The 54,020-nt window shown below is 34.3% G+C and carries 55 protein-coding genes, 4 pseudogenes and 1 other annotated feature; of the genes and pseudogenes, 41 read left to right on the top strand and 18 right to left on the bottom strand.

Annotated elements, in window-relative coordinates:
• Window positions 1–139 precede the first annotated feature (139 nt).
• Window positions 140–1,012, bottom strand: a complete 873-nt coding sequence (locus ACVRZD_RS08980; protein WP_037626583.1) for a YitT family protein — start codon at window positions 1,010–1,012, stop codon at window positions 140–142.
• A 103-nt stretch (window positions 1,013–1,115) separates the two neighbouring features.
• Window positions 1,116–1,353: a binding site (T-box leader), on the top strand.
• 45 nt (window positions 1,354–1,398) lie between these two features.
• Between ACVRZD_RS08980 and trpS the strand changes: the two genes are divergently transcribed.
• Together trpS and guaB are read left to right on the top strand one after the other, a co-directional pair.
• The gene (gene trpS, locus ACVRZD_RS08985) at window positions 1,399–2,421 is read left to right on the top strand and encodes a tryptophan--tRNA ligase (RefSeq protein WP_037626584.1); all 1,023 of its coding nucleotides are present in this window, start codon (window positions 1,399–1,401) and stop codon (window positions 2,419–2,421) included.
• A 233-nt stretch (window positions 2,422–2,654) separates the two neighbouring features.
• The gene (guaB, locus tag ACVRZD_RS08990) at window positions 2,655–4,136 is read left to right on the top strand and encodes an IMP dehydrogenase (RefSeq protein ID WP_037626585.1); all 1,482 of its coding nucleotides are present in this window, start codon (window positions 2,655–2,657) and stop codon (window positions 4,134–4,136) included.
• Between the two features lie 177 nt (window positions 4,137–4,313).
• Here the strand turns inward: guaB and recF are convergent, their stop codons facing one another.
• On the bottom strand, window positions 4,314–5,408 hold the full coding sequence (recF, locus tag ACVRZD_RS08995; RefSeq protein ID WP_037626586.1) for a DNA replication/repair protein RecF: 1,095 nt from the start codon (window positions 5,406–5,408) through the stop codon (window positions 4,314–4,316).
• A gap of 2 nt (window positions 5,409–5,410) precedes the next feature.
• Complete coding sequence (gene yaaA, locus ACVRZD_RS09000) at window positions 5,411–5,815, bottom strand: S4 domain-containing protein YaaA (RefSeq protein WP_037626587.1); 405 nt, start codon at window positions 5,813–5,815, stop codon at window positions 5,411–5,413.
• Between the two features lie 377 nt (window positions 5,816–6,192).
• Here yaaA and yfmF point away from each other — a divergent pair, with 377 nt between their 5' ends.
• The 9 genes and pseudogenes from yfmF to tnpA all read left to right on the top strand — a co-directional run.
• Window positions 6,193–7,437: an EF-P 5-aminopentanol modification-associated protein YfmF gene (gene yfmF, locus ACVRZD_RS09005; RefSeq protein WP_037626589.1), complete on the top strand. Its 1,245-nt coding sequence runs from the start codon at window positions 6,193–6,195 to the stop codon at window positions 7,435–7,437.
• Complete coding sequence (gene yfmH / locus ACVRZD_RS09010; RefSeq protein ID WP_447450446.1) at window positions 7,438–8,718, top strand: EF-P 5-aminopentanol modification-associated protein YfmH; 1,281 nt, start codon at window positions 7,438–7,440, stop codon at window positions 8,716–8,718.
• 50 nt (window positions 8,719–8,768) lie between these two features.
• Window positions 8,769–9,749, top strand: coding sequence for a helix-turn-helix domain-containing protein (locus ACVRZD_RS09015; RefSeq protein WP_037626590.1), 981 nt, complete (start codon window positions 8,769–8,771; stop codon window positions 9,747–9,749).
• Window positions 9,750–9,758: 9 nt separating this feature from the next.
• Window positions 9,759–10,301, top strand: a complete 543-nt coding sequence (gene pgsA / locus ACVRZD_RS09020) for a CDP-diacylglycerol--glycerol-3-phosphate 3-phosphatidyltransferase (protein WP_037626591.1) — start codon at window positions 9,759–9,761, stop codon at window positions 10,299–10,301.
• A gap of 2 nt (window positions 10,302–10,303) precedes the next feature.
• Window positions 10,304–11,143, top strand: coding sequence for an energy-coupling factor ABC transporter ATP-binding protein (locus tag ACVRZD_RS09025; protein ID WP_037626592.1), 840 nt, complete (start codon window positions 10,304–10,306; stop codon window positions 11,141–11,143).
• Window positions 11,119–11,961, top strand: coding sequence for an energy-coupling factor transporter ATPase (locus ACVRZD_RS09030; protein ID WP_037626594.1), 843 nt, complete (start codon window positions 11,119–11,121; stop codon window positions 11,959–11,961). The genes ACVRZD_RS09025 and ACVRZD_RS09030 overlap by 25 nt, the downstream gene beginning before the upstream one ends.
• Window positions 11,954–12,760, top strand: a complete 807-nt coding sequence (locus ACVRZD_RS09035) for an energy-coupling factor transporter transmembrane component T family protein (RefSeq protein WP_037626596.1) — start codon at window positions 11,954–11,956, stop codon at window positions 12,758–12,760. The genes ACVRZD_RS09030 and ACVRZD_RS09035 overlap by 8 nt, the downstream gene beginning before the upstream one ends.
• 124 nt (window positions 12,761–12,884) lie before the next feature.
• Complete coding sequence (locus ACVRZD_RS09040) at window positions 12,885–13,514, top strand: transglycosylase SLT domain-containing protein (protein ID WP_037626597.1); 630 nt, start codon at window positions 12,885–12,887, stop codon at window positions 13,512–13,514.
• A 173-nt stretch (window positions 13,515–13,687) separates the two neighbouring features.
• Window positions 13,688–14,088 (top strand): annotated as a pseudogene (gene tnpA, locus ACVRZD_RS09045) (IS200/IS605 family transposase); the annotation flags it as partial.
• Window positions 14,089–14,176: 88 nt separating this feature from the next.
• Here tnpA and ACVRZD_RS09050 read toward each other — a convergent pair.
• From ACVRZD_RS09050 to sdaAB, 3 genes are read right to left on the bottom strand one after another with little or no spacing between them, the layout of a single operon-like run.
• A complete protein-coding gene (locus ACVRZD_RS09050) occupies window positions 14,177–14,815 on the bottom strand; it encodes an HAD hydrolase-like protein (RefSeq protein WP_037626598.1) in 639 nt (212 codons plus the stop codon).
• A 24-nt stretch (window positions 14,816–14,839) separates the two neighbouring features.
• Window positions 14,840–15,712 carry an L-serine ammonia-lyase, iron-sulfur-dependent, subunit alpha gene (sdaAA, locus tag ACVRZD_RS09055; RefSeq protein WP_037626600.1) on the bottom strand — a complete coding sequence of 291 codons (873 nt, stop codon included), beginning with the start codon at window positions 15,710–15,712 and terminating at the stop codon, window positions 14,840–14,842.
• Window positions 15,713–15,723: 11 nt separating this feature from the next.
• Window positions 15,724–16,395, bottom strand: a complete 672-nt coding sequence (gene sdaAB / locus ACVRZD_RS09060; protein WP_037626601.1) for an L-serine ammonia-lyase, iron-sulfur-dependent subunit beta — start codon at window positions 16,393–16,395, stop codon at window positions 15,724–15,726.
• A gap of 245 nt (window positions 16,396–16,640) precedes the next feature.
• On the opposite strand from sdaAB, the gene mnmA reads away from it, so the two are divergent.
• The 10 genes from mnmA (at window position 16,641) to ACVRZD_RS09110 (ending at window position 26,298) form a co-directional block, all read left to right on the top strand.
• Complete coding sequence (mnmA, locus tag ACVRZD_RS09065) at window positions 16,641–17,759, top strand: tRNA 2-thiouridine(34) synthase MnmA (RefSeq protein WP_037626602.1); 1,119 nt, start codon at window positions 16,641–16,643, stop codon at window positions 17,757–17,759.
• A 25-nt stretch (window positions 17,760–17,784) separates the two neighbouring features.
• The gene (locus ACVRZD_RS09070) at window positions 17,785–18,396 is read left to right on the top strand and encodes a MarC family protein (protein ID WP_037626604.1); all 612 of its coding nucleotides are present in this window, start codon (window positions 17,785–17,787) and stop codon (window positions 18,394–18,396) included.
• A gap of 192 nt (window positions 18,397–18,588) precedes the next feature.
• Window positions 18,589–19,047, top strand: coding sequence for an NUDIX hydrolase (locus tag ACVRZD_RS09075; protein ID WP_037626606.1), 459 nt, complete (start codon window positions 18,589–18,591; stop codon window positions 19,045–19,047).
• Between the two features lie 16 nt (window positions 19,048–19,063).
• Window positions 19,064–20,962: a tRNA uridine-5-carboxymethylaminomethyl(34) synthesis enzyme MnmG gene (gene mnmG / locus ACVRZD_RS09080; RefSeq protein ID WP_037626607.1), complete on the top strand. Its 1,899-nt coding sequence runs from the start codon at window positions 19,064–19,066 to the stop codon at window positions 20,960–20,962.
• 88 nt (window positions 20,963–21,050) lie between these two features.
• Window positions 21,051–23,024 carry a DHH family phosphoesterase gene (locus ACVRZD_RS09085; protein ID WP_037626608.1) on the top strand — a complete coding sequence of 658 codons (1,974 nt, stop codon included), beginning with the start codon at window positions 21,051–21,053 and terminating at the stop codon, window positions 23,022–23,024.
• The gene (rplI, locus tag ACVRZD_RS09090) at window positions 23,025–23,477 is read left to right on the top strand and encodes a 50S ribosomal protein L9 (protein WP_037626610.1); all 453 of its coding nucleotides are present in this window, start codon (window positions 23,025–23,027) and stop codon (window positions 23,475–23,477) included.
• Between the two features lie 32 nt (window positions 23,478–23,509).
• The gene (gene dnaB, locus ACVRZD_RS09095) at window positions 23,510–24,868 is read left to right on the top strand and encodes a replicative DNA helicase (protein ID WP_037626611.1); all 1,359 of its coding nucleotides are present in this window, start codon (window positions 23,510–23,512) and stop codon (window positions 24,866–24,868) included.
• Between the two features lie 16 nt (window positions 24,869–24,884).
• Entirely contained in the window at window positions 24,885–25,157 is a 273-nt protein-coding gene (locus ACVRZD_RS09100; RefSeq protein ID WP_037626612.1) for a Veg family protein, read from the top strand.
• Between the two features lie 236 nt (window positions 25,158–25,393).
• Window positions 25,394–26,005 (top strand): 30S ribosomal protein S4, encoded by a 612-nt coding sequence (gene rpsD / locus ACVRZD_RS09105; RefSeq protein WP_037626614.1) that lies wholly within the window; start codon window positions 25,394–25,396, stop codon window positions 26,003–26,005.
• Between the two features lie 125 nt (window positions 26,006–26,130).
• Window positions 26,131–26,298, top strand: a complete 168-nt coding sequence (locus ACVRZD_RS09110; protein WP_037626615.1) for a CsbD family protein — start codon at window positions 26,131–26,133, stop codon at window positions 26,296–26,298.
• A gap of 357 nt (window positions 26,299–26,655) precedes the next feature.
• Here the strand turns inward: ACVRZD_RS09110 and ACVRZD_RS09115 are convergent, their stop codons facing one another.
• Window positions 26,656–27,189 (bottom strand): TetR/AcrR family transcriptional regulator, encoded by a 534-nt coding sequence (locus tag ACVRZD_RS09115; protein WP_037626617.1) that lies wholly within the window; start codon window positions 27,187–27,189, stop codon window positions 26,656–26,658.
• A 186-nt stretch (window positions 27,190–27,375) separates the two neighbouring features.
• On the opposite strand from ACVRZD_RS09115, the gene ACVRZD_RS09120 reads away from it, so the two are divergent.
• The gene (locus ACVRZD_RS09120; RefSeq protein WP_037626618.1) at window positions 27,376–27,726 is read left to right on the top strand and encodes a DUF1304 domain-containing protein; all 351 of its coding nucleotides are present in this window, start codon (window positions 27,376–27,378) and stop codon (window positions 27,724–27,726) included.
• Window positions 27,727–27,761: 35 nt separating this feature from the next.
• On the opposite strand, the gene ACVRZD_RS09125 is transcribed toward ACVRZD_RS09120, so the two are convergent.
• The 3 genes from ACVRZD_RS09125 to ACVRZD_RS09135 are packed head-to-tail and all read right to left on the bottom strand — an operon-like array spanning window position 27,762 to window position 29,564.
• On the bottom strand, window positions 27,762–28,670 hold the full coding sequence (locus ACVRZD_RS09125; protein ID WP_230588957.1) for a DUF4097 family beta strand repeat-containing protein: 909 nt from the start codon (window positions 28,668–28,670) through the stop codon (window positions 27,762–27,764).
• A complete protein-coding gene (locus tag ACVRZD_RS09130) occupies window positions 28,670–29,251 on the bottom strand; it encodes a DUF1700 domain-containing protein (RefSeq protein WP_037626621.1) in 582 nt (193 codons plus the stop codon). The genes ACVRZD_RS09125 and ACVRZD_RS09130 overlap by 1 nt, the downstream gene beginning before the upstream one ends.
• Complete coding sequence (locus ACVRZD_RS09135; RefSeq protein ID WP_037626622.1) at window positions 29,238–29,564, bottom strand: PadR family transcriptional regulator; 327 nt, start codon at window positions 29,562–29,564, stop codon at window positions 29,238–29,240. Before ACVRZD_RS09135 ends, ACVRZD_RS09130 begins: the two co-directional genes overlap by 14 nt.
• Before the next feature lie 197 nt (window positions 29,565–29,761).
• On the opposite strand from ACVRZD_RS09135, the gene ACVRZD_RS09140 reads away from it, so the two are divergent.
• From ACVRZD_RS09140 to ACVRZD_RS09150, 3 genes are all read left to right on the top strand, one after another.
• On the top strand, window positions 29,762–30,082 hold the full coding sequence (locus ACVRZD_RS09140; RefSeq protein ID WP_037626623.1) for an ArsR/SmtB family transcription factor: 321 nt from the start codon (window positions 29,762–29,764) through the stop codon (window positions 30,080–30,082).
• A 51-nt stretch (window positions 30,083–30,133) separates the two neighbouring features.
• Window positions 30,134–30,469, top strand: coding sequence for a thioredoxin family protein (locus ACVRZD_RS09145; RefSeq protein WP_037626625.1), 336 nt, complete (start codon window positions 30,134–30,136; stop codon window positions 30,467–30,469).
• Window positions 30,470–30,593: 124 nt separating this feature from the next.
• Window positions 30,594–31,178, top strand: coding sequence for a helix-turn-helix transcriptional regulator (locus ACVRZD_RS09150; RefSeq protein ID WP_037626626.1), 585 nt, complete (start codon window positions 30,594–30,596; stop codon window positions 31,176–31,178).
• A gap of 47 nt (window positions 31,179–31,225) precedes the next feature.
• Here ACVRZD_RS09150 and ACVRZD_RS09155 read toward each other — a convergent pair whose 3' ends face one another.
• Window positions 31,226–32,068: a DUF368 domain-containing protein gene (locus tag ACVRZD_RS09155; protein WP_447450447.1), complete on the bottom strand. Its 843-nt coding sequence runs from the start codon at window positions 32,066–32,068 to the stop codon at window positions 31,226–31,228.
• Between the two features lie 242 nt (window positions 32,069–32,310).
• Entirely contained in the window at window positions 32,311–32,511 is a 201-nt protein-coding gene (locus ACVRZD_RS09160) for a CPBP family intramembrane glutamic endopeptidase (RefSeq protein WP_080730862.1), read from the bottom strand.
• Between the two features lie 827 nt (window positions 32,512–33,338).
• On the opposite strand from ACVRZD_RS09160, the gene ACVRZD_RS09165 reads away from it, so the two are divergent.
• Window positions 33,339–33,812, top strand: a complete 474-nt coding sequence (locus ACVRZD_RS09165; protein ID WP_037626630.1) for a helix-turn-helix transcriptional regulator — start codon at window positions 33,339–33,341, stop codon at window positions 33,810–33,812.
• Window positions 33,813–33,862: 50 nt separating this feature from the next.
• Here ACVRZD_RS09165 and ACVRZD_RS09170 read toward each other — a convergent pair whose 3' ends face one another.
• From ACVRZD_RS09170 to rpmF, 4 genes are all read right to left on the bottom strand, one after another.
• The gene (locus tag ACVRZD_RS09170; RefSeq protein WP_037626632.1) at window positions 33,863–34,351 is read right to left on the bottom strand and encodes an NAD(+) diphosphatase; all 489 of its coding nucleotides are present in this window, start codon (window positions 34,349–34,351) and stop codon (window positions 33,863–33,865) included.
• 66 nt (window positions 34,352–34,417) lie between these two features.
• Window positions 34,418–35,029: a phosphatase PAP2 family protein gene (locus ACVRZD_RS09175; RefSeq protein ID WP_037626633.1), complete on the bottom strand. Its 612-nt coding sequence runs from the start codon at window positions 35,027–35,029 to the stop codon at window positions 34,418–34,420.
• A gap of 127 nt (window positions 35,030–35,156) precedes the next feature.
• Window positions 35,157–35,306 (bottom strand): 50S ribosomal protein L33, encoded by a 150-nt coding sequence (gene rpmG / locus ACVRZD_RS09180; protein ID WP_002982147.1) that lies wholly within the window; start codon window positions 35,304–35,306, stop codon window positions 35,157–35,159.
• A gap of 15 nt (window positions 35,307–35,321) precedes the next feature.
• Entirely contained in the window at window positions 35,322–35,504 is a 183-nt protein-coding gene (gene rpmF, locus ACVRZD_RS09185) for a 50S ribosomal protein L32 (protein ID WP_000290414.1), read from the bottom strand.
• A 268-nt stretch (window positions 35,505–35,772) separates the two neighbouring features.
• On the opposite strand from rpmF, the gene ACVRZD_RS09190 reads away from it, so the two are divergent.
• From ACVRZD_RS09190 to ACVRZD_RS09215, 6 genes are all read left to right on the top strand, one after another.
• Complete coding sequence (locus ACVRZD_RS09190) at window positions 35,773–36,465, top strand: TMEM175 family protein (protein WP_080730863.1); 693 nt, start codon at window positions 35,773–35,775, stop codon at window positions 36,463–36,465.
• A 138-nt stretch (window positions 36,466–36,603) separates the two neighbouring features.
• Entirely contained in the window at window positions 36,604–37,881 is a 1,278-nt protein-coding gene (hisS, locus tag ACVRZD_RS09195) for a histidine--tRNA ligase (RefSeq protein WP_037626650.1), read from the top strand.
• Between the two features lie 157 nt (window positions 37,882–38,038).
• Complete coding sequence (gene aspS, locus ACVRZD_RS09200) at window positions 38,039–39,787, top strand: aspartate--tRNA ligase (protein ID WP_037626635.1); 1,749 nt, start codon at window positions 38,039–38,041, stop codon at window positions 39,785–39,787.
• Between the two features lie 22 nt (window positions 39,788–39,809).
• Window positions 39,810–40,748, top strand: coding sequence for a YitT family protein (locus ACVRZD_RS09205; protein ID WP_037626651.1), 939 nt, complete (start codon window positions 39,810–39,812; stop codon window positions 40,746–40,748).
• Window positions 40,749–40,765: 17 nt separating this feature from the next.
• Window positions 40,766–41,644 (top strand): YitT family protein, encoded by an 879-nt coding sequence (locus ACVRZD_RS09210; protein ID WP_037626636.1) that lies wholly within the window; start codon window positions 40,766–40,768, stop codon window positions 41,642–41,644.
• A 55-nt stretch (window positions 41,645–41,699) separates the two neighbouring features.
• Complete coding sequence (locus tag ACVRZD_RS09215) at window positions 41,700–42,578, top strand: YitT family protein (protein ID WP_037626637.1); 879 nt, start codon at window positions 41,700–41,702, stop codon at window positions 42,576–42,578.
• A 31-nt stretch (window positions 42,579–42,609) separates the two neighbouring features.
• Here the strand turns inward: ACVRZD_RS09215 and argS are convergent, their stop codons facing one another.
• Window positions 42,610–44,298 carry an arginine--tRNA ligase gene (gene argS / locus ACVRZD_RS09220; RefSeq protein WP_037626639.1) on the bottom strand — a complete coding sequence of 563 codons (1,689 nt, stop codon included), beginning with the start codon at window positions 44,296–44,298 and terminating at the stop codon, window positions 42,610–42,612.
• A gap of 285 nt (window positions 44,299–44,583) precedes the next feature.
• On the opposite strand from argS, the gene argR reads away from it, so the two are divergent.
• From argR to ACVRZD_RS09265, 9 genes and pseudogenes are all read left to right on the top strand, one after another.
• Complete coding sequence (gene argR / locus ACVRZD_RS09225) at window positions 44,584–45,021, top strand: arginine repressor (RefSeq protein WP_037626640.1); 438 nt, start codon at window positions 44,584–44,586, stop codon at window positions 45,019–45,021.
• On the top strand, window positions 45,018–45,371 hold the full coding sequence (locus ACVRZD_RS09230) for a YlbF family regulator (protein ID WP_037626641.1): 354 nt from the start codon (window positions 45,018–45,020) through the stop codon (window positions 45,369–45,371). Before argR ends, ACVRZD_RS09230 begins: the two co-directional genes overlap by 4 nt.
• On the top strand, window positions 45,358–47,913 hold the full coding sequence (gene mutS / locus ACVRZD_RS09235) for a DNA mismatch repair protein MutS (protein WP_447450448.1): 2,556 nt from the start codon (window positions 45,358–45,360) through the stop codon (window positions 47,911–47,913). Before ACVRZD_RS09230 ends, mutS begins: the two co-directional genes overlap by 14 nt.
• A gap of 76 nt (window positions 47,914–47,989) precedes the next feature.
• On the top strand, window positions 47,990–49,966 hold the full coding sequence (mutL, locus tag ACVRZD_RS09240; protein ID WP_037626642.1) for a DNA mismatch repair endonuclease MutL: 1,977 nt from the start codon (window positions 47,990–47,992) through the stop codon (window positions 49,964–49,966).
• 10 nt (window positions 49,967–49,976) lie between these two features.
• Window positions 49,977–51,199: pseudogene (locus ACVRZD_RS09245) on the top strand (MDR family MFS transporter).
• Between the two features lies 1 nt (window position 51,200).
• The gene (ruvA, locus tag ACVRZD_RS09250; protein WP_037626643.1) at window positions 51,201–51,794 is read left to right on the top strand and encodes a Holliday junction branch migration protein RuvA; all 594 of its coding nucleotides are present in this window, start codon (window positions 51,201–51,203) and stop codon (window positions 51,792–51,794) included.
• 3 nt (window positions 51,795–51,797) lie between these two features.
• The gene (locus tag ACVRZD_RS09255) at window positions 51,798–52,349 is read left to right on the top strand and encodes a DNA-3-methyladenine glycosylase I (RefSeq protein ID WP_037626644.1); all 552 of its coding nucleotides are present in this window, start codon (window positions 51,798–51,800) and stop codon (window positions 52,347–52,349) included.
• A 626-nt stretch (window positions 52,350–52,975) separates the two neighbouring features.
• Window positions 52,976–53,404: a hypothetical protein gene (locus tag ACVRZD_RS09260; RefSeq protein WP_230588958.1), complete on the top strand. Its 429-nt coding sequence runs from the start codon at window positions 52,976–52,978 to the stop codon at window positions 53,402–53,404.
• A gap of 218 nt (window positions 53,405–53,622) precedes the next feature.
• Window positions 53,623–53,874, top strand: a pseudogene (locus tag ACVRZD_RS09265) (C39 family peptidase); the annotation flags it as partial.
• Between the two features lie 40 nt (window positions 53,875–53,914).
• Here ACVRZD_RS09265 and ACVRZD_RS09270 read toward each other — a convergent pair.
• Window positions 53,915–54,020: pseudogene (locus ACVRZD_RS09270) on the bottom strand (IS30 family transposase); the annotation flags it as partial.

Raw genomic sequence — 54,020 nt, forward strand, 5'->3', positions numbered from 1 at the left:
CGTTCATCAATAGAAATAATAAAATCAATCATCCTAGTCACCTCACTTCTAGTTTACTACTTTGACTGATTTTGTCATTATGAATCTTGATTTCTGAAAACAAAGCTTTCTTCATGCGTTTGTCGTGGGGTGATAACTATTACATTGGTAATAAAACATCTTCATCTTCACGTTTATAATGTTTTGTTAAACTAAAACCTCGCCCAATAACATGTGCCGCAGGCATAACCACAACAAAGGCAGTGTCATCAAGTTCAGTAATTTTTTCTTGAAGGGAGGGAAATTCATAAGTAGAAATAACAGCCATTAACATGATATTATCTTTTGTTGTATATCCACCTCGGATTGGAATTTTAGTAACACCACGATCCATGACTTTTTGGATATATTCTTTGATTTGACTATATTCTTTTGAAATGATGATGACATTTTTGGATGAATTAAAGCCTGTTTCCATAACTGTAATGACATACCCAATTACTAAAAGACAGATTGTAGAATACATTACATCATCAGCAGATAGAGCTAAAAATCCCATAGCAACACTTATTCCATCAACAATAGTCATTGCAATTCCTAGGCTTAAAGGAGAAAATTTATGTAAAATTTGAGTTAGTATACCAGTTCCTCCCGTAGATGAATTACCCCAAAAAACCATGCCTATTCCTATTCCAACAATAATACCACCAAATATTGCTGCTAAGAGTTGATTATGGGTGATACTAGGTAAAAAATTGGTAACTCTAATGGCAATTGGATAAATCCAAGAACCATATAAAGTTTTAACAAAATTTTGTCTTCCCAAGAAAAAATAGCATAAAAAAAGAAGTGGAATATTGCTTAACATTAAAAATAAAGATGGACTAATGCCAAATAATACTTTCATGACAACTGAAATACCAACCATGCCACCAGCAGCAATATGATTGTCCACAAACATAGTATTAAAGCCAATTGCAGTAATAAATGTTCCAATTGTAACAAAGACTATGTCCTTTATTTTACTTTTCATTATTCTATTCTCTCCTTGTCGTGAAAATAATACCATTATCTACTATGAATTAACCTTATGTCAAGGGATTTTTATTAACTTGACAAAAAAATTTTTTTTTCATAAAATTAAAGCTAATTAGAAGAGTAGTCTATCGTATTTTTAAAGAGAGTTAGTGGGGCTGGGAACTAATAAAATAAATAGATGAATTGGGCTAATGTATTAGTGAGATGAATCAATAAATCTCAGGAATGGCACCCCTTACAGTGCAACTTCTTATATATAAAGAAGAAAAGATAATATCATAATATTGGTATTAATTGAGGTGGTACCGCGTATTCAATTGTAATAACGCCCTCACGCAAATAGCGTGAGGGCTTTTCTATTATTAGTTATAGGGAGAAAAAATGTCGAAACCAATTATATTAACAGGAGATCGACCAACAGGGAAACTACATTTAGGCCATTATGTTGGTTCATTGAAAAATCGTGTTATCTTGCAAAATCAAGATAACTATAAGATGTTTGTTTTCTTAGCTGATCAGCAAGCTTTAACAGATCATGCAAAAGAATCTGAATTAATTCGTGATTCTATTGGAAATGTAGCATTAGACTATTTATCTGTAGGTTTAGATCCTAATAAATCAACGATTTTTATTCAAAGCCAAATTCCAGAACTCGCTGAATTAACAATGTATTATATGAATCTTGTTTCATTAGCCCGCTTAGAACGCAATCCAACAGTGAAGACAGAAATTGCACAAAAAGGATTTGGGGAAAGTATTCCAAGTGGATTTTTAGTATATCCTGTTTCCCAAGCAGCAGATATTACAGCCTTTAAAGCAAATCTTGTTCCAGTTGGAAATGATCAAAAACCTATGATTGAACAAACAAGAGAAATTGTAAGAAGTTTCAATAATACTTACCATACAAATTGTTTAGTAGAACCAGAAGGGTTATATCCTGAAAACGAGGGGGCTGGTCGCTTACCTGGTCTCGATGGTAATGCAAAAATGTCCAAATCTTTAGGAAATGGTATTTATTTGTCTGATGATGCAGATACAGTTCGCAAAAAAGTGATGAGTATGTATACTGATCCAAATCATATTCGTGTTGAAGATCCAGGTAAAATTGAAGGAAATATGGTCTTTCATTATCTAGATATTTTTGGTAAAGAAGAAGATAAAGCTGATATCCAAGCAATGAAAGAGCATTACCAAAATGGTGGATTAGGAGATGTCAAAACAAAACGTTATCTTTTAGAAATCTTAGAACGTGAATTAGCACCAATTCGTCAAAAACGGTTAGAGTATGCTAATGATATGGGTGAAGTTTTCCGAATGTTAGAAAAAGGTAGCCAGAAAGCACAAGCTGTTGCGGCACAAACACTGTCAGAAGTAAAAAAAGCTATGGGAATAAATTATTTCTAATGATTAAAAAGTTGCAATTAATATTGTAACTTTTTTTAACGAACTTTTTAATTTAATACAGTAACATTTTCCTTTTGCAACAATAAATGATGGACTTATTTATTGATTCTTTTAAAAATTGAAAATATTTCTTAATTTATTGACAAATTTGCTTAGCATGATATGATAGTAACAATAAAAAAATAGACTGGGCTATTATCCCCTATAACAATAGAGAAAAGAGGATCATTTTAATGTCAAATTGGGAAACAAAATTTTTAAAAAAAGGTTATACCTTTGATGATGTTTTACTTATTCCTGCAGAGAGTCATGTCTTACCTAATGAAGTTACTATGCAGACTAAGCTTGCTAAAAATTTAACATTAAATATTCCGATTATCACTGCTGCCATGGACACTGTTACTGATAGTAAAATGGCAATTGCTATTGCGCGTGCAGGTGGACTTGGTGTCGTTCATAAAAATATGTCAATCACTGAACAAGCTGAAGAAGTTCGAAAAGTAAAACGTTCAGAAAATGGTGTTATTATTGATCCTTTTTTCCTAACACCAGCACATAAAGTTTCTGAAGCTGAAGAACTTATGCAACGTTATCGAATATCAGGTGTTCCCATTGTTGAAACATTAAATAATCGTAAACTTGTTGGTATCATTACAAATCGTGATATGCGTTTTATTAGTGATTATGATGCACCAATTTCAGACCATATGACAAGTGAAAAATTAGTTACTGCTCCTATTGGGACTGATTTAGAAACAGCAGAACGGATCCTTCATGAACATCGTATTGAAAAACTACCGTTAGTTGACGATAATGGTCGTTTGTCAGGACTTATTACAATTAAAGATATTGAAAAAGTTATCGAATTTCCCAATGCTGCAAAAGATAAATTTGGACGTCTCTTAGTTGCTGCAGCTGTAGGGGTAACTTCAGATACGTTTGATCGTGCGGAAGCATTATTTGAAGCTGGAGCTGATGCTATTGTTATTGATACTGCACATGGTCATTCAGCAGGAGTCTTGAGAAAAATTTCTGAAATTCGTGCCTACTTCCCAGATAAAACCCTAATTGCTGGTAATATTGCAACATCTGAAGGAGCACGTGCTCTTTATGATGCAGGAGTTGATGTTGTTAAAGTTGGTATTGGTCCTGGATCTATTTGTACAACACGTGTTGTTGCTGGGGTGGGTGTTCCACAAATTACAGCAATTTATGATGCTGCTGCTGTTGCGCGTGAATACGGTAAGACTATTATTGCAGATGGTGGTATTAAATACTCCGGAGATATTGTTAAAGCACTTGCTGCAGGGGGAAATGCTGTCATGCTTGGTTCAATGTTTGCTGGAACTGATGAAGCTCCTGGTGAAACTGAAATTTTCCAAGGTCGTAAGTTTAAAACTTACCGTGGTATGGGATCAATTGCAGCAATGAAAAAAGGATCAAGCGATCGTTACTTCCAAGGTTCAGTAAATGAAGCTAATAAACTTGTCCCTGAAGGTATTGAAGGTCGTGTGGCTTATAAAGGTGCTGCTTCTGATATTGTTTTCCAAATGTTAGGTGGTATTCGATCTGGTATGGGTTATGTTGGTGCTAACACTATTAAATCATTACATGAAAATGCACAGTTCATTGAAATGTCAGGCGCTGGTTTAATTGAAAGTCATCCACATGACGTTCAAATAACCAATGAAGCACCAAACTATTCAGTTCATTAACAAAAAGAGTCATCTTTAGATGACTCTTTTTAGTTTACACATATTGTCAACCAATGACAATATGTGTAAAGAATACTGTATTATAACAAAAAAAACACTTATATTTTTTGCTATAAATATATTATTCAGTGTAAATTAACTGTAAATAATATTGTCAATTAAAAATAAAAACAGACCCTAGTCTGCTTTTATTTTACCATTAGTTACCTGAAACGTCTTAATTGTTTCAGGGAGTTGTGAAAGATGTTCTAAACTTGTTGTAGTAATAAATGTTTGAACATTTTCTTGAATAACTGCTTCAAGTAGTTTTGTCTGTCTCGTATTATCTAGTTCACTCATGACATCATCCAGCAAAAGAATTGGATTGTCTCCAGTTAGGGTTTTCATTAAACTAACTTCAGCCATCTTCAAAGAAAGTATTAAACTGCGGTGTTGTCCTTGACTAGCAAAGTTAGCATTTATTCCACTGATGAAAAATTCAATATCATCTCGATGAGGTCCAGTACTTGTATTTTTTCTAAAAATATCACGTTGTCTATTTTTTTCTAGTTGTTCCATAAATTTTTCTTGGATGAGATCATTTTGACTAGTATCAATAGAGGATAAGTAAGAAATTTGCAAGCTTTCTAACTTATTTGAGATGGCTTTATGATGTTTGTCAGCTTCATTGGCGAGATTAGTAATGAATTGGATTCTTTGTTCAATAACACGACTCCCATAGAAGGCAAGCTGTTGGTCTAAAACAATTAAAAAATCAAAATCTATTGTTTTAGCTGATTTTAAATAAGCATTTCTCTGTTTTAAAATATGATTATAGTTTGATAGATCTGATAAATAAACGGGTTTAATCTGGCCTAAATCTATATCAATGAATTTTCTTCTGAGTCCAGGAGCCCCTTTGACTAATTGTAAATCCTCAGGTGCAAAAAGTACAACCATCATAGTTCCAATATAGTCGGAAAGCTTTGCTTGTTTTAAAGTATTTATCTTTGTAGTTCGGCCTTTATCAGATAAATTAATTGCTAAACTAATATTGCCAGAGAGACGATTTAGATTACCTTCTATAGATAACTGATCTGTTGAAAATTTTATTAGTTCTTTATCAGATCTAGTTCGGTGACTTCTTGTTAATGCAATGAAATAAATAGCTTCTAGGATATTTGTTTTGCCTTGGGCATTATTTCCAATAAAGACATTTAAACCTTCAGAAAAACTGATATTTAGTGAATCATAATTTCTAAAATGCTGTAATTTTAAGTCTTTTAACCACATTATTATGTACCAGGAAATTTAACAGCTGTACTTTTACCTGATTTAGTCTGTCTAGTCTTAGTATTACTAATTTTTCTTTTATTTCCTTGCGTTTTTTTTGTGCTTTTTAATGATTGATTCATTTCCTTTACTATTTTTGCGACACGTTTTTTCTCTTCTTCTGCTTCCTTGTAATCCTCTAATTCTTCTGGAGTTGGTTCAAGAAGAGTTATTGTTAAATCTTGTTCAGGTAAGGTGATGATATCACCAATTCTTATTTTTTTTCCTCTTCTTTTTTCATCCTCTCCATTAAATAAAACAGTATGATTTGCTAAAAAGCTTTTGATTGCTCCACCACTCTGAATAATTCCTAATTCTTTTAATAAGGCTTGTAATGTTATAAATTCACTAAATAATTTGTATTCCATAATAATATCTCCAATTTTCAAGTCACATTATTATAGCATATTTTGAGAATAATATTTAATCATCAACATCCTACATTAGGCCTTTTTAGAATTAGCATGTTAATATTATTAGATGCAATTTTTTGACATCATTATAAAAGGGTGTATAATAAAAATGAATTGTTTCTGCTTGAAATCAGTTATAATTCTCACATTCATGACCTCGCAAATTTATGAGTGTTTTCCTTTCATATTAAAAGGAAAAAATAATAAAAAGGGTTGGTTTTTCTCAACCCTTTTAGTGGCTAAAAATTCATAATATTTAGGTTAAGTTACCTAATAAAATGGTTAAAAATGTTATAATTTATAGAAACATATATTTTTTATAAGGATGTACTATGAAAATTGTTGAAGGTGTACAACTTCACTTTATTAAGACAAAGCAATATAAATCAAATCACATTACAGTTAGATTTTCTGGTGATTTAAATCAAAAAACAGTGGCTAAACGTGTATTAGTCGCACAAATGCTGGCAACAGCTAACGAAGAATATCCTACTACACAAGCTTTTAGACAAAAGTTAGCTCAATTATATGGTGCAAGTCTGTCAACGAGAGTATCAACCAAAGGTCTAGTGCATATAGTTGATATTGATATTAGTTTTGTTCAAGATAAGTATGCTTTCAATGGTGAAAGTGTTCTTGATGAAATGATTCAATTTTTGAGGGGAATCCTATTTTCTCCTCTTCTTTCTGTTGCACAGTATCAACCAAAAGTATTTGAAATTGAAAAAACAAACTTAATAACTTACTTAGAGGCAGATAAGGAAGATTCATTTTATTATAGTTCATTAAAAGCTAAAGAATTATTTTACAGCGATGAAAATCTTCAACTCTCTAAATATGGAACAATTGATTTAGTAAGTAAAGAAACGGCCTATACTAGTTATCAAGAATTTCATCATATGCTGATGGAAGATTGTATTGATATTTATATGGTTGGGGATTTTGAAGAGTATAGAGTCGTACAGCAATTGCATCAATTTCCATTCGTAGATAGAAATAAAAATCTAAACTTTATATATAAACAAGATTATATTAATGTTGTTCATGATACAAAAGAGCTAAAAGATATTAATCAATCAATATTACAAATGGGTTATCATTTTACTGCTGACTTTGGATCAAAAAATCATTATGCATTGATTATTTTAAATGCTTTGCTTGGCTCATTTTCACATTCTAAGTTGTTTACAAAAATACGTGAGGAAGAGGGAATAGCTTATAGTATTGGTAGCCGTATGGATATTTATACTGGCTATATGGACATCTTTGCTGGAATTGACAATAAAGATCGAAAAAAAGCTTTACAACTTATTATCAAAGAAGTCAATGATATCAAAATGGGAAGATTTTCAAGTAATTTAATTCAGAAAACAAAATCGATGATTGTAAACTCTGTAAATCAATCACAAGATAATTGTAAAGTTTTAATTGATAGAATGTATATTATTGACTATGTTGACAGTGATTATCAATTAGATATTTGGATTGATAAGATTAATAAGATAAGTAAACGTGATATCGTAAAAGCAGCAAATTTATTAAAACTACAAGCACTTTACTATCTAGAGGGTAAATAAATGACATTACTAAGGAAGATAACATTCAATAAATTTGATGAAGAAGTTCACTATACTAGGCTTAAAAATGGATTAGATATCTTTATTATTCCAAAAACAGGGTTTAAAGAGAAAACGGCTATGTTGACAGTCGATTTTGGTTCTGTTGACAAAAAGTTTACACTTAGAAATAGATTATGGGATAATCCCGAAGGGATTGCACATTTTCTGGAGCACAAACTTTTTGAAGATGTTGATGGTGAGGATGTATCACTTAAATTTACGCAGTTAGGAGCTGATGTCAATGCATTTACAACATTTGATAAAACATCCTATTATTTTTCAACCTCTGAAAATTTCATAGAAAGTTTGACTTTGTTACAGGAATTGGTAATGTCAGCTAGCTTTACAGAAGAATCTGTCAATAAAGAAAAGAAAATTATAGCTCAAGAAATTGACATGTATGCTGATGATGCTGATTATCAAGCTTATATTGGAATCTTGCAGAACTTATTTTCGGGTACAAGTTTGGCCGATGATATTGCTGGTAGTAAAGAATCAATTAATCAAATAACGACTAAAATTTTAAAAAGGAATTATAATTATTTTTATAAGCCTAATAATATGAATTTATTAATTGTTGGTGATGTTGATATTGAAGAAACTTATTCAGCAATCGAAACCTATCAAAAAAAATTCCGTGCAAGAAAACAAGTAGAAAGAATTGATGATGTAATCTACAATCCCGTTGTTAAATCTAATTCTAAAAGCATGGAAATAATGAATTCTAAATTAGTTGTTGGATTCAGAGGACAAAAAGTTTCAAATAATCTTTCCTTATTAACCATAAAAATCGCTCTACGACTTGCAATGTCAATGTTATTTGGTTGGACATCCAAAACATATCAAACTTGGTATGAGCAAGGAAAAATTGATGATTCGTTTGATATAGAAATTGAAATTAATAATAATTTTTCTTTTGTTCTAATTAGTTTAGATACTAATCAACCGATTGGTATGTCTAGCGAAATCAGAAAAAAAATCAAAAACTGTAATAGCTCAGATGATTTCAATCAAGAGCATTTTGCTATTTTAAAACGTGAAATGTATGGTGATTTTTTACAGAGTCTAGATAATGTGGAACAAATCGCAAGTCAATTCAATCTTTTTCTAACGAATCAAGATACTTATTATGATATACCAGATATTTTAGAAAGTATCCAACTTGATGAAGTATTGACTATAGCAGAGGATTTTTTCAAACAAGCAGAGGAATCAGATTTCACAGTCTTTCCAAAATAGTTAAAAGTTTGCTATAATGGAATTATTATATTATTTTTAGAGGTACCTGTATGAGAGAAAAAAGTCTTGGTGAGATTCTACGGAAGTCTCGAGTGGGAAAAAATATTACTTTGGATGATATTGAAAATATAAGTGGCATTTCTTCACATTATCTATTAGCAATGGAGTTAGATCAATACAAAATCATTCCAGAACATAAATTAGATCAATTTTTGAAACAATATGCGGAAATAGTAGGGTTAGATTTCACTATTATAAAAAATAAGTATATTGAGCAAATGGCCCAAAAAAGTAATAGCCAAGAGCCAAGTGTTACTCAAATTGTTGAAAATAAGTTAAGTCATCGTATTGAAGATAAAATTTCGTTTTCAAGACAAGCTAAAGCAAATGATAGTAAACCTCAAAAAGATGAGTTAAAAAGTAAAAAAGAAGATTATTCAGAGAATACTTCCTTTGAAAATGATGATCACGTTTACTTTGAAAGTTCAAGACAAAGTAGAATAAGTCAAAATCAAAAAAAATCAAAATCAATCTTTTTAGTAATTTTATTGACAATAATAGCATTGATCATTTTTGCTTTTTTATTCTTTGCAGTTTGGCAACAAATGAATAAGGAAAACAAAGCAAAAAATTTGCAAACAGAACAGGTTACGAAGAGTGTATCATCACAAAATAAAACTGAGACTTCTAGTAGTATTCAGCCTAAAACAGAAATCACAAGCCAAGGTCAAGATAATTACTTAGAAGCAACAGTAAAAAAATCAAAAGAATCAGTCAAATTGACTGTATCTTTAAAGGATACTGAAAGCTCTTGGATTTCATTAACAAATTCTGATATTGGAGAAACGGGTATTACTTTGACCAAGGAAAATCCGACTTATTCTACAACTATTGATAAAGACGTTAGTGAAGCATTGTTGACTTTAGGAATAACACAAGGTGTATCTGTTTTAATTGATGGTCAACCACTTGATTTAAGTCCTATTACTGTTACTGATACGAGTTATATCACTTTAAAATTTCAAAAGTAAGGTAAAAAAATGACAAAAAAAGAAAATATTCCAAACATATTGACCTTAATTAGAATACTTATGATTCCAATTTTCTTATTAATAACAACCTTATCACATTCTTTATCTTGGCATATAGTAGCTGCGGTAATTTTTGCTGTCGCTAGTTTGACAGATTACTTAGATGGTTATTTAGCTAGAAAATGGAAAGTTGTTACTAATTTTGGTAAATTTGCAGATCCATTAGCTGACAAAATGCTTGTTATGAGTGCTTTTGTTATGTTAGTTGGTGCAGGTTTAGCTCCGGCATGGATCGTAGCAATTATCATCTGTCGTGAATTAGCTGTAACAGGTTTGCGCCTTTTATTAGTTGAATCAGGAGGTACTGTTCTTGCAGCTGCCATGCCAGGGAAAATAAAAACAATGTCACAAATGTTATCCATTATTTTCCTATTTTGTCACCTAACTATAATTGGAAATATTCTCCTTTATATTGCTTTATTCTTTACTATTTATTCAGGATATGATTACTTTAGAGGAGCAGGCTTCTTATTCAAAGATACCTTTAAATAAAAATGACAAATATTATTGAAGTTACGAATGTAAAATTTAAGTACCATGAAGACCAAGAAAGTTATACTTTAAATAATATTTCGTTCCACGTGAAACGTGGGGAATGGCTCTCCATTATTGGGCATAATGGTTCTGGAAAATCTACTTCTGTTAGACTATTAAATGGAATTTTAGAAGCTGAAACTGGAACAATCATGGTAGATGGTGAGATATTATCAGAGTCTAATGTTTGGAATATTCGACAAAAAATTGGTATGGTTTTTCAAAATCCAGACAACCAATTTGTTGGGGCAACTGTAGAAGATGATGTTGCATTTGGTCTAGAAAATAAAGGTGTTAATCATCTAGAAATGGAAAGTAGAGTCCAAGAGGCTCTAAATTTAGTTGGTATGAGCCAATTTAAAGATAGAGAACCTTCTAGATTATCTGGTGGACAGAAACAAAGAGTTGCAATAGCTGGCGCTGTTGCCTTGAGACCAATGATTATCGTTCTAGATGAAGCTACAAGCATGTTAGACCCCAAAGGACGATTGGAACTGATTAAAACAATTCAATCAATTAGGAAAGAGTATGATTTGACAGTTATTTCAATTACACATGATTTGGACGAAGTTGCTTTAAGTGATAGAGTTCTAGTCATGAAAAACGGTCAAATTGAATCAAGTTCTACTCCAGAAACGCTATTTTCACGAGGCAATGACTTATTAAACTTAGGATTAGATGTCCCATTTTCAAGTACAGTTATCAATTTACTAAAAGAAGAGGGCTATCAAATTGAAGACGACTACCTTTCAGAAAAGGAATTAGAAAATCAATTATGGCAATTAATTTCCAAAATATAAGCTATACATACCAGGAAGGGACTCCTTTTGAAGGGCGTGCCCTTTTTGACATTAACCTTGATATTATTGATGGCTCTTTTACAGCTTTTATAGGACATACAGGATCTGGGAAATCAACGATAATGCAACTTTTAAATGGACTTTTGGTTCCAAGTAAAGGGATTGTTACTGTTGACGGTCAAAAAATTACGAATCAATCCAAAAATAAAGATATCAAAATGGTTAGAAAGCATGTCGGATTGGTTTTTCAGTTTCCAGAAAGTCAATTATTTGAGGAAACAGTTTTAAAGGACGTTGCTTTTGGTCCGCAAAATTTTGGAGTATCCAAAGAAGAAGCGGAGTCAATTGCACGTGAGAAATTGGCAATGGTTGGTATACCAGAAAATTTATTTGAAAAAAATCCATTTGAACTATCTGGTGGTCAAATGAGACGCATTGCAATAGCTGGGATATTAGCTATGCAACCTAATATTCTTGTACTTGATGAACCAACAGCGGGATTAGATCCCAAAGGACGACGAGAGTTAATGTCACTCTTTAAAAATCTTCATGAGTCTGGGTTGACAATTGTATTAGTAACACATCTGATGGATGATGTTGCTAACTTTGCCGATTTTGTTTACATTTTAGAGTCTGGTAAAATCATTAATAGTGGTCTTCCAAAAGATATTTTTCAAGATGTTGACTTGCTTGAACAAAAGCAACTAGGCGTACCAAAAGTAACAAAATTTGCTCAAAATTTGGTCAAAAAAGGAATGAATTTACCTTATTTACCTATTACTTTAGATGAGTTAAGAGAGGTATTAAAGCATGGATAAGCTGATTCTTGGAAGATACATACCTGGAGATTCAATTATTCATCGTTTGGATCCGCGCAGCAAATTATTAGCGATGATTGTTTATATTGTTATCATCTTTTGGGCAAATAATTTGATAACTAATTTAATTATGTTGTTGTTTACAGTAATTATTGTTCTTTTATCGAAAATTAAGTTTTCTTTTTTCTTAAACGGTGTAAAACCAATGGTTGGAATAATACTTTTTACAACATTTTTCCAAATATTTTTTACGCAATCTGGAAATGTATTATATCACTTTTGGATAATAAAAATTACTGATTTTGGCTTAAGTCAAGCATTGTTAATATTTATGAGATTTGTCTTGATTATTTTCTTTTCGACTCTCCTAACTTTAACAACTACACCTCTTAGTCTATCTGATGCTGTTGAATCTTTACTGAAACCACTTGAACCTCTTAAAGTACCAGCTCATGAGATTGGATTAATGTTATCATTAAGTTTACGTTTTGTACCTACTTTAATGGATGATACTACTCGAATTATGAACGCACAAAAAGCCAGAGGTGTTGACTTTGGTGAAGGAAACCTTATCCAAAAAGTCAAATCGATTATTCCAATTTTAATTCCCTTATTTGCATCAAGCTTTAAACGAGCTGACGCTTTAGCCATTGCTATGGAATCACGAGGATATCGTGGAGGAGATGGTAGAACTAAATTCCGTCTTTTAAAGTGGGATTTGAAGGATACAATTGCATTAATATTAGTTATTATTCTAGGTATAGTATTATTTATGTTAAAAAACCAAAATATTAACTAGATGTAGTATAAAAAATTCAGAATTCTTTATAAAATAAAATATCTCTGTAACATTTTTAATATAACTTATATACGTAGGTAACATACTTAGGCTATTATGTTAGTTAGAGAAAAAGAGGTATTTTATGTATAGAATTAAAAATCTGAAACAAAGTTATGTTGGTTTTGGGGTACTAGCATTTGCAATTGGATTATTAGCTTTAGTGTTTGCATTTTCTAGTAAACAAGTTGATACAGAGTCATTTGCTAAAAAACCTGAAACAAAAATTGTAAAAAGAGTAAAAAAATCAAAAGTTGTAGAGGCTTCTTCAACAAAATCTGAACCAAGTTCAAGTGAACAAGCAGCAAGCTCTTCCACAGAAGCTTCAGTAACTCCAGAAGCATCAATTCCAGAAGCTACTTCAGTTGAGCAAGTTCAAACTGCTCCTACTCAAGTACCTGTAGCATCAGTACAAGGAACACAAGTACAACAGTATTCGGCAACTCAAGTTTACCAATCAAATGGAAATACAGCAGGTGTTATAGGAAGTCAAGCAGCAGCACAAATGGCTGCAGCAACTGGTGTCCCACAATCGACGTGGGAAGCCATTATTGCTCGTGAGTCAAATGGTAATCCTAATGTATCAAATGCTTCAGGAGCTTCAGGACTTTTCCAAACGATGCCAGGTTGGGGTTCAACTGCTACTGTTCAAGATCAAGTTAATTCAGCAATAAAAGCATATAACAACCAAGGTTTATCTGCTTGGGGTTATTAAAAAGAAAGGATTCTTTATTAAGAATCCTCAGAGTGAAGACAAAGTATAGTCTTCACTTTTTTAATGGCTTCCAGCCAGTTTTTCTCGTATAGAAAAACAAGAAAACCACCAGCTAAGCTAGTGGCTAAAACCAGTTACAGTTTATCACATACAAAATAAGGCAGGATTTGATTGAAATTTTCCGTCATCTATGTGAATACAAAGGTGTGGAAATCATAGAAGGACACATGATGCCCAGCCATGTTCATATGCTTGTCCTTATTCCACCAAAACTTGCGATTTCAGATTTTATGGGATACTTGAAAAGTAAAAGTGCTTTGATGATATTTGATAAATATGCTAATTTAAAGTATAAATACGGGAATCGCAAGTTTTTGGCGAGGGGATACTACGTCAGTACAGTTGGATTGAATGAACAAATTGTAGCGAAATATATATACGTGAGCAAGAGAAAGATGACATTGCGCTTGATAAGTTAAGTGTAAAAGAATATGAAGATCCGTTTTCTGACGGAGGATTCAGGACAAGAAAAAAGCCCGTTGTTACGGGCATCAGTCAAGTAACAAAAGCATAGCCTGAACGAAGTTCAGCGAGCGTCTTTAGACGTCGCTGGAGAGAAACGGCTTATAGCCGGTGTACAAGCCACCCGTTTTCACGGGTGGTTACGATTTTATGGATAATAAGGAGAGAACGTCACTTGGTGTATTAGCAATCAAATTAGCTCCATTAGCCAAAAGGTCATCCTGAGTACCAAATCCCCAAGTTACTCCTAAAGTATTAATACCAGCTTCTTGACCACCAATCATGTCGAATTTTGTATCACCAACAATAATAGCTTCGTTTGGCTTGATTTGATTTTCTATTAAACAAGCTTTGATAACATCAACTTTTAAAAATCTTTCTTTTTCAGATCCATAAATCTTTTTGAAGTAGGAACTAATTTTTAATTCTTCTAACATTATTTCTGCCATAGGCTGATGTTTACTTGTTGTGACATATAAATCATAATTTAAATCAAGAAGTGAGATTAATAATTCCTTGATTTCATTATAAAGATGAACTTGATAAACACCACTTTTTTTGTAGTATGCTCTAAAATGTTTAATAGCTTCTTCTACTTTACTACTTTCATTAAAATAGTCTAGAAATGTTGTTTCTAGTGGAGGGCCTATATAAGTTGACAAAGTTGTAATGTCTGGTGGAGAAACGTTTAAAGTTTCAAACGTATGAGTAAATGCATTTACAATACCTTTACTAGAATCAACTAATGTTCCATCAAGGTCAAATAATACAGCTGTCATCAGTCCTCCAATAGATACTTGGAGTTATTCTCCAAATATTTGTTTCATAAAATTTTGACCCGTTGGAGTTGCAGCTAAACCGCCTTCTGCTGTTTCTTTGAAAGCAGTAGGCAGAGCTGAACCAACTTGATACATGGCATCTACAACTTCATCAACTGGAATTTGTGATTCGATTTCAGCTAATGCCATATCGGCAGCAACAATAGCAAAACTTGCTCCAAGTGCATTACGTTTTACACAAGGAACTTCTACTAATCCTGCAACAGGGTCACATATTAATCCTAACATATTTTTGATAACAAATGCAATAGCTTGACTAGCCTGATAGGCACTTCCTCCAGCTGCTTTAACTAATGCAGCTGCACTCATTGCTGATGCAGAACCAACTTCAGCTTGACAGCCACCTTCTGCACCAGAAATAGAGGCATTATTACCAATAACCAATCCAAATGCTCCTGCTGTAAATAAGAAGTCTAATTGTTGATCCTCATCTAAGTTAAGTTTGTCAATTGCTGTTGCTAAAACTGCTGGTAAACAACCTGCACTTCCTGCTGTAGGTGTCGCACAAACTAATCCCATTTTAGCATTTAGTTCATTAACTGCCATGGCATTTCGAACAGCAGTTAAAATTGTAGTATCGCCGATAGTTTTTCCAGATTTGATGTAGTTATCCATTTTCAAAGCATCTCCACCAGTTAAACCACTGATTGATTTGGAAGGTGTCAAGCCATTGACAACGGACTCACGCATAACTTGTAAATTGCGTTTCATAATTGAAATGATTTCATCGCGTGTACGTCCAGTCATTTCGATTTCTGTTGCAATCATTAATTCTGCAACATTTCCATTATGTTGCTCTTGGGCTTGTTGAACTAATTCTTCAATAGTATAAAACATAAATTCTCTTTCTAGTCAAAGAAGTTGACATTGTGTAAATGTGGAATCTTTTCAATAAGTTTGATTGCATCTTGACAGTCTCGTGAATCGACCTCGATAATCATGATAGCCTTCTCTCCCGCAGCTTCACGTGTAACATTCATTTGAGCAATATTAATGTTGAAATCAGAAAGAACATCAGTTACATGAGCAATCATTCCAGGAATATCTTGGTGTACAATAATTATGGTTGGTGTATTCATTGATAAGGCTACTGAAAAACCATTTAATTCTGTTACTTTGATATTACCACCACCAATGGAAATGCCAGTTATACTCATCTCTTTATCACCTTTTTTAACTGAAATCTTGACAGTATTTGGGTGAGGAGCATTGCTATCTTTTAAAATATCCCAATAAATTTTGATTCCTTTTTGGTGAGCTATTTCAAGAGAATTTTTTATTTCTGGATTATCAGTATCCATCCCCATGATACCGGCAACTAGAGCCTTGTCAGTTCCATGTCCTTGGTAAGTTTTTGCAAATGAGTTGTATAAATGGAAAGTAACCTCATCTGGAATGTCACCAAAAATAGAATGGACAACTCTACCAATTCGAACAGCTCCTGCCGTATGACTACTAGATGGACCAATCATGACCGGTCCAATAATATCGAAAACGGATTGAAATTTTTGTGTTTTCATAAGCAACTCCAATTTTTATAATATAAGCTTATTATAACAGAAAAATGAAAAATGTCAGCAAAAAAGATAAAAAATTATTGTTATGATAAAAAATTATCGAACGTGGAATTAATTGGCAATTTCTACAGAAATTGTTATAATAAGTGAGCATTAAAATGCGCTTCAAAATCGACCTTCAAATCGACTTTTGAGACAACGACGACCTTCAAATCGTACGTTAAACGAAAAGATGGGAGAATTATTTTATGGACAACTCACACATACGTGTTGTGGTAGGAATGAGTGGAGGAGTTGACTCCTCTGTTACAGCTTTACTTTTAAAAGAGCAAGGCTATGATGTAATCGGTGTTTTTATGAAAAATTGGGATGATACCGATGAGTTTGGTGTTTGTACAGCTACTGAGGATTATAAAGATGTGGCAATTGTAGCAGACCAAATTGGTATTCCTTATTATTCAGTAAACTTTGAAAAAGAATATTGGGATCGCGTTTTTGAATATTTTCTTGCAGAATATCGGGCAGGAAGAACTCCAAATCCGGATGTGATGTGTAATAAAGAAATTAAATTTAAAGCTTTCTTAGATTATGCTATGACACTAGGTGCAGATTATGTGGCAACTGGACATTATGCACAGATTGAAAGAGATCAAGACGGTACTGTTCATATGTTGAGAGGAGTTGACAATGGTAAGGATCAGACTTATTTCTTAAGTCAATTATCTCAAAAACAATTGCAAAAAACACTTTTTCCGCTTGGTCACCTACAAAAATCTGAGGTAAGAGCAATCGCTGAGAAAGTAGGATTAGCAACAGCAAAGAAAAAAGATTCAACAGGAATTTGCTTTATTGGAGAGAAAAACTTTAAACAATTTCTGAGTCAGTACTTACCAGCCCAAAGAGGTCCAATGAGAACTGTAGATGGTCGTGATATGGGTGAACATGCAGGTTTAATGTACTATACTATTGGTCAACGTGGAGGACTAGGTATTGGTGGTCAACATGGTGGTGATAATCAACCTTGGTTTGTAGTTGGAAAAGACCTTTCACAAAACATCTTATATGTTGGTCAAGGATTTTATCATGAGTCACTAATGTCAACGAGCCTTAATGCATCAATGATTCATTTCACAAAAGACATGCCACAAGAGTTTACAATGACGTGTACAGCTAAGTTTAGATACCGTCAACCAGATTCGAAAGTAACGATTCACGTAAAAGACGATAAAGCAACAGTTATCTTTGATGAAGAACAAAGAGCCATAACCCCAGGTCAAGCGGTTGTTTTTTATGATGGACAAGAGTGTTTAGGTGGCGGAATTATTGAAATGGCCTATAAAGATGGTAAAGCTTGTCAATATATCTAATTGACAAGTTTAAAGAAGGAGTAAAATGATTTCTAAATTTATATTAACATTTATGGCCTTCTTTGCCATTATGAACCCATTGTCAAACTTGCCTGCATATATTGCATTGGTGGCTGATGATGATCAAACGATTTCTAAAAAAATAGCTGGAAAAAGTTTAATTGTAGCCTTTTGCATTATTGCTCTTGTTACTGTCAGCGGACAATATATTTTTACAGTTTTTGGAATCACTATTCATTCTTTACGAATAGCAGGTGGTATTTTAGTGGCCCTAACTGGTTACCATATGATAAATGGGGTACATTCACCAACTTCAAAAAATCTTGAAACAGGTAATAGGGAAGACCCTACAGAAGTTGCCATTTCACCATTAGCTATGCCACTCTTTGCTGGCCCTGGTACAATTGCTACTGCCATCACCTTATCTCAAGGTTCCTTCCAAAATCAGGCTATAACCTTATTAGCATTCTTCATTCTTTGTGTAATTACCTATCTACTGCTATTAAGTGCAAAACCTATTGCTCAATTTTTAGGAAAAAATATGATGGGAATCATTACAAGGTTGATGGGGTTAATTTTAACAACAATTGGTATTCAGATGCTAGTCATTGGGATAAAAGGTGCTTTTAAAATATAAAGTTGACAAGAGTTGTCAATTTCAGTTGACAATAGGTTGACAATGAAATATTTAATAAATATTGACAAGATTACTAATTTTGATAAAATTAAGGTAACAATATCATGATGGTCAAAGCTCATGGAAATTGTAGGTCTTTTTGGCTACGTTTCCTCGGGTTTTGACTTTTTTTGTCTATGTTAGGAGTAGAAAATGTCCAAAGATTTTAGAATAATCGAATCCAATTCTACGATGGAAGTTAGAGCTACTGTACTACTGGTCAGAGATAGAAAACTATTTTTAGTCAAGAAAGGTGATAAGTATTATACGATTGGTGGTGCCCTAGAATTTGGTGAAACCTCTCTTGAGGCCGTTTCACGTGAAACAAAAGAAGAAGTAGGGATCGACGTCATGAATTTACAGATGGCATTTATTGTTGAAAATCATTTTAAAATTAATGAGAAAAAATGGCATAATGTTGAATTTCATTATATCGTTAATCCAACAATCGATCCGCCTTTACAGATGAATGAACCGGGGATGGTTTTACCATGTCAATGGGTACCATTCGAGGAATTGGAGTCTATCAATCTCGTTCCTGAGTTTTTAAAGCGTGAACTTCCTATTTGGAATGGACAATTAAAGCATATTATTAATAAAGAAAATAAATAAGAAGAGGAAAATAAAAATGATTCATGAATTCAGTGAAAATTATGATGTCATCGTTATTGGTGCAGGGCATGCTGGTGTAGAAGCTGCTTTAGCAGCAAGTAGAATGGGTTGTAAAACGCTGCTTGCAACAATTAGTTTGGATATGTTAGCATTTATGCCCTGTAATCCTTCAATAGGTGGTTCAGCAAAGGGTATTGTTGTTAGAGAGATCGACGCCCTTGGTGGCGAAATGGCTAAAAATATTGATAAAACCTATATTCAGATGAAGATGTTGAATACAGGTAAAGGTCCAGCAGTGCGTGCTTTACGTGCACAAGCTGATAAGTCACTGTACTCTCATGAAATGAAAAAAACAGTTGAAAAACAGGAGAATTTGACGCTACGTCAAGCTATTATTGATGATATTTTAGTTGAAGATGGAAAAGTTGTTGGGGTTCTGACGGCAACGAGTCAGAAGTTTTCAGCTAATGCAGTTGTAGTAACAACAGGAACTGCTCTTCGTGGTGAAATTATTCTTGGTGAGTTGAAATATTCCTCTGGACCAAATAATAGTTTAGCTTCGATTACCTTGGCAGATAATTTAAAAAAACTAGGACTTGAGATTGGTCGTTTTAAAACTGGAACACCACCACGGGTCAAGGCATCATCAATTGATTATGATAAAACAGAAATTCAACCCGGTGATGAAACGCCTAATCATTTTTCTTTTTTAAGTAAAGATGAAGATTACTTAAAAGATCAAATTCCATGTTGGTTAACCTATACCAATAGTACTAGTCATGATATTATTAATAGAAATCTTTATCGTGCACCAATGTTTTCTGGTATTGTCAAAGGAGTCGGTCCTAGATACTGTCCGTCAATTGAGGATAAAATTGTTCGTTTTGCTGATAAAGAGAGGCATCAATTATTCCTAGAACCAGAAAGCAGAGATACTGAAGAAGTTTATGTTCAAGGATTGTCAACTAGTTTACCTGAGGATGTTCAGAAAGAATTAATTCATTCTATTAAAGGCTTGGAAAATGCAGAAATGATGCGGACAGGCTATGCCATAGAGTATGATATTGTTTTGCCACATCAATTGAGGGCTACGCTAGAAACAAAGCTTATCTCAGGGTTATTTACCGCAGGTCAAACAAATGGAACATCAGGCTACGAGGAAGCTGCTGGACAAGGAATTGTCGCAGGGATAAATGCTGCTTTAAAAGTTCAAGGAAAGCCTGAGTTGATTTTAAAGAGGAGCGATGCTTATATTGGTGTCATGATTGATGATTTGGTTACTAAAGGGACTCTTGAACCTTATCGTCTTTTGACTTCAAGAGCTGAATATCGTTTGATTCTTCGTCATGATAATGCAGATATGCGCTTAACTGAGATTGGTCGTGAGATTGGTTTAGTTGATGATCAACGATGGGATAGTTTCCAAATTAAAAAGCATCAATTTGAAAATGAATTAAAACGATTGGATAGTATTAAGCTTAAACCTGTTAAAGAAACAAATGAGAAGGTTCAGGCACTAGGCTTTAAACCTTTAACAGATGCTATGACAGCAAAAGAGTTTATGCGCCGACCAGAAATTTCATATCAAACAGTTGTCAATTTTGTAGGTCCAGCTGCTGAGGATTTGAGTCCTAAAATCGTTGAAATGTTAGAGACTGAAATTAAGTATGAAGGTTATATCAATAAAGCAATGGATCAAGTAGCAAAAATGAAACGCATGGAAGAAAAAAGGATCCCCCAAAATATAGACTGGGATGCGATTGATTCAATTGCTACTGAAGCACGTCAAAAATTTAAAAAAATAAATCCTGAAACAATTGGTCAGGCAAGTCGAATATCAGGTGTGAACCCAGCTGACATTTCAATTTTAATGGTTTATATTGAAGGAAATGGCAAAGCTAGAAGAAAAATATAAAGGTCATGAAATTGTAACCTCAATAGGACCAACAGCTCTGTATTTCAGGGCTGTTTTGTGATATAATAATTGCTTAAGAGGTTAATAGATGAAAAGATTTCGTTTTGAAACCATTCATTTAATTATGATGGGGTTAATATTATTTGGATTGCTTGCACTATGTGTAAGAATAATGGAATCAGAGGTACTAGTTTTAGTAGCTATTTTTCTAGTACTCTTATTTGTAACTGCACTACTTTGGTATCAAAAACAAGTGTATGAACTGTCTGATTTTGATCATATCGAACTTTTAAATGAGCAGACTGAAAATAATCTTAAAACACTTTTGGATAAAATGCCTGTAGGAGTCATTCAATACAATCAGGAATCAAAAGCAATTGTCTGGTATAATCCGTATGCAGAACTAATTTTCACTGATGAGAGTGGTCATTTTGATAATCATATGATTGGAAAAATAATTAATGAAAAATTAGAAGGGAATATTTCACAAACATTTGAAATATCAGGTAATAGGTACTCCTCATATATAGATGAGGCTAACGGAATATTTTACTTTTTTGATGTTTATGTTGGCAATCGACAAACTGTTGATGCTAGTATGCTAAGACCAGCTGTTGGTATTATATCTATTGATAATTACGATGATATTACTGATAATTTGACAGATGCAGATGTTTCAGCAATTAATAGTTTTGTTGCTAATTTTATTGCCGAATTTATGGAATCTAAGCATATTTTCTATCGACGTGTCAATATGGATAGGTATTATTTCTTTACTGATTTTCATACTTTAAAAGAAATGATGGATGATAAGTTTGCCTTTTTAGAGGGATTTAGAAATCAAGCACAAGAAAAACAGTTACGTTTAACGTTAAGTATGGGAATTTCATATGGTATAAATAATCATAATGAGATAGGTCAGGTTGCCCTTGAGAATTTAAATATAGCATTAGTTCGTGGTGGTGATCAAGTTGTTATTAGAGAGAATGATGAGAGTAAGAATCCGGTTTACTTTGGTGGTGGGTCTGTGTCAACTGTCAAACGTTCTCGAACACGTACTCGTGCAATGATGACTGCCATTTCAGATAGAATTAAAGTAGTTGATAATATATTTATTATGGGGCACAAGAAGCTAGATATGGATGCCTTAGGGTCGGCAGTAGGAATGCAATTCTTTGCTTCTAATATTATAGATAATTCCTACGTAGTCTATAATCCTGATGAATTGGGACCAGATATCGAACGTGCTATTGAAAGACTACAAGCTGATGGGAAGACACGGTTAATTAGCGTTCATCACGCGATGAGATTAGTAACACCACAATCTATCTTAATTTTAGTGGACCACTCAAAAATATCTTTAACACTTTCTGAAGATTTTTATAAGATGTTCAAAGATGTCATCGTTGTGGACCATCACAGACGAGATGATGATTTCCCAGAGAATGCTATTTTGACCTTTATTGAAAGTGGTGCAAGTAGCGCAGCAGAATTGGTAACAGAGTTAATTCAATTTCAAAATGCTAAAAAACGACTTAGCAAGATACAGGCTAGTATTTTAATGGCAGGTATCATGTTAGATACTAAAAACTTTTCAACACGCGTAACTAGTCGTACGTTTGACGTTGCAAGTTACCTCCGAAATAAGGGAAGTGACAGTGTTGAAATCCAACAAATTTCAGCAACTGATTTTGAAGAATATCGTCAAATTAATGAGATTATTCTCAGAGCAAATCGTATTGAAGGTGATATTATGGTTGCTACAGGAATTGACAATGCAGTTTACACAAATGTCATTGCTAGTAAAGCAGCCGATACAATGTTGTTAATGGCAGGTGTTGAAGCCAGCTTTGCAATTGTTAAAACAAGTCAAAATAAAGTAATTATCTCTGCTAGAAGTAGAAGTAAAATTAATGTACAACGGATCATGGAAAAACTTGGTGGTGGTGGTCACTTTAATTTAGCTGCCTGTCAAATTGACAATGATAGTCTAATTGATGTCAAGGAAATGTTAGTTGAAACAATAGAAAATACAATGAAAGAAATAAGTGAGGTAGAGTAAATGCGTGTCATATTCTTACAAGATGTAAAAGGAAAAGGAAAAAAAGGGGAAGTTAAAGAAGTACCAACTGGCTACGCACAAAACTTTCTTTTGAAGAAAAACTTAGCTAAAGAAGCGACTAATCAATCTATTGGCGAATTAAAAGGCAAACAAAAGGCGGAAGAGAAAGCTCAGGCAGAGATTTTAGCTGAAGCTAAAGCAACGCAAAAGGCTTTGAGTGAGGAGAACACGCGTGTCTTATTTACAGAAAAGGTAGGACCAGATGGCCGTACTTTTGGTTCTATTACAGCGAAAAAGATTTCTGAAGAATTAAAAAAACAATTTGGAATTACTGTAGATAAAAGACATATTATCTTAGATCATCCTATTCGTGCCATTGGATTGATTGAGGTTCCAGTGAAATTGCATAAGGAAGTAACGGCAGAAATTAAATTAAAAGTTGATCAAGCCTAATAATTGCATGATATAAAAAGGAGGTGTTAAACTTGCCTGAAGTTCCAGAACTTCGTGTTCAACCCCAAGATTTACTTGCTGAACAATCTGTCTTAGGGTCAATTTTTATTTCACCTGATAAACTTATTACAGTCAGAGAATTTGTCTCTCCAGATGACTTTTACAAATATGCTCATAAAATTATTTTTCGGGCAATGATTACACTCAGTGATCGAAATGATGCTATTGATGCTACAACAGTGAGAACTATCCTAGATGATCAAGGGGATCTTCAAAATATAGGTGGCTTGTCATATATTGTCGAACTTGTAAATAGTGTGCCAACGAGTGCAAATGCTGAATATTATGCTAAAATCGTTGGTGAGAAGTCAATGTTACGAAACATCATAACTAGATTGACAGATACTGTCAACTTAGCTTACGAGGGAGCAAATGATTCGGAAGATATTATTGCAGGTGCAGAGCGTGCATTAATTGAAATTAATGAACATAGTAACAGAAGTGGTTTTAGAAAAATTTCGGAAGTCTTAAAGGTCAATTATGAAAGTCTTGAAGCACGTTCGAAACAAACAAGTGATGTCACTGGTTTACCGACAGGCTTTAGAGACCTTGACAAGATTACAACAGGTTTACACCCGGATCAACTAATTATTTTAGCAGCAAGACCTGCCGTTGGTAAGACTGCATTTGTTTTAAATATTGCTCAAAATGTTGGTACAAAGCAGAAAAAACCTGTAGCAGTTTTCTCACTTGAGATGGGGGCTGAAAGTTTAGTAGATCGTATGCTTGCTGCAGAAGGAATGGTTGATTCTCACAGCCTTCGAACAGGGCAATTGACAGAACAGGATTGGAACAATGTTACAATCGCACAAGGTGCATTGGCCGAGGCCCCAATCTATATTGATGATACACCTGGTATCAAAATTACTGAAATTAGGTCTCGTTCTAGGAAATTGGCTCAGGAAGTGGCTGGTCTAGGACTAATTGTAATTGACTATTTACAGTTGATTACTGGTACAAAGCCTGAAAATAGACAACAAGAAGTATCAGATATTTCTAGACAATTGAAAATATTGGCAAAAGAGTTGAAAGTACCTGTAATTGCTCTTAGTCAGCTTTCTCGTGGAGTTGAACAACGGCAAGATAAACGTCCAGTACTTTCAGATATTCGTGAATCCGGATCAATTGAACAGGATGCAGATATTGTAGCTTTCTTATATAGAGATGATTATTATCGTAAAGAGGGTGAAGATCCCGAAGATGCTGTCGAAGACAATACAGTTGAAGTGATATTGGAAAAGAACCGGGCAGGTGCTCGTGGAACAGTAAAGTTAATGTTCCAAAAAGAGTATAATAAGTTTTCAACGATAGCACAATTTGATGAGAGATAAAAGGAGTTAAAACACAATGAGTGATGCATTTGCAGATGTAGCAAAAATGAAGAAGATTAAAGAGGATATAAAAGCCCATGAAGGTCAATTAGTTGAATTGACATTGGAAAATGGGAGAAAACGTGAAAAAACAAAGATAGGTCGTTTGATTGAAGTTTATCCTTCTTTATTTATTATTCAATATAATGATGAAGCTGATCAACCAGGTGCAATAAGTAATTCCTATGTTGAATCATATACTTATTCAGATATTTTGACAGAGAAAACTTTAATTCGATATTTTGATTAGTCATAAAGAGAGTGAGCTTTGCTTACTTTTTTATTTAAATACAGTTTATAACATTTACAACAAATGAATACTATGGTATAATACTCTTTGTGTGAAATAGCAGCAGAAAAATATGAAGCTCGTCAACAGGTGGTTATCTAATCAAGTAACCTTTGCTGTTTAGGCGAAAGCCACCTGCACGAATCAGGATTTTTTAAACAGTTATTTCCTCAAAAAAATAGAGGAGGACATCAAATATGTCACGTTATACTGGTCCATCATGGAAACAATCACGTCGCCTTGGGTTATCACTTACAGGCACAGGTAAAGAATTGGCACGTCGTAACTACGTACCTGGTCAACACGGTCCTAACAACCGTAGCAAACTTTCTGAATATGGTTTGCAACTTGCTGAGAAACAAAAATTACGTTTCTCTTACGGTTTAGGTGAAAAACAATTCCGTAACTTGTTCGTACAAGCTACAAAAATTAAAGAAGGAACGCTTGGTTTCAACTTTATGGTTCTTTTAGAGCGTCGTCTTGACAATGTTGTTTACCGTTTAGGTCTTGCAACTACTCGTCGTCAAGCACGTCAATTCGTTAACCATGGTCATATCCTTGTTGACGGAAAACGCGTTGATATTCCATCATTCCGCGTAAATCCAGGTCAAGTGATTTCAGTTCGCGAAAAATCAATGAAAGTACCTGCAATTCTTGAAGCTGTTGAAGCTACACTTGGACGCCCAGCATTCGTATCATTCGATGCTGAAAAACTGGAAGGTTCATTAACACGTCTTCCAGAACGTGATGAAATCAACCCAGAAATCAATGAAGCACTTGTCGTTGAATTCTACAACAAAATGCTTTAATTCTTACATTAAGTACTTCAAAAGCCTGTTATTACAGGCTTTTTTCTTGTTCTGAAATTGATATAGTTTTTATTTGCTAAGTTAATTGTCAAGTGGTATGATAAAACAAAAAGGAGAATTTTATTATGTTAGATGAAAAGACAAAAGCAAAATTCGAAGAAATTAAAGGCGAAGCAAAAGAGACAGCAGGGAAGGTACTTGGCGATAAAAAACTAGAGGTTGAAGGCATTCTTGAAAAGGGGATTTCTAAGGGAAAAGAGTCTTTGTCTGACTTAAAAAACATCTTCAAATAAGATTAAAAAATCCACTAAATAAAGTGGATTTTTTAAGTTGTGACTTTTAAATATAGGATAAATATGAGTTCTATCTGACTTATTTTTAAGAGAAGAACAAAAAAACATATAAATGACCTGTCAATGCGTATCAGAGACTTTCAATATACCGCTGAATGTTACAATCTATGGTTGAGAGAGTCTTAAATTAGTGACAAGGGGTAGATAAGAAAAGACTCTAGAAAATAACTAAATTAGAACTATGTAAAGAATATATGTTTGACCTCAGCTACAATTACTCGGTATGTTTTGATGGTTTACTTGATTCGATATTAAGACGTGTAAACAAACAAGTTGACAGTGAAGTAAAGATAGTTGTCAACTAATAGATAACATTTTTAACACAAAAATGGTCATTTCTTCAGGACTTTCTTTTTTTCCTCTAGCTACCCAAGCTTGACATGTTCCAAAGAAAGCATATGCTAGGTAAATACTCTGGTAATCTTTTTCTTTTTCTGTCATATTATGATTTGGAATTTTTTCTTGTATATCTGTTTTTATCAAGAGTCGAACTCTATTTATAATATAACTTTGAATCTCTTTTGTTCCGTTAGCAGAAACTAATGCTGACAGTAATTGTTCTCTGGCTAAAAATTTGAAGATTTCAAGAAATATCTGCTCTCGGTCACCATAATCTTTTTCAAAAACAAATTCTAGTTTGTGACTTAGCATTTTTTGATAGGAGTCAATCATTTCATATTTATCTTTATAATGTGTATAGAAACTTGAACGGCTAATACCAGCAGTTTCAGCTAATCTTTTAGTCGTAATGTCATCGAAGCTTTCTGTTGACAAAAGTTTTACCATTGCGTCAAGTAGAGCTTTTTTTGTTTGTTCTTTTCTATTTGACAATGTAAATCTCCTTTTATTAGTAGAGTTTTTTGTTGAAAATTCAAATATCTTGCTATCTTAGTACTAAATAGTATAATATATTCTATCATATTTATTAACAATTGATACGACTTTGGAGATTTTACTTGAAACTTTTTTTAAGTTATAGGTAGTAGCTGTTAATTTACTATAGAAAGAAGTTGAATCATGTCCATCCTAACAATTATTTTTACAATTTTTGCAGCACTAGAACAGTTATATATCATGTATATCGAAACATTTGCAACGCAATCAAAGGCCACACAACGCGTTTTTAAGCTATCACATGAAGCTTTGTCAAATGGAACTGTTGTATCACTATTTAAGAACCAAGGTGTTTATAATGGGATAATTGGACTTTTTCTTTTATATGGTTTATTTTTGGCACAAACTGTTGATATTGTTGCTTTATTTTTAATCAATGTTATCCTAGTAGCTATTTATGGGGCACTTATAGTGGATTACAAAATATTATATAAACAAGGTGGATTTGCCATTTTAGCATTGATTAGTTTGTAGCTATTTAAAAAAAACAAGGAAGAAACTCCTTGTTTTTATTGTACTTCTAGATCACCAGCCTGTGTATTAATATCGAGTCTATTATTAGAACTTTTTTTTAAGATTGTTGTCAATTGAGTATCACCGATGGATTTCTTAGGGTTTACAGTCAAATCATATTTTGCTAATTTAATATGGACATCTCCAGCTTGAGTTATAAGACTATTGGTATTGAGATATGTTAATGAACTTCCATTGAAATCACCTATCTGGAGTTTAAAGGTGGTATTATCCATTTGTGATTCTGAAATTGAAGCATCTCCCGTTTGTTGTTTAACGGTCAAGTCTGTCAATTGACAGTTATTCACATTGATACTTCCTATTTTAAGGTCAACATTACCATTTGTTAGTTTACAGTTTGAAAGAGTTAATTCGCCGAGATTTAAACTGAGGTCACTTTGTTGACTTGTAATATTTTCAAGGTAGAGTTCACCAAGTGCAATGGTTGTCTTTAGTGATTTTACGTCAGTACCCTTTGGTATCTTAACTGTTATGTGATAAGGACTATCCATCCCAATTGTAAACTTACCTGTAAAGTTAGCAATATCTTTTAGATTGATAAAATTAAATTTTCCTTTGATGTGTTTTAGTTTTGAGGTTTCTTTTACTACTAATGTGCCACCATTATTGGAAACTTCTACTGGAACTTTTTTATCAGTGTAATAGAGAATACTTGGTTTCGCATCGTTAGTCTCAATAATTTTCACACTAGAAATATTTGCACTAATGTCAATCTGTTTGACACTCTCAAAAGTTTTAGATTTTTCTTTCAGATTGCTCTTTTCAATTTTTGCTTGTGCAACATGATCCATTCCACCAGTCTGATAGCCGTATGTTCCTAATGCGATACCTGAAATAAGACAGACAAGAGATGATCCATAAACAACTTTTTTCCATGTTTTCATTATTTTCTACCTCTCTTAATCAACCAGTTAATTGCCCTTGCGCTAGCTTGAATGATTTCTTTTATTGCATCAAATCCTAGCATAATTGATAGAATAGATCCACCGATCATGGCTAGGCCGATTCCAAAACTTAGAAGTGTACTTGACAAAGATGTTGACAGATATGAAAAGCTATCCATAATCATGAACATACCATTAATAAGGAAAGTTAACCCTAATGCAATTAAGGTAAAGATGAGTGCTGCAACTAATAGAATAGCTGCAAAAATTAAAGCTAAGATAGTCATAGCTATTGGGAAGGCAAGTGGAGCTGCTAATAGTGCTAATATTGTTATCCAAATAATTGTAACTGTTGACTTAGGTGTTTTGTTCCGATGATCAATTTTTTCGTCTAATAACTTTGATAATATTTCACTAGCTGCTTCTTTCGGAGAACCTAGTTCCTCTATAACTTGGCTTTCATTCTCTGGACCAGCCTCTTCAAAATATTCTGTGTAATAGTCCATTGTTTCCTCATAATCACTTTGAGGTAGCTTTTTGAGGTGTTTACTTAATTGATTGAGATAGTCAGTCTTTGTCATGTCTTAATCTCCCTTGGATAATAGCTGCAATACTGTCTGTGTATGTTTGCCATTCCTGATTTAGATAGTCGAATTGTTTTTTGCCCTCTTCTGTGATGGCATAGTATTTACGGTTTCTGCCTTGATGTTCTTGACTATAAGTTGTTAGATAGTTTTCTTTTTCCATTTTTTTTAAGATTGGATAAAGAGTAGATTCTTTAATATTTGCAATTAACTTAATGGTTTGGCTAATTTCATAACCATAAGAATCTTCCTTATTAACAATAGCTATAATCAAATACTCAATCAAGGTTGCTGATGTTGGAAAATACATAGAAGCCTCCTTATTCGCCACATATTTAAATTTTATATATAAATGTTTTATATATAAAGTATAAGGCTGAAGAAAAATTTTGTCAACACTAATATGTAAAAATTTTATATATTTTTATTTTTGTTTTTACGATTGCCAAAAAGTGTATAAAGGTGTATGCTAAACATATAAAAATATTTTGATATGAGAGGTCGCGTATGTCTGATATTACATCTGATGTCATGCTTTTCAAAGCATTAAGCGATATAAATAGATTAAGGATATTAACGTATTTACAGCAGGGTCAAATTTGTGCCTGTGAGCTATCAGAAAAACTTTCTATTGCGCAGACGGCTTTGTCCTATCATATGCGAATACTTTGTCAATCTGGACTTGTTGACAGTAAACAAGTTGGTAAGAGGAAGCACTATCAACTCAGTAAAAAAGCTCACAGAACATTATTGACACTAGTTGGCAATTATCTTGCTTGTCAAGATGAGCAGTTTATTTGTCACTGTAAAAGAGTAACAGATGACTAATATTGGTTATTTAATATATTACAAAGATTAATTTTTTAAAGGGGAAAAATCATGGGATTATTTAGTAATAAGGAAGAAAAAGAATGTAAATGCGGGAATTGCAAATGTGGCAAAGCTTCTCAAGGTAACATTCTTGAAGTGTCTGACCATACTTTTAAAATTCTAGGTTCTGGTTGTAAGAAGTGTATGACTTTAGAGCAAAACGTTTTACAGGCTTGTAAAGAAATGAATAAACTTGTCAATATCAAGCATGTTACAGATTTTAGTGACATTGCAGCTTATGGTGTTATGCAAACACCAGCACTTGTTTTTGATGAAGATGTTGTTTCTTATGGTAAAGTTCTTACAGTTGAAGAAGTTAAAGAAATTATTCTGGAAAACTTTTAATTTTTCGAGTTTCTTTACAGTTATGTAAAGCAGCTTTTTTGATATGGTGAAAATAGGGTCATGTCAAAGACCTTTGATAGAAAAAATTTTCCTTGAATTGTATGCTAAAGGAAAGGAGGTACTTATGGAACTTGGGAAACAAGTCGCAAGTCGTCGTAAGCAACTAGGCTTAACACAAGAACAAGTGGCAGATAAAATTTTCGTCAGTCGACAAAGCATTTCAAACTGGGAAACCAATAAAACCTATCCAGATATCCAAAGTCTGTTACTGCTGAGTCAACTCTTTCATGTGTCACTTGAAGAATTAATTCAAGGAGACCTTGCAGAAATGAAGAATGAAGTTAGTAAAACAGAAATCGGACATTATAAGAAAGACAGTCTTATCTTTACAATCTTACTGATTGGTTTACCAATGATTACCTACCCATTAGTGTATTTTTTCGACTGGTACGGCATAGCGATACTTGCTATTCTATCGATTGTTGCTATGATTTATGCTGATCGTGTTGAAAAATTTAAAAAAGCCAATCACCTTAGAACTTATAAGGAACTCGTTGCTTTTGATCAAGGAATTCCCTTAAGCCAGATCGAAAAAGCTGAGGAGAATGCTAAGTATCCTTATCAGACACCAGTGATTGTTCTTGGCTTTGCTTTGTTTTCTGGGGTGATGGTTATTATCACGGTGGTCATTATTAATTGGCTATTTTAAAAGAGTTGGGATTTTCCCAACTCTTTTTGTAACGCATGAATTCTTACTTACTTGTACTTGTCTTCCAGTTGACTCATCCATAGTCCGAGCCAGATTCCTAGTCCGAATAATAGCAGAGCCATTCCCCAAGTCGCTAGCCCAGCTCCCGCGTAAGAGATGGCCTCGCTGCTACCTGTGTTTGGAATGAGAATTAAGAGTGTACTGGATAAAACGATCCCAATGATAAAATGATAGACTCTAGAATGGTAGTTTTGAATGGCATAATCCATTGCTTTTGAAAAGGCTACCATGGCAATCAGTCCTCCAAGGGCAATTGGGAAAAAGGTGCCCAGTAGATCCAATGACTTGAAACCATGGAGCATTGGTGAGTAGATGCCTAGGATAAGGAGCAGATTAGATGGGCTAAGTCCAGGGACCAAGACACCTAAAGCAATTAATATGCCAGCTATCATAAATGTCAAGAAGTTAACAGGTAAGGTGCCAACTAAATTATCTAAGAAATAGAGCAAGAGACCGGAAATGACAAAGGTTCCTATGAACCAAATGACATCGACAGAATCTCTTTTTGATTTTTTTGTGGATTCTGTTAAAAGACTAGGGATAGTCCCAATAATGGCTCCCGCAAATCCCCAAAGTACTGGAACTTGGAAATGTTTGAGTAGAAACTCAACGGGGAAAGAAAAGAGGGCAATCCCGATGATGCCACCAATCCCAACTGGAAGAAAGTAGAGCAAGTTTTGCATAAAGTTATCTCTGATATGTGCCAAAAAGTTAATTAGCCTTTCATAGATCCCTAAAATAGCAGCGAGAACGCCACCTGAAACACCTGGTAAAATAAAGCCTAAGGCAATAATCATTCCCTTGATTACTCTTCCTACAATTGAACCCATACAATCCTCCAAAAAAATAATACATTAATTGTATCATAAAAAGATAGATAGTTCATTTAAAGCACTGGCTAAAAGATATTGTGAGATGAAATAATTGAGACAATAACTTACGATTAATTTATTGCATTTAAAAAATAATAATAAGGATATATAATGACTTCCTTAGATGATATCAGGTTGATTGTCATATGAACAATAACTGAGAGAAAAAGTGACTTTGTGATTTTAAAAAGTATAGATAATCAGAGTCCAAAATCAAAATAAACTTCATAAATTTGCCAATTAAACTTACCATTAATTTGGTGAACATAAGCAAATAACATGCTTGACAGTAATACGTCTAAATAATATTTAGAATTTTCAAAAATGGATGTCATTAATACCCCTCTAAATATCAGTTCTTCGTATATAGGCCCTAAACAAGTCGTCTGTAGTAATACCAAATATAGAGCACTAGGTTATTCTCAATCATGGTAAAAGAACTATTTCCACTCCTTGGTTGTTTTTGATAAAAACCGGAATTTTCTATATAATTTTGCCATAAAAATAGAAGCCCTACCATAATAATGGTGATTAATAGGTCTTTTAGTTTAATCTTTTTAAGACTTAAAATATAACTTTTTTTCATTTGATGGAGGCAAAAGATTCCTAGTCCAATTTCACATATTACTAATAAATTCATCAGAACAAGTCCAACAAAATCAATATCAGAGAAAATTTTATTTTCCTCCAATAATTGATTCTAAAGAATCTAAAGAGAGAACTGTATAGTTATGAAATTTTTGTATTTCCATTGAAATTTCTCCAAAAAATATTGTGACGCGCTCACAAGTACACATAAAGGAAAATTTATCTGAATTATTGAAAATTCTCAAATGGTCGAAATAGGTTCTGAATGGTCAAAATATTGTCTTTATTATAACGTTGCGCCATTTTCGTCTTGCGTTGCGTGATTTTTTGATATTTCTAACCTATACTTGCCATAGAAATATAAAGGAGGTTGTAGATTATGCTACAATTTATTAAAAGAAACAATAAAAGTCTTATTTGGATATTCTTATTTGGCCTTGCAGGGCTCGTGATTCCTCCACTCTTTCACTTTTTAGTTAAATTGATAAATGCCTACCCAAGATTGAGTCGATTAATCATTATTGGAATTATTTTAGCTATCATGATTTACAGGCCACATCACATTATTATTGATCTTATACTCCTTGTATCGGTTACATATGATTTAGTAACAATAAAAAAATAAAGTATTGAGGAAATTATGGACATTTCACAAGTTATCAAAGAAGGCCGCAAAAAACAAGGGCTAACTCAACAAGACCTAGCAGATAAGATTTATGTCGCCAGACAAACCATCTCAAAATGGGAATTAGGGAAAAGTATCCCTGATCAGGTCTCTTTAAAACTGCTTTACAAAGAACTTGATATTGAACCAGAAATACAAAAGAGCATCACAGAAAAACTGTTTGGTCAGCAACAATTTCTTTTACTAGCTCTGATTCACATTTTCTCACCTCTTGTTCTCCTCATTCGTTATTGTTTCTTTAAACTTAACCAAGTGGAAGATACGCGTCTAGCGTTATTAATGAGGTGTATTCTGACATTTCTTATGGCTCTTTACCTTAAGTCTCTTAAGGATTTGCTTTTTTATATTGCATGCGCAGCACTATTTGTCGCCTACTTTAGCTACCGCCTCTATCACTTAGGTCTTGAGAAAGAAAGCAAAGATGAATAGCATGTATTGAAGTTGACAGTCAAAAAAGAGACCAGTTCTGGTCTCTTTTGCTAGTTTTGAGCAAGATAGGCGGTTAAAAACTTTTCAGCAAGGCTATTTGGGAAAATATTAGCCTTAGCTTCTTCAGGGCTGTACCAGTAATAATCGTCTATTTCATGATTAGGTGAGAAGTCGCTGTCATCTTCAACAAAGGCTGTAAAGTTACACATGAGGGTGTTTGAGGGTTGGAAGAACTGGGTCTGGTTGAATTGGATAGTGCTAGCAGTTAAGCCAGTTTCCTCTCTCAATTCTCTAAGGACCGTATCTTCAACACGTTCACCATGGTTGACATAGCCGGCAACTAGAATTTTTTTTGCTCGGCCATACTGTTGAATCAGTAAAATCTTTCCATTGGTTTTATTGATGGTAATGATGCTAACAGCAACGTTATAGAGAGGAAAACGGAAGCTTTCACAAGGTTGACAAAAAGGTGCCATACCTTCATATTCAAGTTCCTTTTCAATCAATTCCTGTCCACATTCCTGACAAAATTTATTCACAAGAGTACCTCTTAACTATTTTAAAATGTATCATACTATTAGATTATAACACATTACTAATGCCACTTAGTCCTTGATATAAGGTGTTAGAGTTAGTAAAGCTGAGTAGGCACTAATACTTAGTAAGAGTGAAGCTAAAATATCAGTTGGGAAATGATCTCGAAGATAGAGCCTAGATAATATAACTAAAAGTGCAAAAATGGCCGTTAAAGAGAGTATGAGTAGTGATGTTAGAGACTTGATATCTTTTTTTAATAAGTAAAGTAATAAGAAAAAGAGAAGAAGAATACACAAAGTATGACCACTTGGAAAACTATAACCTGTATCAGCCAGTAATTGATGATTAGGTCTTTGTCTTGAAAAAAGATATTTTAAGCCTACTCCTAGTGCACTCGTACCTAAATAGTACGTCATTAAAAGAATTGTTTTTTTAAGACTGAATGGTCTTATTAATAAAATAATGGCTAGAGCTAATATGGTTACAATAGCTGGGCTACTAATGATTGTGATTAGTTTAAAAAAGCTAGTTGCACTAGTAGAATCAAAGCGACTTAACATACCTAATAGATGATAATCATCACCTTGAATAGTGTTTTTTTGAAAAACAAGTGCAAATGCTAAAGCTAAAAAAAGTAAAAAGCTTATTTCTAGACTATAAAATGACAGTTTATGTTTCATGGTATTCCTCACAATTGATTACTATATTGAATATGAAACACATTATGTCAGAGAAAACTGAAAGATTTATTAAATACAAAAGAAAACCTATGAAAAATTAATTTTTCATAGGTTTTCTTATGTTCAATTATTTAACTTCTGTAAAAGTTACGTGTTTACGTAATTTTGGTGAATATTTTTTCAATTGAAGACGGTCTGGAGTGTTACGTTTGTTTTTTGAAGTAAGGTACAAGCGTTCACCAGATTCTTTGTGTTCAAGTGTAATATTTACGCGCATGGTATCTCCCTTCTATTATTTAGCTTCGTTAGCTTTAGCGATTTTACGTCCTTTGTAGTATCCTTTAAGTGATACACGGTGAGAACGTGAGTAATCTCCAGTAGTTTCGTCGAATTGTACAGATGGAGCTGTCAATTTGTAATGAGTACGACGTTTGTTCTTTTTAGCTTTAGACGTGTGACGTGCAGGAACTGCCATTTTTTCTATCCTCCGATTAAATTATGTAGGGCTTATCATAGTAGTGATCGTCATATCTCTGAATATAAGAATGTTCAGGAGATTATTAGAGTTACTAGGGACCCATATTCATTTTTTAGTTACGTGATTTTCATCAACTTTAACATGATATCATATCTTTTTTGTAAAGTAAAGTTACTTGACACTTTTTTTCTAAATTTAAGTAGGAATAGTTTGAAAAGACTTTTCGTCGTGGTATGATGAAGTATCAATTTATGGAGAATGACAAATGAAACATATTATTTCTAGGTTTGATGCCCTTAGTGATGCTATTATTGCCATTGTTATGACAATTTTGGTTTTGGAAATAAAAATTCCTGCAAGCATTCATCAATTACCAAATTTTGCTTATGCTGTGGGAACCTTTTTAATTTCATTTTTGATTGTCTTTAATTTTTGGTATCGACGGACTCAAGTCTTTAGTAATGTTGACAGTGTGGGCTTTTCATCTTTTATCCAAGATGTTATTGCGCATATGATGTTAGCACTATTTCCTCTGGCTACAAAAATGTTAGTGTCCTTTTCAGATAAGTGGGTTGCTATCTTATTTTTTGGCATCATTAATTTGCTAACAGGTCTCTTGCTAAATATCATGACTATTCGACTTACTACAGATAATTTAGAAGTTGCTATTTCAAAACGACGTCAACAAGTTCATCTGTTTTACCAAAAACGCTTATATTTGTTTTCAGTTATGGATGTGCTTGTGATGCTTTTAGCTCTGGTATTCAACCAATTTGGGATATTTCTCTACTTAATTTCACCTTTAGTTGAGTTTTGGTTTAATTATAAGAGAGGTTTAGCCTTTGAAGCGGCGGTCAAATTGGGTTACAGTTTTGAAAATTACTTGTCAGGACATTTTGAACATGGAAAGCCGACTAGACAATTTGGAAATCTGCGAAAATTTGATCTTCGTGATTAGTGTTAGCATAGGTAAATTGTGGTAAAATAATAATGATTAAATGTTAAAGAAAGGATAGAGTTAAGGGGGATGGCAAGGACAATGTTTTGCTATTCATAACAGTTGGTTATAGCTCGAAAACTCCAAGTATCTTATCAAATGAAATTACAAAAACCAAAAGGAACTCAGGATATTCTTCCTGCAGAAGCTGCCAAATGGCAGTATGTTGAACAAGTTGCACGTGAAACATTTAAAAAGTACAATTATGGTGAAATTAGAACACCTATGTTTGAACACTATGAAGTCATCAGTCGTTCAGTTGGTGATACGACTGATATTGTTTCTAAAGAAATGTATGACTTTAATGATAAAGGTGGTCGTCACATTACTTTACGTCCAGAAGGTACAGCTCCTGTTGTGCGTTCATATGTGGAAAATAAACTATTTGCTCCAGAAGTGCAAAAGCCACTTAAAATGTACTATATTGAACCAATGTTTCGTTATGAACGTCCACAAGCAGGTCGCCTTCGTCAATTCCATCAGATTGGGGTAGAATGCTTTGGTTCAGCTAATCCTGCTACAGATGTTGAAACAATGGCTATGGCCTATGATTTGTTTGATGCACTTGGTATCCCTAATCTGAAACTGTCGATTAACAGCTTAGGAAATCCTTCAAGTCGCACAGCTTATCGCCAAGCGTTAATTGACTTTTTAACACCACTAAAAGCAAATTTATCAAAAGATAGTCAACGTCGTCTAGAAGAAAATCCGTTACGGGTTTTGGATTCTAAAGAAAAAGAGGATATTGAAGCCGTTAAAAATGCGCCATCTATCTTAGAGTTCTTGGATGAAGAAAGTCAGGCTCACTTTGACGGTGTTCGTGACATGTTAGATATGTTAGGTATTTCTTACACGATTGACACTAATATGGTTCGTGGTTTGGATTATTATAATCACACGATTTTTGAAGTCATCACCGAAATTGAAGGATCTGAATTGACAGTTTGTGGTGGCGGTCGTTATGATGGTTTAGTAACCTACTTCGATGGACCAGAAACAGCTGCATTCGGCTTTGGACTTGGCTTAGAGCGTCTCCTAATGATTATCGACAAATTAGGAATTGAGCTTCCAATTGAAGAAAACTTAGACCTTTATATGGCTGTTCTTGGGGATGGGGCCAATAGCAAAGCCCTAGAGTTAATTCATGCCATCCGTCGTCAAGGATTTAAAGCAGAACGTGACTATCTAGGTCGTAAGATTAAAGCACAATTCAAGTCCGCGGATGTCTTTAAAGCTAAAGCCATTATCACTTTAGGTGACAGTGAAGTTGAGGCTGGTAAGGTGACCATCAAAAACAATCAAACGCGTCAAGAGTTAGCGGTAACTTTTGAAGAATTAATGACTGACTTTGCAGCTGTGCTAGCAAAACTAAATTAAAAATAGAGGAGACGTGAGAGTTTTCACGTCTTTTTCTGTTTGTAAAACTGTGAACCATAATCTTCTCAATGATTTTCAGAAAGTCCTCGTAAAAGGTGGGGTTTTTAGTGCCTTTTTGTTATAATGGTAGGGACTAAAAAAGTATTGGAGTAATAGAATGAAACGAAGCATGTATGCAGGACGTGTTCGATCAGAACATATCGGACAAGAAATCACCCTAAAAGGTTGGGTAAGTCGTCGTAGAGACTTAGGTGGTCTTATTTTTATCGACTTACGAGATCGTGAAGGAATCATGCAGCTTGTTATTAATCCAGAGGAAGTTTCAAGTGAGCTTATGGCTATGGCTGAAGGTTTACGAAGTGAATATGTGATTGAAGTAACTGGTCAAGTTGAAGCGCGTCAACAAGCCAACGACAACTTAGCAACTGGACAAGTTGAACTGAAAGTAATAAGTTTAACTATTTTGAATACTTCTAAAACAACGCCATTTGAAATCAAAGACCAAGTGGAAGTCAGTGATGACACGCGCTTACGTTATCGTTATCTTGATTTGCGCCGTCCAGAGATGTTAGAAAATTTCAAATTACGTGCTAAGGTAACCCATTCAATCCGCAATTATCTTGATGACTTAGAATTTATTGATGTGGAAACACCAATGTTAACAAAATCAACACCTGAGGGTGCGCGTGATTACTTGGTGCCAAGTCGTGTTAGCCAAGGCCATTTTTATGCCTTACCACAAAGTCCACAAATCACAAAACAGTTGTTGATGAACTCAGGCTTTGACCGTTATTATCAAATTGTTAAATGCTTCCGTGATGAGGACCTTCGCGGTGACCGTCAACCAGAATTTACCCAAGTTGACTTAGAAACATCATTCCTTGATGACAATGAGATTCAAGATATTGTTGAAGGTATGATTTCTAAAGTCATGAAAGAAACAAAAGGTATTGATGTTACGCTACCTTTCCCACGGATGGCTTATGACACAGCAATGAACCAATATGGTTCAGATAAACCAGATACCCGTTTTGAGATGCTTTTACAAGACCTTACTGAACTTGTAAAGGATGTTGACTTTAAAGTCTTCTCTCAAGCAGAAACAGTAAAAGCAATTGTTGTCAAAGGCAAAGCAGACAGCTACTCACGCAAGGACATTGATAAATTGACTGAGTACGCTAAACAATTTGGTGCCAAAGGCTTAGCTTGGTCAAAAGTTGTTGATGGACAATTAACTGGTCCAGTTTCTAAATTCTTAGTGCCAGTTGCTGATCAATTAACAAGTCACTTAGTTGCTGGTGAAGGCGATTTAATCCTTTTTGTGGCAGATAGTTTAGAAGTAGCTAATAATACACTAGGTGCGTTAAGGACACGCATTGCTAAAGAACAAGATTTAATCGATCAATCACAATTTAATTTCTTATGGGTTGTTGACTGGCCAATGTTTGAATGGTCTGAAGAAGAAAATCGCTATATGTCAGCTCACCACCCATTCACCTTGCCAACAAAAGAAACAGTCGACTACTTAAATGGCGATCTTGCCAAAGTTCGCGCCGTAGCCTATGATATTGTTCTTAATGGTTATGAATTAGGTGGCGGTAGCCTTCGTATTAATCAAAAAGACATGCAAGCAAACATGTTCAAAGCCCTAGGCTTTACAGAAGAAGATGCCAATGAACAATTTGGCTTCCTGTTAGAAGCCATGGATTATGGGTTCCCACCACACGGTGGATTGGCCATTGGACTTGACCGTTTTGTTATGTTATTAGCAGGCAAAGATAATATCCGTGAAGTGATTGCTTTCCCTAAAAATAATAAAGCGTCAGACCCAATGACACAAGCGCCAAGTTCAGTTTCTGTTAAACAATTAGAGGAATTAAGTTTACAAATACAAAATCATGATTAAAAAAACAACTTATAAAAAAACTATTTATAAGAAAAGTCCCTATAAAAAACGGGTAAAATACGTGATTAGTAGAGGCGCCAAACGTGTTGGTTTATTAAATACATTAAGAAGTATTTCTAAGGAAAAATATGCAGAGAAGATTTCAGCTTCTTTACTTTACGGGATTTTATCCAGTATTGCTGTTAATATTTTTTACCAACCAGGTCATGTCTATGCCAGTGGGGCAACAGGTTTGGCACAGATTGTATCTGCTTTGTCGGATAGATTTTTTGGGTTTGTATTTCCAATTTCTGTTGCTTACTACATCATAAATGTGCCACTAATGTTACTAGCTTGGTATAAAATTGGTCATAAATTTACCATTTTTACTTTTATCACAGTTAGTATGAGCTCCCTTTTTATCCAATTAATGCCACAGATTACCTTAACCACCGATCCCTTAATTAATGCTATTTTTGGGGGATTGGTGATGGGGTTAGGGATTGGTTATTCCCTACGGTCAAGAATTTCAAGTGGTGGGACTGATATTGTCGGGTTAACACTGCGAAAGTCAACAGGACGAGACGTCGGTAGTATTTCATTGGCAGTCAATGGCGTTATTCTCATAATAGCGGGGATTATTTTTGGTTGGCAATATGCTCTTTACTCAATGGTTTCGATCTTCGTTTCTAGCCGTGTGACTGATGCTTTGTATACTAAGCAGAAAAAAATGCAGGCAATGATTGTGACAGAGCATCCTGATCGCGTTATTGCTGCAATTCATAAGAAACTTCATCGAGGAGTAACTTGTATCAATGATGCAGAAGGAACTTACAAACATATTCATAAATCAGTATTGATAACAATCTTAACACAAGAAGAATATAACTATTTTAAATGTATCATGGCCAAAGCTGATGCTAATGCTTTTATATCAATTGCAGAGAATGTACGTATTATTGGTAAGTTTGTTGATGATTAGAAAAAACAGGAGATAATATGCCTATAGATCATAAGTTACAAATCAAAAATTTCTGCTTTATTATTTTAGGAGCAGGAATTTATGCTTTTGCATTTGTTTATTTCTATATGGCAAATAGGATTGCCGCAAATGGCTTAGCAGGTTTAACATTGGTTGCTAGGGCACTCTTTAATATTAATCCAACTATTACAGGTTATTTGATTAACCTTCCCTTAGTTTTTCTTGGCATCAAATATTTTGGAAAACGATCAACGGTCTATACTGTCACAGGAATTGTTTCGATGTACCTCTTTGTTTGGGTGTTTCAACAAATTCCTCTGAAGATTGATTTAGATCATGACAGCTTAGTGGTTTCACTAATGGCAGGGATTATTGGTGGTATTGGCGGTGGGATAGTCTTCCGGACAGGCGGTACAATCGGTGGAGCTGACATTATTGCTAAAATGGTAGAAACTAAATTTGGTTTACAGTTAAACCAAGCTCTGCTAGGAATAGATGTTTTTGTCATGATTGTTTCTTTAACCTATATTTCTTTACCCGATATGATGTACGCATTGATAGCAAGTTTTATGTATGGACGCATCGCACATTTGGTTCAAAATGGTGGCTATTCTGTTCGAGGAACCATTATCGTGTCAGAATGTTACTCTGAAATTTCCGCATTTATTATGGATGAACTGGGTAGAGGGTTAACCTATTTGAATGGTGAAGGGGCTTACTCTGCAAAAGAAAAGAAAGTAATTTATGCAGCTCTAAGTCGAACTGATGTTCGAGAACTGAAAGCTGTTGTTAATGAAATTGACCCAAGAGCTTTTATATCAATTTTTGATATGGATGAAATTAATAGTCCTGATTTTATTATTAATAGACCGAGAAATCGGAAAAAGAAGAAATAGCTAGTTTGCCTCATATTGAAGCAACTAGTTTTTTGTGGAAGTATGAGGTAAGGTAATGACTAATATGGAAGTCTTAAATAAACTAAGAAAACTAGTGCTGATAACACTTGGAGTAGCTATCTATGCCTTTGGCTTTGTTAATTTTAATATGGCAAATCGATTGGCAGAAGGTGGAGTAGCCGGTATTACCTTGATTTTGCATGCCATGATAGGTATCAATCCAGCTTATTCATCTCTAATTCTAAACATTCCTTTATTTATTTTAGGGGCTAAAATTTTTGGGAAGCGGTCGCTCTTCTTGACAATATATGGAACAGTTACAATGTCTATTTTCATCTGGCTCTGGCAGAAGATTCCTATTGCTATGGGATTAGAACAAGATATGATGTTAGTTTCTGTTATTGCAGGTCTGTGTGCAGGACTTGGTAGTGGCATTGTTTTTCGTTATGGAGCAACGACTGGTGGGACTGATATTATTGGTCGTATTGCAGAAGAAAAGTTTGGAATTAAGTTGGGCCAGACTTTGCTTTTCATTGATGCCTTGGTCTTAGTAGCATCCTTATCATATATTGATTTGAAACATATGCTGTATACTTTGGTCGCTTCATTTGTATTTAGTCAAGTCATTACAGTTGTACAAAATGGAGGCTACACTATTCGTGGTATGATAATCATTACAAAACATTCTAAAGCAGCTGCCTCAGCAATTCTAACAGAAATAAATCGAGGGGTTACCTATTTGAAAGGTGAAGGGGCTTACTCTGGAAATGAGTACAATGTCATGTATATTACCTTAAGTCCAAATGAAGTAAGAGATGTTAAACGGATTTTGGCTGATCTTGATCCGGATGCCTTTATTTCAATTGTTGATGTTGATGAAGTGATTAGTTCAGATTTCAAAATTCGCCGCAAGAATTATGATAAGCCAGTCTAAAAAAAAACAGTTCACAAGGAACTGTTTTTTTTTACATTTTTTCTGGTGCTTCAACGCCAAGTAGACGAAGGGCTTCTTTAAGGACGATACCGGTTGAGTAGCATAGGGCTAATCTACTGTCACGTTCATCACTCTCATCAAGAATGTGAGTGTGTGCATAGTATTTGTTAAACGCTTGGGCTAACTGGATAGCATATTTTGCAATGATTGAAGGATCATATTTATCAGCAGAACGTTTGATTATTTTACTGAATGATTGCAATAACTTGATAATTTCCCAGCTTTCAGAGTCATTTAGTGAATAGTTGGCACTAGCATCTGGAGTAAAATTAGCTTTGCGTAAAATTGACTGAATACGTGCATAGGCATATTGAACATAAGGACCAGTTTCACCTTCAAATGATACCATCGCTTCTAAATCGAAGTCATAGCCGTTGTCACGATCAGTTTTCAAGTCATAGAATTTAATGGCACCAATACCAACTTGTTTTGCAACTTCTTCTTTGTTTTCCAAATTAGGGTTTTTTGCTTCAATCTGAGTAAGAGCACGAGCAACTGCTTCGTCAAGTGTTGGTTCAAGTAAGATGATATTACCTTTACGTGTTGATAATTTTTTCTTATTCTTAGTTACTAGACCAAATGAAACGTGAACCATGTCGTCAGACCAGTCAAATCCCATTTCTTTAAGAACTGCTTTAAGTTGTTTAAAGTGATGAGACTGTTCCTGACCTACAACATAGATATTTTTTACAAAATTAAATGTACGTTTACGGTACATAGCTGTCGCCATATCACGAGTGATGTAAAGTGTAGCACCATCCGATTTTTTGATTAGTGCTGGTGGAAGATCATATTTTTCAAGATCCACAATTTGAGCACCTTTTGATTCTTTTAGTAACCCTTTTTCTTCAAGGATTTGGATTCCTTCATCCATTTTGTCATTGTAGAAAGACTCACCATGGAAATGTTCAAAGGAAACGTTTAATTTGTCATAAATACGATTAAACTCAATTAAACTTTCATCACGGAACCATTTCCAAAGCTCCCAAGCATCTTCATCGCCATCTTCAAGTTTCTTGAACCATTGACGTGCTTCTTCGTCAAGCTCAGGTTTTTCTTCTGCTTCGGCATTGATACGGACATACAATTTCAAAAGTTCAGCAATGGGATCTGCCTCAACAGTAGCTTTATCACCCCATAACTTGTAAGCAACAATCAACATCCCAAATTGTTTACCCCAGTCACCTAAGTGATTGATTCTGAAAGTATTATAGCCTAATTTTCTGTAAGTTGAGCTAATTGAATCAGCAATAACTGTTGAACGTAAGTGGCCTACTGAGAAAGGTTTAGCAATGTTTGGACTAGACATGTCTAGAGTAATATTTTGACCATCTCCAATGTGTTGTTGACCAAAATCAGTTTTTTCAGTAATAACTTCCTTCAATACTTCTTGTGAGATGAGTGCTTTATCTAAGAAAAAATTAATATATGGACCCACAGCAACAACTTTTTCAAATTGATCTGCATTAATTTTTTCAGCAAGCTCACTTGCAATCATTTGAGGGGCTTTACGAAGGACTTTTGCCAAGCTAAAGGCTGGAAAGGCTAAGTCACCCATTTCAGAATTTTTTGGTGTTTCAATTAAGTTAATAATGGTATCTTGTTCCAAGTCTGGAACAACTTTTGCAATTTCATTTGCAACGAGAGTTTTAGTATCCATCTGTATTCTCCTAAAATAGTTTGTCACTTCATTTTATCATATTTTAATAAAATAAACGAGCAATCGATTGAGAAATTATACCATAAATCTGAGCAGTAAAACAGTCAATTAATAAAAAGCTCGAAATTTTGATAGAAAAACAATATTTTTGGAAAAAATAGATAAAAAGTCAATTTGCTCTGTAAAATATATTGATATATCCTAAAAATTAATAAGAATAAGATGAAAAAAAAAGAGAAATTTGATATAATCTAGGGGATAATTATACAATTAGGGTGGAATCTTATGAATAAAATTGAGCGTCAAAATCATATTAAGCAGATTATTCAAACTCAGCATATTGGAACCCAAGAAGACATTAAAGCCTACCTTCAAAAAGAAGGAATAAGTGTGACCCAAGCAACACTCTCAAGAGATTTAAGAGAGATAGGTCTCTTAAAATTACGAGATGATAAGGGAAAATTATATTATAGTTTATCAGAACCAATGGCAACACCTTTTAGTCCTGATGTTAGATACTATGTTCAAAAGGTTGACCGAGCTGGTTTTATGCTTGTCTTACATACTAATCTTGGGGAGGCAGATGTTTTAGCTAACCTAGTTGATAGTGATAATATTGATGATGTTTTGGGAACAATTGCTGGCGCAGATACCTTATTAATTATTTGTCGCAATGAAGAAATTGCCCAAAGATATGAAAAAGATCTGGCTGCCAGCCTATGACACATTATCAAGAGTCATTAAACCAATTAATTGAGGCAATCGAGAACCACAGTAGCATTAAGGATTTTAAAGCTATTAGTCAAAATAGCCAGTTTTTAGAAAAATATAAGAAGGATGCTTATTTGATGAAATTTAATCAGCAGAATGCCCTCTTATTTAATAAATTTGAAAAAACAAATGCGGCTAAACAGTCAGAGATGGAAGCTAGAAAATTGCAAGATAGCTTAGAAAATCAGCTATTAATTGATGATTATAGACAAAAAATGCAAGATGCCAGTGATTTAATTCAATATGTAACCAAAACCATTGAAGAGAAAATTAATAAGGAGATGAAGGATGACCGAACCTAAAGTTTCTCCTGGAATGCAACAGTATCTGGACATAAAAGAAAATTATCCAGATGCTTTTTTGCTTTTTAGGATGGGTGACTTTTACGAATTATTTTATGAAGATGCTGTTAAAGCAGCACAAATACTAGAAATTGGCTTAACCAGTCGCAATAAAAATGCTGAAAACCCAATTCCAATGGCAGGCGTACCTCACCATTCAGCACAACAATATATCGATGTCTTAATTGAACAAGGTTATAAAGTAGCTATTGCCGAACAAATGGAAGATCCCAAAAAAGCTGTCGGCGTTGTTAAACGTGAAGTGGTCCAAGTGATTACTCCGGGAACAGTTGTTGATTCAGCCAAACCAACAAGTTCCAATAACTTCTTAGTAGCCATTGACTATAATGGTAGCAATTATGGATTAGCCTATATGGACCTAGCTACTGGGGAATTCTTTGTAACTGCTTTAGAAGATTTTGCAAGCATCTGCAGTGAAATCTTAAATTTGAAAGCCAGAGAAGTTCTGGTTGGATATGAACTAACTGATCAAGAAGAAGAGATTTTAGTTAAACAATACAATCTCTTGCTATCTTATGAAACAGAAGAAATAGATGGTAGCAAACTGCTAGATAATAATCTCTCAGCTATTGAAAAAATGGTCGCAAGTAAATTACTAGCCTATGTTCACCACACGCAAATGCGTGACTTAATTCATTTGCAAAAAATAGTGCACTATGAAATAAAAGACTATTTACAAATGTCCTATGCGACTAAATCAAGTTTGGACTTATTAGAAAATGCTAGGACTGGAAAGAAACATGGTAGTCTCTACTGGTTATTAGACCAAACCAAGACTGCAATGGGGATGCGTCTTCTACGAGCTTGGATTGATCATCCTCTAATCAGTAAAGAGGCAATTATACAGCGTCAAGAAATTATTCAAGTTTTCCTGGATAACTTCATTGAACGATCAGATTTAAGTGATAGCTTAAAAGGCGTTTATGATATTGAAAGACTGTCAAGCCGTGTTTCATTTGGTAAAGTTAATCCCAAAGATCTCTTGCAATTGGGACATACCCTAGCCCAAGTACCAACAATTAAGGCAATCTTGGAAAGTATGGCTAGTCCTCATTTAGAGGAGCTGATTGCAGGGATAGATCCAATACCAGAATTAGAACACCTGATTCAATCGGCTATTGCCCCAGATGCGCCAGCAACTATTAGTGAAGGCAATATCATCAGAACTGGTTTTGACCAACAATTAGATCACTATCGAAAAGTCATGAAAGAAGGTACTGGCTGGATAGCTGACATTGAAATGAAAGAGCGCCAAGCAAGTGGTATTAACAATCTTAAAATTGATTACAATAAAAAAGATGGTTATTATTTCCATGTGACCAACTCCAACTTGTCACTTGTTCCAGATCATTTCTTTAGGAAAGCAACCTTAAAAAATTCTGAACGCTATGGCACCGCAGAATTAGCTAAAATTGAAGGACAAATGTTGGAAGCCAGAGAAGAGTCGTCAACTCTTGAGTATGATATCTTTATGCAATTAAGGACGCGTGTTGAAAGTTATATTGATCGTCTTCAGCACTTAGCAAAGTCCTTAGCTGCTGTTGATGTCCTTCAGAGTCTAGCAGTTATTGCTGAGAAGAATCACTTTATCCGACCAACTTTCACTGACCATCAAGAAATTAATATTATAAACGGTCGACACGCAGTGGTTGAAAAAGTGATGGGCGTCAAAGAGTATATTCCCAACACCATTCAATTTGATCAAGATACCAATATCCAACTCATTACAGGACCTAATATGAGTGGTAAATCGACTTATATGCGACAACTTGCTTTGACCAGTATTATGGCACAAATGGGTTCCTATGTGGCAGCAGATCTTGCAGAGATCCCTGTTTTTGATGCTATTTATACACGCATTGGTGCAGCTGATGACTTGATTTCTGGCCAGTCAACCTTCATGGTCGAAATGATGGAAGCCAATCAAGCCATTAAAGGCGCAAGCCCACGGTCCTTAATTCTGTTTGACGAATTGGGAAGAGGGACAGCAACTTATGATGGCATGGCGCTAGCTCAAGCCATTATTGAGTTTATCCATGACCACGTGGGAGCAAAAACTATGTTTGCTACCCATTACCATGAGTTGACAGAGCTGTCAAGCCGGTTAATAAGCCTGACAAATGTGCACGTTGCAACCTTGGAAGAAAAAGGGGAAGTAACCTTCCTACATAAGATTGCTCAGGGGCCGGCGGATAAGTCCTACGGAATCCACGTGGCCAAAATTGCAGGGCTACCAAAAGAACTGCTAGACCGAGCGGATGCTATTCTCCAAAAACTAGAAGGCCAATCCACTCAGTTGACACGGGTTGCTAATGCTGAGGAATCCCAACCAGCACAGTCTGACAAGAATCAACAATTGGATCTCTTTGCCCCAGAAGGCGATGTAAACTCAGTCATTGAGCAATTGAAAGCCATGGATGTTGTCAATATGACCCCAATGGAGGCCATGACAGCCCTCTATGAACTGAAAAAGAACTTATAAGAAGAGGCAATCTGATAGAAGATTGCCCTTTTGCTTTATGTTATAATAGACCATAAGAATGCGAGGAAAAAGTAAGATGCAAAAGATTGTGGAATTACCAGAAGTTCTCGCCAATCAGATCGCAGCTGGTGAAGTTATTGAACGGCCAGCTAGTGTTGTTAAAGAATTGGTCGAGAATGCTATTGATGCTAAGAGTAGTCAAATTACTATAGAGATTGAAGAGTCAGGCCTTAAATCAATTACCATTACGGATAATGGGGAAGGGATGTCAAAAGAAGACCTTCCTCTTAGTTTGTTACGTCATGCAACTAGTAAAATAAAAAGTCAAAGTGATCTATTCCGAATTAGGACCTTGGGTTTTCGTGGTGAAGCTCTTCCTTCAATTGCTTCTATTAGTTTACTGACGATTAAATCAGCGACAGCTGAAGCAGAACATGGGAATCAGCTAGTTTCTAAAGGTGGCGAAATTGAATCAATTGAACCAGTCTCAACACCTGTAGGAACAAAAATTAAAGTTGAAGATCTCTTTTTCAACACTCCTGCTCGTTTGAAATACATGAAGAGTCTGCAAGCTGAGCTTGCGCATATTGTGGACGTTGTCAATCGTCTCAGTTTAGCTCATCCAGAAGTAGCCTTTACATTAATTTGTGATGGCAGGGAGTTAACCAAGACATCTGGAACCTCTGATTTAAAACAAGCTATTGCAGGTATTTATGGGATTAATACGGCTAAGAAAATGGTTGAGATTTCAACTGCTGATTTGGATTTTGAGGTTTCGGGTTATGTTAGTTTACCTGAATTAACCAGGGCAAATCGGAATTATATCACTATATTAATTAATGGACGATATATCAAAAATTTCCTCTTGAACAGAGCAATTTTAGATGGTTATGGTTCAAAATTAATGGTTGGGCGTTTTCCAATTGTCGTTATTGATATTCAAATTGATCCTTATTTAGCTGACGTAAACGTCCATCCAACCAAACAGGAGGTGCGAATCTCAAAAGAACGTGAGTTGATGGGCCTAATTAGTTCAGCAATTTCAGAGAGTCTTCGTTTACAGGATTTGATTCCTGATGCTTTAGAAAATTTAGCCAAGTCAACGACAAGAAATAAAACTAAATATGAACAAACTAGCTTACCTTTACAAGCCAATAAACTTTATTATGATAAAGAAAAAGGGGATTTCTTTACTGTTGATAGCAGCAAAGAAGAGCTAGCTAACCAATCTAGTCAAAGTAAAGTAGTTGACAGCGGTGTAAAGAGAGAAGAGGAAGTTGATCCTGTAGTTGAAGAGCCGAGTCCTTCATTCTCTGTCAAGCATGCTAGTCGGGTCATAATGGATGAAGATGATGTCAATCACCCAGATTTAGATTTATCTAATCAGAAAAAATTATCAAAACTAATTGAAAATCTGGAAAATGAAGAAGCTTCTGTTTTCCCTGAATTAGATTATTTTGGTCAAATGCACGGAACCTATCTTTTTGCTCAAGGAAATGAGGGTTTGTTTATCATTGACCAACATGCTGCTCAAGAACGTGTTAAATATGAGTATTACCGTGAGAAGATTGGTCAGGTTGACAATAGTTTACAGCAATTGCTAGTGCCTTATTTGTTTGAGTTTTCAGGATCAGATTTCATTAACTTACAAGAAAAAATGCCTTTACTCAATCAAGTTGGCATAAACTTAGAAGAATATGGTCAAAATACTTTTATTCTCAGAGAACACCCCATTTGGATGAAAGAAGACGAGATTGAATCCGGGGTCTATGAAATGTGTGATATGCTCTTATTGACCAACAATGTCTCCATTAAAACCTATCGCGCAGAGTTGGCCATCATGATGAGTTGTAAACGGTCCATTAAAGCAAACCATAGTTTAGATGACTACTCAGCACGCCAATTACTCTTGCAATTAGCCCAATGCAAAAATCCATATAACTGTCCACATGGACGTCCTGTTCTTATCAACTTTAGCAAGGCGGATATGGAAAAAATGTTCAGACGGATTCAAGAAAATCACACTAGCTTGAGAGATTTAGGAAAATATTAGAAAGAAAATCATGAAAGATTTTTTCAAACTATCCAGAGATATTCAGATTAGACAGCTTGTACGCTTTATTACAATAACCTTAGGCAGTAGCATTTTCCCATTTATGGCAATGTATTATACTAGTTTTTTGGAACATTTTGGACAGGTATTCTAATGATAGTGACCAGTTTAACTGGTTTTGTTGGTAGCCTGTATGGTGGTCACTTATCAGATGCTATTGGTCGAAAGAAGGTTGTTGTCATTGGTTCAGTAGGTTCCACCCTAGATTGGTTATTAACGATAGTGGCAAATATTCCAGGACACCTACTTCCCTGGATTACCTTTGTTGGGATTTTATTGGTAGAATTATCCTCATCATTTTATGCTCCAGCTTATGAAGCCATGTTAATTGACTTGACAGACAATAGCAACAGACGATTTGTCTACACCATCAATTATTGGTTTATTAATATTGCGGTCATGTTTGGAGCAGGTATTTCCGGATTATTCTATGACCACTATTTTTGGGAATTATTGATAGCTCTTTTTATTGTTAATTTGGGATGTTTCTTTATTGCCTTCTATAAATTTGCGGAGACTAAGCCAGCGGACCAGCAATTTGAACACCAGACCGGTATTATTGGGACTTTTAAGAATTATCGACAAGTGCTTAATGATAAAGCTTTTGTCGTCTTTACCATTGGTTCAATTCTCTTTTCATGTATCTGGATGCAAATGGATAATTATGTTCCTGTACACCTCAAATTGCATTTTGTACCAACAGAACTTTTTGGCTATACCATCACCAGTGCTAAGATGTTGTCATTAATGGTTCTGACCAACACAGCCTTAATAGTTACCTTAATGGCGTTCGTCAATAGATTAACTGAAAAATGGGATTTATTACAACAATTAATTATTGGTTCACTTGTCTTTTCATTTGGCATGTTATTATCATTCTCTTTTAACCAGTTTATTTGGATTTGGCTTGCTGTAATTATTTTTACAATAGGAGAAATGATTAATGTTCCAGCCAATCAGGTCTTGCGAGCAGAAATGATGGACCAGTCAAAGATTGGTTCCTATACAGGCTTTGTCTCAATGGCTCAGCCTTTAGGAGCAATCTTAGCTGGGTTTACAGTTTCTATCAGTCACTTTACAGGTCGTCTAGGCGTCCAAATTGCATTTATTATTATTGCCACTTTAGGACTTTACTTAATTGTCCTATCCGCCAAAATGAAGAAAAAGGTTTAAGATGTTTGATTATATAAAAGGTCAATTAACTAAAATTACTGCTAAATATATTGTGGTCGAAGCTAACGGTTTGGGCTATATTATCTATGTTGCAAATCCCTATAGTTTTTCTGACAGTGTCAATCAGAAGGTCACTATTTATTTACACCAGGTCATTCGTGAGGACGCTCACCTCTTATTTGGTTTTCACACAGAAGAGGAAAAAGATGTCTTTCTTAAACTTATCTCGGTTTCAGGAATTGGTCCAATGACAGCGCTAGCTATTGTCGCCGTCGACGACAACCAAGGATTAGTAATGGCCATTGATAACAGTGACATCAAATACTTAATGAAGTTCCCTAAAATTGGTAAGAAAACAGCGCAGCAAATGATTTTAGACTTATCTGGGAAATTTGTCGAAGCACCAAGTGACAAGGCACTGTCAAGTAAGGCAAGTGCTGCTGGTAATCAACAGCTTGATGAAGCTATCGAGGCTCTCCTGGCTCTAGGTTATAAAGCAACTGAATTGAAGAAAATCCGTGCCTTCTTTGAGGGAACTGACGAAACAGCTGAGCAATATATCAAATCTGCGCTGAAAATGTTAATGAAAGGTTAATCTATGAAACGCTGTTCTTGGGTACCTACTGACAATCCTCTCTATTGCGATTACCACGATGTTGAGTGGGGCAAACCAATACATGATGATCAAGCACTTTTTGAATTGCTTTGCTTAGAATCTTATCAGGCAGGACTTTCTTGGTTGACCGTTTTGCGAAAAAGGCCAGCCTTTAATGCAGTTTTTCATAACTATGACATTAGTTGTGTGGCTCAGTTTAGTCAAGACGAAATGGCTGCCGCTTTAGAGAATCCACAAATTATCCGCCATAAACTGAAACTTGCAGCAACTGTCAATAATGCCCAAGCTGTGCAAAAAGTACAAGCAGAATTTGGTAGCTTTGATGCTTATCTCTGGGATTTTGTAGGTGGAAAACCGATTGACAACCTTGTAAACCATAAACATCCAGTACCAACTCAAACTGATTTATCAGTGAGTCTAGCTAAGGACTTAAAAAAACGAGGTTTCAAATTTTTAGGACCAACAACAATCTATTCTTTCATGCAAGCTTCCGGAATGATTAATGATCATGAAGAAGATTGTAATTTTAAATAATGACATGTAGTTATACGTTCTGTACAACTAAGGTTAGGAATGATTCTAATCATTGGTAGCAGATCATATAACTTTTTTAATTGTGACAGAGATGTCCTTGATTTCAGTTATGGGACAGTATATAATAAACACATAAAAATTCGGATTTTCTGAATCATGGCTGAGTAAAGAATTTAAGAATAGCCACTATCTTATTAATTTTGTTTTTTAGAAAATTTACGTTTTACTAAAAGGTAAATTTCCAGATAAAAATTGGTGTGTCTTTTCGAATGATTAGATGAGGATAACTAATTGACTCATTTGAAAAAGAAAGGACTGATACTAATGTACAAAAACTGACACAATAATCCTGAACAGAATAATAGAGAAGTTTAAGGTTAGAAAGGAAATATTTTATAATACCAAATACAAATGTAACTTAATGAAAGTAATATATAAAGGAAATTCTTTATGAAAAAAACAACTAAATCTGTGGCAGTTTTATCTGCAAGTCAATATTACCTAGCGCAACATCTGTTTACGCAAATACCCCAAGTACTCTAGCACCTAAACCAATATTAAAAGCTGGTCAACCTGATATTCGTCTAAGTGACCTTACTCCAGAACAAAACCGAAAACTTAATCTGATGTTTACTATTGGCGAAGAACTAGCTTTAACAGCTAATGGGGAGTTATATCTTAATCATAATACTAAGTTTATTAAAAACAAGTATAATTTAAGTGATGATGATCTTACTTTTATTACTAATTCAATAGCAAACTATAATATAGTCCTTACAACTCCAGTTATGATTCCAAAAGCCAGTTTTAGTGGAGGATACATCCATTTATCATATACCGAAGTTATGAATATTGTTAATTTAGCAGCTAGTTACGGTCCGGGGGTTATCGCAGGATCAATGTCTGCGCTGCTATCATTTTATCCTGGTATAGGAACTATTATTGGAGGTATCGTAGGATGGTTCGGAGCAGCTTCTATTTTACAAGCAATGAGTGATGCGGCTTTCAATGGAAAAGGAATAAAAATTGGTATTGGGGGAATATCAGCAGAATAAATTATGTCAAATTTCAAAATCTTTATCGTTATTTTTTTCCTGTTTACATTATTTTCAATTGCCAATTATTTTTTTCCAATACTCTATGATTCCATACAAACAGCAATATTCTTTCCAATATCAATATTTTTAGGATATAAATTAGCAATATGGGTAATAAACTATATAAAATTTTTATTAAAAAAATAAGAGCTTGTTTGTTATTGATTTTAACTTAAAATATCAAAGATGCTTTTCCCATGTATTACACGTTTGAAGTTTCAAAGATCTATCCTGGAAAAAATGGGGAACATAATGTCATTGGAATAGGTTACCAATTAAGTAAAGATGGAAAAGATGTAGAATATATTTATTATCATGATCCTTCTTATGCAGTCATCGATTCCACTTATGGCGGTCTTAAAAAAGTAACACTAGCTGAATTGCTTCAAGCCATGCTAACTTGTGTTGAACCAAACTATGCTTGGTAAATGGAAAGAATCCTTAATTTTGGCAAATTACAAGTTCAAGTTAGCCATTTAGTAAAAACTCTTTAGGAGATTTATAATCTAGTATTTTTTTAGGATAGTTATTTATCCAATTTTCAATGAATGCGACCTGTTTTAGGGTCGCATTC

This window comes from Streptococcus hongkongensis (assembly GCF_053206145.1).

What these genes read in the sequence shown, in the direction of transcription:
- ACVRZD_RS09210 (WP_037626636.1), top strand. Translation starts at nt 40,766, where the DNA reads ATGCCTATAGATCATAAGTTACAAATCAAAAATTTCTGCTTTATTATT.
- ACVRZD_RS09155 (WP_447450447.1), bottom strand. Translation starts at nt 32,068, where the DNA reads ATGGGTTCAATTGTAGGAAGAGTAATCAAGGGAATGATTATTGCCTTA.
- aspS (WP_037626635.1), top strand. Translation starts at nt 38,039, where the DNA reads ATGAAACGAAGCATGTATGCAGGACGTGTTCGATCAGAACATATCGGA.
- ACVRZD_RS09190 (WP_080730863.1), top strand. Translation starts at nt 35,773, where the DNA reads ATGAAACATATTATTTCTAGGTTTGATGCCCTTAGTGATGCTATTATT.
- ACVRZD_RS09215 (WP_037626637.1), top strand. Translation starts at nt 41,700, where the DNA reads ATGACTAATATGGAAGTCTTAAATAAACTAAGAAAACTAGTGCTGATA.
- argR (WP_037626640.1), top strand. Translation starts at nt 44,584, where the DNA reads ATGAATAAAATTGAGCGTCAAAATCATATTAAGCAGATTATTCAAACT.
- guaB (WP_037626585.1), top strand. Translation starts at nt 2,655, where the DNA reads ATGTCAAATTGGGAAACAAAATTTTTAAAAAAAGGTTATACCTTTGAT.
- hisS (WP_037626650.1), top strand. Translation starts at nt 36,604, where the DNA reads ATGAAATTACAAAAACCAAAAGGAACTCAGGATATTCTTCCTGCAGAA.
- ACVRZD_RS09035 (WP_037626596.1), top strand. Translation starts at nt 11,954, where the DNA reads ATGGATAAGCTGATTCTTGGAAGATACATACCTGGAGATTCAATTATT.
- mutL (WP_037626642.1), top strand. Translation starts at nt 47,990, where the DNA reads ATGCAAAAGATTGTGGAATTACCAGAAGTTCTCGCCAATCAGATCGCA.
- ACVRZD_RS09175 (WP_037626633.1), bottom strand. Translation starts at nt 35,029, where the DNA reads ATGAAACATAAACTGTCATTTTATAGTCTAGAAATAAGCTTTTTACTT.
- mnmA (WP_037626602.1), top strand. Translation starts at nt 16,641, where the DNA reads ATGGACAACTCACACATACGTGTTGTGGTAGGAATGAGTGGAGGAGTT.
- rpmF (WP_000290414.1), bottom strand. Translation starts at nt 35,504, where the DNA reads ATGGCAGTTCCTGCACGTCACACGTCTAAAGCTAAAAAGAACAAACGT.
- sdaAA (WP_037626600.1), bottom strand. Translation starts at nt 15,712, where the DNA reads ATGTTTTATACTATTGAAGAATTAGTTCAACAAGCCCAAGAGCAACAT.
- ACVRZD_RS09140 (WP_037626623.1), top strand. Translation starts at nt 29,762, where the DNA reads ATGTCTGATATTACATCTGATGTCATGCTTTTCAAAGCATTAAGCGAT.
- ACVRZD_RS09075 (WP_037626606.1), top strand. Translation starts at nt 18,589, where the DNA reads ATGTCCAAAGATTTTAGAATAATCGAATCCAATTCTACGATGGAAGTT.
- ACVRZD_RS09130 (WP_037626621.1), bottom strand. Translation starts at nt 29,251, where the DNA reads ATGACAAAGACTGACTATCTCAATCAATTAAGTAAACACCTCAAAAAG.
- rpmG (WP_002982147.1), bottom strand. Translation starts at nt 35,306, where the DNA reads ATGCGCGTAAATATTACACTTGAACACAAAGAATCTGGTGAACGCTTG.
- ACVRZD_RS09255 (WP_037626644.1), top strand. Translation starts at nt 51,798, where the DNA reads ATGAAACGCTGTTCTTGGGTACCTACTGACAATCCTCTCTATTGCGAT.
- pgsA (WP_037626591.1), top strand. Translation starts at nt 9,759, where the DNA reads ATGACAAAAAAAGAAAATATTCCAAACATATTGACCTTAATTAGAATA.
- sdaAB (WP_037626601.1), bottom strand. Translation starts at nt 16,395, where the DNA reads ATGAAAACACAAAAATTTCAATCCGTTTTCGATATTATTGGACCGGTC.
- trpS (WP_037626584.1), top strand. Translation starts at nt 1,399, where the DNA reads ATGTCGAAACCAATTATATTAACAGGAGATCGACCAACAGGGAAACTA.
- rpsD (WP_037626614.1), top strand. Translation starts at nt 25,394, where the DNA reads ATGTCACGTTATACTGGTCCATCATGGAAACAATCACGTCGCCTTGGG.
- ACVRZD_RS09100 (WP_037626612.1), top strand. Translation starts at nt 24,885, where the DNA reads ATGAGTGATGCATTTGCAGATGTAGCAAAAATGAAGAAGATTAAAGAG.
- ACVRZD_RS09050 (WP_037626598.1), bottom strand. Translation starts at nt 14,815, where the DNA reads ATGACAGCTGTATTATTTGACCTTGATGGAACATTAGTTGATTCTAGT.
- argS (WP_037626639.1), bottom strand. Translation starts at nt 44,298, where the DNA reads ATGGATACTAAAACTCTCGTTGCAAATGAAATTGCAAAAGTTGTTCCA.
- ACVRZD_RS09025 (WP_037626592.1), top strand. Translation starts at nt 10,304, where the DNA reads ATGACAAATATTATTGAAGTTACGAATGTAAAATTTAAGTACCATGAA.
- ACVRZD_RS09230 (WP_037626641.1), top strand. Translation starts at nt 45,018, where the DNA reads ATGACACATTATCAAGAGTCATTAAACCAATTAATTGAGGCAATCGAG.
- ACVRZD_RS08980 (WP_037626583.1), bottom strand. Translation starts at nt 1,012, where the DNA reads ATGAAAAGTAAAATAAAGGACATAGTCTTTGTTACAATTGGAACATTT.
- ACVRZD_RS09150 (WP_037626626.1), top strand. Translation starts at nt 30,594, where the DNA reads ATGGAACTTGGGAAACAAGTCGCAAGTCGTCGTAAGCAACTAGGCTTA.
- ruvA (WP_037626643.1), top strand. Translation starts at nt 51,201, where the DNA reads ATGTTTGATTATATAAAAGGTCAATTAACTAAAATTACTGCTAAATAT.
- ACVRZD_RS09260 (WP_230588958.1), top strand. Translation starts at nt 52,976, where the DNA reads ATGTTTACTATTGGCGAAGAACTAGCTTTAACAGCTAATGGGGAGTTA.
- yfmH (WP_447450446.1), top strand. Translation starts at nt 7,438, where the DNA reads ATGACATTACTAAGGAAGATAACATTCAATAAATTTGATGAAGAAGTT.
- mnmG (WP_037626607.1), top strand. Translation starts at nt 19,064, where the DNA reads ATGATTCATGAATTCAGTGAAAATTATGATGTCATCGTTATTGGTGCA.
- ACVRZD_RS09145 (WP_037626625.1), top strand. Translation starts at nt 30,134, where the DNA reads ATGGGATTATTTAGTAATAAGGAAGAAAAAGAATGTAAATGCGGGAAT.
- ACVRZD_RS09085 (WP_037626608.1), top strand. Translation starts at nt 21,051, where the DNA reads ATGAAAAGATTTCGTTTTGAAACCATTCATTTAATTATGATGGGGTTA.
- ACVRZD_RS09165 (WP_037626630.1), top strand. Translation starts at nt 33,339, where the DNA reads ATGGACATTTCACAAGTTATCAAAGAAGGCCGCAAAAAACAAGGGCTA.
- ACVRZD_RS09125 (WP_230588957.1), bottom strand. Translation starts at nt 28,670, where the DNA reads ATGAAAACATGGAAAAAAGTTGTTTATGGATCATCTCTTGTCTGTCTT.
- yaaA (WP_037626587.1), bottom strand. Translation starts at nt 5,815, where the DNA reads ATGGAATACAAATTATTTAGTGAATTTATAACATTACAAGCCTTATTA.
- rplI (WP_037626610.1), top strand. Translation starts at nt 23,025, where the DNA reads ATGCGTGTCATATTCTTACAAGATGTAAAAGGAAAAGGAAAAAAAGGG.
- recF (WP_037626586.1), bottom strand. Translation starts at nt 5,408, where the DNA reads ATGTGGTTAAAAGACTTAAAATTACAGCATTTTAGAAATTATGATTCA.
- ACVRZD_RS09030 (WP_037626594.1), top strand. Translation starts at nt 11,119, where the DNA reads ATGGCAATTAATTTCCAAAATATAAGCTATACATACCAGGAAGGGACT.
- ACVRZD_RS09110 (WP_037626615.1), top strand. Translation starts at nt 26,131, where the DNA reads ATGTTAGATGAAAAGACAAAAGCAAAATTCGAAGAAATTAAAGGCGAA.
- ACVRZD_RS09120 (WP_037626618.1), top strand. Translation starts at nt 27,376, where the DNA reads ATGTCCATCCTAACAATTATTTTTACAATTTTTGCAGCACTAGAACAG.
- ACVRZD_RS09015 (WP_037626590.1), top strand. Translation starts at nt 8,769, where the DNA reads ATGAGAGAAAAAAGTCTTGGTGAGATTCTACGGAAGTCTCGAGTGGGA.
- ACVRZD_RS09040 (WP_037626597.1), top strand. Translation starts at nt 12,885, where the DNA reads ATGTATAGAATTAAAAATCTGAAACAAAGTTATGTTGGTTTTGGGGTA.
- ACVRZD_RS09070 (WP_037626604.1), top strand. Translation starts at nt 17,785, where the DNA reads ATGATTTCTAAATTTATATTAACATTTATGGCCTTCTTTGCCATTATG.
- yfmF (WP_037626589.1), top strand. Translation starts at nt 6,193, where the DNA reads ATGAAAATTGTTGAAGGTGTACAACTTCACTTTATTAAGACAAAGCAA.
- ACVRZD_RS09135 (WP_037626622.1), bottom strand. Translation starts at nt 29,564, where the DNA reads ATGTATTTTCCAACATCAGCAACCTTGATTGAGTATTTGATTATAGCT.
- mutS (WP_447450448.1), top strand. Translation starts at nt 45,358, where the DNA reads ATGACCGAACCTAAAGTTTCTCCTGGAATGCAACAGTATCTGGACATA.